The organism is Mesorhizobium sp. B2-3-11 (genome assembly GCF_006442215.1).
Taxonomy (GTDB): Bacteria; Pseudomonadota; Alphaproteobacteria; order Rhizobiales; family Rhizobiaceae; genus Mesorhizobium; species Mesorhizobium salmacidum.
The window spans coordinates 1-57,671 of record NZ_VFVS01000002.1; the positions used below are offsets into that span (position 1 = coordinate 1).

The window sequence follows — 57,671 nt, forward strand, 5'->3', positions numbered from 1 at the left end:
TCCAGCCAGCATCTTGAATCACAAATCCGACCGACCGGGAATCCCTTCCGATTCAATCAAGCGATGAAACGCTCTAGGGAATTGCGTAAAGCAAAGAGCTAGAGCAGGTTAGCGAGTCTATCAAACGCTGAACCGCTAACGCGGCAGGACGGTCGTCCCCATCAGCGCCTCGTCGATCGAGCGTGCCGCCTGGCGGCCTTCGCGGATCGCCCAGACAACCAGCGACTGGCCGCGGCGCACATCGCCCGCCGCGTAGAGCCGGTCGACGCTGGTCCTGTAGTCGCGGTCGTTGGCCTCAACATTCCTGGAACGGCGGCTGTCCGTGGTGATCTTCATCTCACCCTCCAGTTCCGCCGCAACCCCTCCCATCGCCGGGCCGGCAAAGCCGATGGCGATGAAGGCAAGATCGGCGCGGATGACGAATTCGGTGCCGGCGATCGGCTTGCGCTTCTCGTCGACCTCGCAGCACTTGACGCCGGTGAGCTGGCCTTCCTCGCCGATGAATTCGAGAGTCGCCACCTGGAATTCGCGTTCAGCGCCCTCAGCCTGCGAGGACGAGGTACGCATCTTCGTTGCCCAGTAGGGCCAGACGGAGAGCTTGTCTTCCTTCTCGGGCGGCTGCGGGCGGATGTCGAGTTGGGTGACGCGCACCGCACCCTGGCGGAAGGCGGTGCCGACGCAGTCGGACGCGGTATCGCCGCCACCGACGACGACGACATGCTGGCCACCGGCGATGATCGGATGCGACGGCCACGCCACGGACTGGATCGGCTCGCCGCCGACGCGGCGGTTCTGCTGCACCAGATAGGGCATCGCGTCATGCACGCCGCCGAGATCGTCACCGGGAATTCCGGCGGCGCGCGGCGTTTCCGAACCGCCGCAATAGAGCACGGCATCATGTTCGGTCAGCAGTTCCGCGACGGGCTTGTCGACGCCGACATTGACGCCGCAATGGAAGGTGACGCCCTCGCCCTGCATCTGTTCGATGCGCCGATCGATATAGTGCTTCTCGATCTTGAAGTCGGGAATACCGTAACGCATCAGCCCGCCGGGGCGGCTCTCGCGCTCGTAGACATGCACGTCGTGGCCAGCGCGGCCAAGCTGCTGGGCGGCCGCCATGCCGGCCGGGCCGGAGCCGATGATGGCGACCCGCTTGCCGGTCTTCTTCTCCGGCGGATAGGGCCTGATATGCCCGGTCTCGTAAGCCTTGTCCGCGATCGCCTGCTCCACCGTCTTGATGGCGACTGGAATGTCCTCGAGGTTGAGCGTACAGGCTTCCTCGCAGGGTGCCGGACAGATGCGGCCGGTGAACTCCGGGAAATTGTTAGTCGAGTGCAGGTTGCGGATCGCGTTGTCCCAGTCCCTGTTGTAGACGAGGTCGTTCCAGTCGGGAATCTGGTTGTGGATCGGGCAGCCCGTCGGCCCGTGGCAGAAAGGAATGCCGCAATCCATGCAGCGCGCGGCCTGTTTCTCGACCTCCTTGTCCGACATCGGCAGCGTGAACTCGCGGAAGTGCCGAATGCGGTCCGAGGCTGGCTGGTACTTGTGCACCTGCCGGTCGATTTCGAGAAAGCCTGTTACCTTGCCCATAGTCCAGTTCCTGCTGTCCAGATGGTGCGGTTTTCGCCGCACCCGTTAACCTCTTGAGGCAGCCATGGCAACCTTGAGCCCGAGGTCAAACTGTCGATGAAAGGGGCCGGGAAGCCTGGGCTCCCCGGCAATTCTCAAAAATCTATTCGGCCGCGACGCCCATGCGCATGCGTTCCATCTCGATCAGCGCGCGGCGGTATTCGACCGGCATGATCTTGCGGAATTTCGGCCGGAAAATCGTCCAGTCGTCGAGGATCTCGCGGCCGCGTACCGAACCCGTATAATGCACGTGGTTCGAGATCAGTTGGTAAAGCCGCTCCTCGTCATGGCTGGTCATGTCGCCCGACACGTCAACGCGACCCTTGTGATCGAGGTCGCCGCCATGGTGCAGCAGCTTTTCCATGAGGTCGTCTTCTTCCGGAACCGGCTCCAGCTCGACCATGGCCATGTTGCAGCGCTCGGCGAAATCGCCCGCCTCGTCCAGCACATAGGCGACACCGCCCGACATGCCGGCGGCGAAGTTGCGGCCGGTTTTGCCGATGACGACGACGACGCCGCCGGTCATGTATTCGCAGCCATGGTCGCCAACGCCTTCGACGACGGCTGCCACGCCCGAATTGCGCACGGCGAAACGCTCGCCCGCTACGCCGGCGAAATAGGCCTCGCCCTCGGTCGCGCCATAGAGCACCGTGTTGCCGACGATGATGGAGTCGGCCGCGACGATCCTGGCCTCTTGCGGCGGCCGGATGACGATGCGTCCGCCCGACAGGCCCTTGCCGACATAGTCGTTGCCGGCACCGACGAGCTCGAACGAGATGCCGCGCGCCAGAAAGGCGCCGAAGGACTGCCCCGCGGTTCCGGTGAGCTTGACCTGGATCGTGTCCTCGCGCAGGCCCTTGTGCCTGAAGCGCTTGGCCACCTCACCCGACAGCATGGCACCCGTCGAGCGGTCGACATTGCGGATGTCGACTTCGATCTTGACCGGCTGCTTGGTCTCCAGCGCGGGCCTGGCCAGTTCGATCAGCTTGCGGTCGAGCACATCATCGATCGGGTGTTTCTGCCGTTCGGTCCAGTGCGCCGCTTCATGCGGCGCATCGGGCTTGTAGAACATCTTCGAGAAGTCGAGCCCGCGCGCCTTCCAGTGCTGGATCACGTCGCGCTTTTCCAGAAGGTCGGCGTCGCCGATGATCTGGTCAATATGGGTGAAGCCCATCTCGGCGAGCAGCGCCCGCACCTCTTCAGCCACGTAGAAGAAGAAGTTGATGACGTGCTCGGGCGTGCCCTTGAAGCGCTTGCGCAGCACCGGGTCCTGCGTTGCCACACCGACAGGGCAGGTGTTGAGGTGGCACTTGCGCATCATGATGCAGCCGGCCGCGATCAGCGGCGCGGTCGAGAAGCCGAACTCGTCGGCGCCGAGCAGCGCGCCGATGATGACGTCGCGCCCGGTGCGCAAACCGCCATCGACCTGCAGCGCCACGCGTGAGCGCAGGCCGTTCAGCACCAGCGTCTGGTGCGTCTCGGCGAGACCCATTTCCCACGGGCTGCCGGCATGCTTGAGCGAGGTCAGCGGCGACGCGCCGGTGCCGCCATCATAGCCCGAAATGGTGATGTGGTCGGCCCGCGCCTTGGCGACGCCCGCCGCGACCGTGCCGACACCGACTTCCGACACCAGCTTGACCGACACGTCGGCCGCCGGATTGACGTTCTTCAGATCGTAGATCAGCTGCGCCAGGTCCTCGATCGAGTAGATATCGTGATGCGGTGGCGGCGAGATCAGGCCGACGCCAGGCGTCGAGTGCCTCACCTTGGCGATGGTGGCGTCGACCTTGTGGCCTGGCAACTGGCCGCCCTCGCCGGGCTTGGCGCCTTGCGCGACCTTGATCTGCATCATGTCGGAGTTGACGAGATATTCCGCAGTCACGCCGAACCGTCCCGAAGCGACCTGCTTGATCGCCGAGCGTTCCGGATTCTTGCCGCCGCCAGGCAGCGGCAGGTAGCGATCGGCCTCTTCGCCGCCTTCACCGGTGTTCGACTTGCCGCCGATCTGGTTCATGGCACGTGCCAGCGTGGTGTGCGCTTCCCTGGAAATCGAGCCGAACGACATCGCCCCGGTCGAGAAGCGCTTGACGATGTCGGCCGCCGGCATCACGTCGTCGAGTGCGACCTTCGTGCGGCCGGTCTCACCCGCCAGCTTGATCTTGAACAGGCCGCGGATGGTCTGGGCGCGGGCCGTCTCGCTGTCGATTTGCGCCGAATAGTCCTTGAACGTCTCCCACGATCCCTGGCGCACCGCGTGCTGCAAGGTGGCGACCGCGTCGGGCGACCACATATGCGCCTCGCCGCGCATGCGGAACAGATATTCGCCGCCGACCTCCAGGCTGTTGCGCAGCACCGGATCGCTGCCGAAACCGTCCGTGTGGCGACTGACGGTTTCGCCTGCGACCTCATCCAGTCCGACGCCTTCGATCAGCGTCGCGGTGCCGGTGAAGTATTGCTGCACGAAATCCGACTTCAGCCCGATAGCGTCGAATATCTGCGCGCCGCAATAAGACTGATAGGTCGAGATCCCCATCTTGGACATCACCTTGAGGATACCCTTGCCGATCGACTTGATGTAGCGCGACACCACTTCATAGGCGTCGACCTCTTCCGGCAGTTCGCCGCGCTTGTGCATGTCGAGCAGCGTGTCGAAGGCGAGATAGGGATTGATCGCTTCCGCGCCATAGCCGGCGAGGCAGCAGAAATGATGCACCTCGCGCGGCTCGCCGGATTCGACGACCAGGCCGACCGCGGTGCGCAGTCCCTTGCGGATCAGGTGGTGGTGCACGGCGGCCGTCGCCAGCAGTGCCGGAATGGCGATGCGGTCCGGCCCGAGCTGGCGGTCGGACAGGATGATGATGTTGTAGCCGCCGGCGACCGCCGCTTCGGCCCGCTCGCACAGACGTTCGACGGCGCCCTGCATGCCGGCAGCGCCCTCGCTCGATCCATAGGTGATGTCGATCGTCTTGGTGTCGAAACGGTCCTCGGTGTGGCCGATGGAGCGGATCTTCTCGAGGTCGCCATTGGTCAGGATCGGCTGGCGCACCTCGAGGCGCTTGCGCCGCGAATTGCCGACCAGGTCGAAGATGTTCGGCCGCGGTCCGATGAAGGACACCAGGCTCATCACCAGCTCCTCGCGGATCGGGTCGATCGGCGGGTTGGTGACTTGGGCGAAGTTCTGCTTGAAATAGGTGTAGAGCAGCTTCGACTTGTCCGACATCGCCGAGATCGGCGTGTCGGTGCCCATCGAGCCCACCGCTTCCTGGCCGGTGGTCGCCATCGGCGACATCAACAGCTTGGTGTCTTCCTGGGTGTAGCCGAACGCCTGCTGGCGATCGAGCAGGCTGACATCCTTGCGCAGCGCGCGAGGCTCGACCGGCTTCAAATCTTCCAGGATGAGCTGCGTATTGCCAAGCCAGGTCTTGTACGGGTGCTTGGTCGCGATCTCCGACTTGATCTCCTCGTCGGGGACGATGCGGCCCTTGGCCAGGTCGATCAGAAGCATGCGGCCGGGCTGCAGCCGCCACTTCTGGACGATCTTTTCCTCCGGCACCGGCAGCACGCCGGCTTCCGAAGCCATGATGACGCGGTCGTCATCGGTGACGATGTAGCGTGCAGGGCGCAATCCATTGCGGTCGAGCGTGGCGCCGATCTGGCGTCCATCGGTGAAAGCGACCGCCGCCGGCCCGTCCCACGGCTCCATCAACGCCGCATGGTACTCGTAGAAAGCCTTGCGGTCGGCATCCATGAGCTTGTTGCCGGCCCAGGCTTCCGGGATCAGCATCATCATGGCGTGGCTGAGGCTGTAGCCGCCCTGGAACAGGAACTCGAGCGCGTTGTCGAAGCACGCCGTATCGGACTGGCCGTCATAGGAGATCGGCCAGAGCTTCGAGATGTTGTTGCCGAACAGTTCGGAATCGACCGACGCCTGCCTGGCAGCCATCCAGTTGTTGTTGCCGCGCACGGTGTTGATCTCGCCATTGTGCGCGACCATGCGGTAGGGATGCGCCAGCTTCCACGATGGGAAGGTATTGGTCGAGAAGCGCTGGTGGACGAGGATCAGCGCGGTCTCGAAACGCGGGTCCTTGAGGTCCTTGTAATAGGCGCCGACCTGATAGGCCAGGAACATGCCCTTGTAGACGATGGTGCGCGCCGACAGCGACACGCAATAGGCGCCGATGTCCTTGTTGTCGTTCTCGGCGTAGATGCGGCCCGAGATGACCTTGCGCAGCAGATAGAGCCTGGCCTCGTATTCCTCGTCGTCGGTGATATCAGCCGTGCGGCCGATGAAGACCTGGCGGTGGAAGGGCTCGGACGCGACGATGTCAGCCGCCTTCGACAGCGACGAATTATCGACGGGCACGTCACGGAATCCCAGCAGCGGGAGCCCTTCGGACTGCGCCGATTCCGCGATGATCTCTTCGACATGGGCGCGAAGGATGGCATCTTGCGGCATGAACCAGTGTCCGACGCCATACTGGCCTACCGGTGGCAGATCAATCCCTTGGGCCGCCATCTCCTCACGGAAAAAAAGATCCGGAAGCTGCACCAGCACGCCGGCGCCATCGCCGACCAGCGGATCGGCACCGACGGCGCCGCGATGCGTCAGGTTCTCGAGCATCGCAAGCCCGTCCTTGACGATCTGATGCGACTTCACGCCCTTCATGTTGACGATGAAGCCGACACCGCAGGCGTCATGTTCATTGCGCGGGTCGTAGAGTCCCTGGGCGGTGAGGCCGCCGGTGGTCGTGCGATTTTTGGTGGAGGTATTTTTGACGGCGGCCGCTTTCGTCTGCGCGGCCTGGCCGTTCGTCGCAGAGAGCGTCAATTCCGTCATCGTCCTATCCTCCGTTCCGCGCCACTGGCCTTGGTCAGCCTGGGGGCGCTGGTTTGCCTTGGCGAGCACTTGGGCTCGCCCTTCATCCTTGCGGCACGTCTTGCGAAATCGCCGAACCAAGCGGCGCGCCGCTGGTTCACATCCGGTATCGTACAGGCCAGAGCTGGTCCGTCCACCTGTCGCTCGCGGCAAAAGCCGGAGTGGCCTAAACGATACGCCAATCCAGCCTGTTTTGTGCGACAAAATAAGACAGCACTACTGTCCTAAATTTTTATGACAGAAATCCAGGACCCATACAAGACCGATTCACAAAAAACTTGGCCGCGCCGCGACACAAAATTTCGTCAGGCGGCTGCAAAACGTAAGCTTCGGTCTCCGAAGACGCCGCGAGCCCGACGCTGGCTTTACCCGTTTTCTTGTGTCTGGCTCTTGCGGGCGGGTCATGAAACCGGTCAAGCTCCCGGCGATTTCCCCAGCACAGGCAGACGCATGTTCTTCGCTTCCGACAATTGGGCAGGCGCCCATCCAAACATTGCAGCCGGCCTTTCGGCCCACACCGCCGGCTTTTCGACCGCCTATGGCGATGGTGCCCTCGACCAAACCGTCTATCAGCGCTTCAGCGAGATTTTCGAGCGCGAAGTGGCCGTGTTCTTCGTGGCGACCGGCACCGCCGCCAATTCGCTGTCGCTGACGGCCTATAACAAGCCCGGCGGCATTTCCTTCGCCCACCGCGAATCGCATATCATCGAGGACGAGTGCGGCGCGCCGGAACATTTTTCCGGCGGCTCGCGGCTTCACGCCGTCGACGGCCCGCTGGGCAAGCTCGAGCCACATAATCTGGACAAGGCGATCGGCCGTTTCGCCGGCGAGGTAGTCCATTGGGGCCGGCCGATGGCCGTTTCGGTCACCCAGTCGACCGAGGTCGGCACGATCTATGGCCTGGACGACATTGCCGCGATTGCGGCGATCGCCAAACACCATTCCGTGCCGCTGCACATGGACGGCGCCCGCTTCGCCAATGCGCTGGTCGCGCTCGACACCACGCCGGCTGAAATGACCTGGAAACGCGGCGTCGACATCCTGTCCTTCGGCGGCACCAAGAACGGCTGCTGGTGCGCCGAGGCGATCGTGCTGTTCGATCTCGATCGCGCCAAGGAATTGGCTTTTCTGCGCAAGCGTGCCGCCCAGCTGTTTTCGAAGTCGCGTTTCGTCGCGGCGCAGTTCGAAGCCTATTTCAAGGATGGGCTGTGGCTCGATACCGCCAGGCATGCCAATGCCATGGCCGCGCGCCTGGCGGCCGCGATCGAGGATTCGGCCACTGCAAAGCTCGCCTGGCTGCCGCAGGCCAACGAAGTCTTCGCGGTGATCAAGAAAACCGAAGCCGAGAAGCTGCAGGCGGCGGGCGCGGCCTTCTACGACTGGCACAGGCCGCACGGCTTCGACGGCCATATCGGCGAGGACGAGCTGCTCTATCGCTTCGTCACCAGCTTTGCGACGACCTCGGAGGAAGTCGACCGCTTTGGCCAGCTGATCGCGGGATAATCAGCCTTCGCGACAACAAAAAAGCGGCGCCTTTCGGCGCCGCTTTCCGTCTCGGGAGGGAGACTAAACCTTAGGCTGCCGTCTTGGCCTCGATCTGCTTGGCCTTGGCCGGAGCCGAGGTGATCGCGATCTTGCGCGGCTTCAGCTCTTCGGGAATGTTGCGCTTGAGGTCGACGAAGAGCAGGCCGTTCTTCAGCGCGGCGCCGACGACTTCAACGTGATCGGCAAGCTGGAAGCGGCGCTCGAAGGCCCTGGAGGCAATGCCGCGATAGAGCAGCTCGGAGCCTTCGCCGGTGCCCTCGTCCTTGCGCTCACCCTTCACCGTCAACACGTTGCGGTGGGCTTCGATGGAGATCTCGTCATCCGAGAAGCCGGCAACCGCCATCGAGATGCGGTAGGAATCCTCACCGGTGCGCTCGATGTTGTAGGGCGGATAGGTCTGCGCGCCATCGGGCTGCGCGAGCGAATCGAGCATGGTGAAGAGACGGTCGAAGCCGACGGTCGAACGGTAAAGCGGGGAAAAATCAACGTGACGCATGAGGTGTTCTCCTGTTGAGCAACATGGTTTGCGTATGGCCGGTGCGAAACCCGTAAGCGGCGTTTCGGCTGGACCAGCGGCCCCGACATTGGCGGCCGCAACCCACATCTGGGGAGCGTTCGAAAGCATTTCAAGTTTCGTTTGACGGCAAAAAGAGTGAGGCCGCTGGCCTTTGATGAACGGCAGATGAACCGGCGCTTCGGCGCCCGTTCAGACAGCCGCCGCTAAAGTGGCTTTCAAGATTAAGGATTGGCGGCGGCGGATTTGCAGAGGTGCCGCATCGAGGCCGAACCGGGTGTTAACGTCCCTTCCTCCCGGATCGACAGGGGCCGGAAGCGCGCTCAAAGCCGCTTCCGGCCTTCCCCGTTGCAGGCCTCCGTAACCCGGATTTGCTTTGCTTTTGATGTGTGGGCGTCTATCACCTTGACGAGGCTGGCCGTGAAGGGCTGGCGCGCCAAGACGCCGAGCACAAAGCGCCGAATGACGGATCTTTTCCACGACACACCCCTTTTTCACGAAGTTGAAGGCAATCCGCGACCGGAAAACGTCACGGGCGGCTTTTTCACCACGCGCGACGGCAAGAAGATCCGTTATGGCCTGTTCGCGGCGGTGACGCGTCCAATGCGGGGCACCGTGGTGCTGCTCGGCGGCCGCAACGAGTGCATCGAGAAATATTTCGAGACCATCCGCGACCTTGCCGCGCGGGGCTTCGGTGTCGCCACCCTCGACTGGCGCGGTCAGGGCGATTCCGACCGGCTGATCCGCGATCGCCAGCGCGGCTATGTTAGGTCGTTCCGCGACTATACGGCCGATCTGGAGCAGTTCTTCGAGGAGATCGTGCTGCCGGACTGCCGTGGACCCTATTACATCCTGGCCCATTCCGCCGGGGCGGTAATCACGCTGCTTGCCGCGCCGTCGATGGTGAACCGCGTGCGGCGCATGGTGCTGATCGCGCCATTCCTGACGTTGCCCGACCTGCCGGTCTCGATAGGGACGGTGCGCCGGGTCTGTTCGATTTTCTGCGCCCTGGGGCTCGGCAGGCTCTATGCCGCCTGGGGTCCACGCCCGAGACAGACGCTGCCTTTCGAGGTCAACAAGGTGACATCAGATCCGCAACGCTATCGCCGCAACACGCGCATCTATGAAGAATATCCGCAACTGGCACTTGGCGGCCCGACTGTCCGCTGGCTGCAGGCGGCGGCGAAGGCGTCGGAAGCCATAAGCGACCCCGACTTCATGGCCCGCATTCAGGTGCCTCTGCTGATCATCGCCGCCGGCGCCGACCAGGTCGTCTCGACCAAGGCGGTGGAAGCATATGCGAGAAATCTGAGACTCGGTTCGCTGTTGATGATCGACGGCGCCAAACACGAAATCCTGCAGGAAGTCGACCTGTACCGCGAACAATTCCTCGCCGCCTTCGACGCCTTCGTCCCCGGCTCGGACGATCCGACGGCCTGACCTCTCCCAGACGCAGGCGGCATTCCGGCAGGTCTACGGGCGCACCCCTGCGGAATTCCAGCGCCCGATAAGGCTGCACTGACCAGGGGCGATGTCAGCCGCGCAGGGCGGCCATGGCGGCGGCATGAAGCTCCGGTGTCGCCGCCGCCAGAACATCGCCGCCATTCTCCGCCGGCCCGCCGTCGAAAGTGGTGACGACACCGCCGGCTTTCTCGATGATCGGGATCAGCGCCACGATGTCATAGGGCTTCAATCCAGGATCGGCGACGATGTCGACGCTTCCCGAGGCGATCATGGCGAAGGCATAGCAATCGGCGCCATAACGGGCGAGCTGGATTTGCCGCTCGAACGCGTCATAGCGATTGCGCGCCTCGCCCCTGAACAGCGCCGGCGTTGTGGTGAACAACGTCGCTTCGGCCAGCTTCGTCGTCTTGCGGGTCGACAGTTTTCGCGGACCTCCCGGTCCCTCATAGTGGGAGCCGGAGCCATTGGCGTAGAACAGCTCGCCGGTGAAGGGCTGCGCCATCATGCCGGCGACCGCGTCACCATCGACCGTCAGCCCGACCAATGTCCCCCACACCGGCAGGCCGGAGATGAAGGCGCGCGTGCCGTCGATCGGGTCGATCACCCAGACATGCCGGCTGGAAATGTTCTCGCTGCCATGCTCTTCGCCCAGGATACCGTGGTCGGGATACTCGGCCGATATCAACGCCCGGATGGCGCGCTCGGCCTCGCGGTCGGCCTCGGTGACCGGGTCGAAACTGCCCTTCTCCTTGTTGGCGACCGCACCTTGGGCGCGAAAGCGCGGCAAGGTCTCGGCGGCCGCCGCTTGCGCGATGCGGCGCATGAAATCGATGCTGATGTCCAACTGATTCTCCCGAATTACGGCATGCCCGGACTGTCGTTTGCCGCCACTTTCGTGCCAAAACAAGGGTGTTCGAGGATTATTCGCCAGCGACATCTGTTGCCCAAATATCACGTTCCCGCCAACGAAACGCAATTTCCACATCACTCTGAATTAAAAAAGCCTAAACGTCGCTTGACATTTGTGCGCTGCACAATACCCTCAATCATGGACAGGGTTTCCTGTCCATGCCCTCCTTGGGCGTTTCCTCCCTAGACTTCGACCGTATCGTGCAAACGATGCGGTCTTTTTTTCACCGCCGCTCCCGGAGCGTGCCGCTCAAATACTGAAAAGGGTCCAAATACTGCAAAGTGTATTGGGCAGTGACACGCATGAGACAAGGCGTGATCTTCACTCCGCGGCCAGCGGCAGGTCGATGAAATGATGGTCTGGCATCGCCATCAGGTCGGCTGAAAATCGCGTCAGATCGTCGGCCAGCGCGTCGAAGCCGGCGGCTTTCTCGAATGTCCGCTCATTCATGTAGAGCCCGCGATTGACCTCGATCTGCAGCGCATGCAGATGACGCGCCGGGCGGCCATAGTGTTCCGTGATGAAACCGCCGGCGTAAGGCTTGTTGTGAGCGACGGTATAGCCCATCGCGGTCAGCAGGCCGATCGCGGTTTCGGTCAGGGCCGCGGTGGCCGAGATGCCGAAACGGTCGCCGATGATGAAATCCGGCCGCAGCCCGTTGTCACCGACGCGGATGCTCGCCGGCATCGAGTGGCAGTCGATCAGCACGGCAAAGCCGAAACGGGCATGGGTCCTGGTCAAAAGCCGCTTCAGCGTTTCGTGATAGGGCTTGTAGACGGCCTCGATGCGGGCAACCGCCTCGGCGAGCGGCAAGCGGCCCGCATAGATGTCGAGCCCCTCGCCCACCAGCTTCGGCACGGTGCCGAGCCCGCCGGCCACGCGCGCGGAGCGGATATTGCAGAAGGACGGCACCGGCTCGGCGAACATGCGCGGGTCGAGTTCCCAGGGCTCACGGTTGACGTCGAGATAGGCACGCGGGAAATTCGCCGCCAGCATCGGCGCGCCCAGCGCCACGGCGCCGCCGAACAGCTCGTCGACATAGCAATCCTCTGAGCGGCGGATGGCGTTGCGATCGAGCCTTGCCATGGCAAGGAAGCGTTCGGGATAGTAACGGCCGCTATGCGGTGAATTGAAGAGAAAGGGGACGCGCTGCTCGGCGCCCGACCGGATTTCGAAGGGTGGAAAGACCGAAAAATCCTCGGCTGCCGTCTTCAATTTGAACGAACCCGAAAACACCAGTGTATCATGGCACGAAACTGCCACCTTGCTGGCCGCATGTCCAGCATTTCAGCGGTCGTGCAGCTGGGCAAATGTGGGTCAAGCGAGTCCGCGTTCACTTGATGTTTACTCTCACCTCCTCATATACAGGATGGTTAACGGGCCTGCCCCACGGCAGTCTCCGGCGGGTGATTCGGACGGGATATCATGGCACGCATTCTTCTGGCGGAAGACGACGACGATATGCGTCGGTTCCTCGTCAAGGCGCTGGAGCGCGCCGGCTATCAGGTCAGCGATTTCGACAACGGCGCCAGCGCCTATGAGCGGCTGCGCGAGGAACCGTTCTCGCTGCTTCTGACCGACATCGTCATGCCGGAGATGGACGGCATCGAACTGGCGCGTCGCGCCACCGAGATCGATCCCGACCTCAAGGTCATGTTCATCACCGGTTTTGCCGCCGTCGCGCTGAACCCGGATTCCAAGGCGCCGAAAGACGCCAAGGTGCTGTCCAAGCCCTTCCACCTGCGCGATCTGGTCAACGAGGTCGAGAAGATGCTGCAGGCGGCTTGAACCGCCTTCCGCGAGCCGCCCGCCTCGGTCCACAGCCGCGGCGGGACGACGTGTTTTTTCCTCTTTTCCTGCTATTGACGCGCCTGACCAAAAATGGTGTATGCGCGGCTTCGGATGGGCGTGTAGCTCAGCGGGAGAGCACTGCATTGACATTGCAGGGGTCACAGGTTCAATCCCTGTCACGCCCACCATCCAACCCCTTGGTTTTGTTGAATAAACAAACTTAAGGCGTTCCTCCGAAGAACCATCAATCGGCTACTGGCTCCACTCTGGCTCCAGGAAACGCTAATCATGGCTTCGATCCGCAAACACAGAGACAAATATCAGGCCCGCATTCGCAGGCAGGGTTTTCCCACGCTGACCAAGGCGTTCCATCGCCTGTCTGACGCAAAGGAATGGGCAAGGCTGATGGAGACGCAAGCCGACAGGCAAGAGCTTGCACTAGGAAGGCGCTTGTAGACGCCATAAAGCTGGCCGTCGAAATCGGGAGCGGTCGACCGGTCGGAATGAATTGCCTCAGATTATGTGTTATTTTCATCATTACCCGACGTGCCCTAGGGGGTCACCGGTAGATGGTTCGCTAAATTCGCGCATCCGATCGTTTACTAGCTCGGTATAGCGTGTAATGGTTTCAAGTACGAATGCACAAAGAAACAGCTGGAAACTCGATGGATCAGAAAACGAGACTTCTTGATCTTCGACCCTCATAAAACTCACCGGATGAGTATGAACAAATGCCGAAAAGTAGGCCTGCAAAAACTCAAAATCCTCGGAGTCCCATCCTGCCTCGCGAACGGCCCCCCTTGCGCCGGAGTGAAACACAAGTTGACCTTCTCTGAACTTAGAAATTTGCTCGCTATTGAAATCCAGCCTTGAAGCGAACTCGCCTATCTTCGACCTCAGACTTTCCTTCATCTCCTCATAGTTTTCAAAAAAAGCGAATTGGCTTCTTTCCCTTAACGGTGATAAAAATCTCTTTCTATTTGTAAGGTCATGTAGATACAATATATGCCGCCGCAAATTCCACGCGTCTGCATCCAAGCCGGGTTCAGAAATATACATTGTCATAAGAGAGGCATCTATCGACGCGCGTCCTAACGTTGCAATCGAGAAATGATCCAAAAGACCAGTTTCTAACCCCTTTTCGACTAGCTCAATGGTAGACAGATTATGTGCTGTGATCTTGCTAAAAACAAAGAGCGCTCTGTTCTGGCGGCCTGTGTGCACCAGCCCCATATTCGAGTCGGAGATGCCTACTGAATCCGAGATAGTTGCGTCCAGAGCGGCCTTAGTATCCAACAGGCGCTGCTTACCTTCACCCTTGTCGTCGGACATATTTTCTCTCTTGTAAGAATATCATTATCGATATGTCGCTTTAGATGCACGAATCTTGGTAGATTTAAAGCCGTTTGCATTTAAGACCATGCTTATTTCGTTCCCATTATTGCTTGTTCGAGGCCCAAGTACAACCTCTCGAATTAGATCTGCACCCAATCCGTTGATAGGAAGATCGATATAGCCCACAATTCCGCCATTTCTTGATCTAAATCTAACGGCCTGCTTATCTCTCGAAATTTCATCTGCTCCTGATCCCTCAGAGTCGTCCAGGTGCCAACCATCAGAATCTCTTAGAATTGTCATCGCTCTCGCAATACGGACCTCCTTTTCCTCGGAGAAGGCCGGATTCTTCATAAGACACATATCGAATAGGCTAATCATCAGCATCTGATTAACCGCTCTTTTTGCTTCGTCATTAATGGCGCTTCGCCACATCGGGTGCACCAGTGCGAATAAGTCGACAAAATATTGCACCTGCTTTTCGGTGGCATACGTAACCGGCGCGCATCTGACGGATAGTTGTTTTAGCTTCGAACTGTCAAAGCCAACGGAAACGCCGGACCCGTTGTCAGCATAGGCCCTCCATTGACTTAGCACGTCTCCATCTGTCGAGAAGCAGCTCAGGAAAGGCAGAATGTTCATAGCGTTGTTTCTAATTGAGGCGTCAATGAAATCAAAAAATTCACGATCGTATGTTTCAAAAACTTTATTCGCCGCTTCCTCAAAGCGCTCATAGGCCCAGTGCATCTCCGAAAAATCGTTCATCGTGTTAATATCTGAGAGTCTAATTGTTTTGTACTGGGCAATCGAGAGAAACGTATCCACCGAGCAATAGTGATAAGCAATTGGGAACTTGTCAGTGTCAAGCTCATCCAATGAAGGAATCTTCATAGGAACGTATTGCTCTATTTTCTTTTTCATTGGACAAAACCTACGTACCAAGTTCCGAAACCAAAATAAGGGATGCATGCTTTGCTTCTTGCGTTCACGGCGACTTTGTTGGAGGCGGTTGTATAGCCGCTGTTACGGCCTCACAAGTGAATCAGGCCGACCAGATAAAGTTTCCGCAGCTTTGACGAGATGCGTGCAAAGATGAGGTGAATAGGCAGGGACCGGTAGCGTGCGTGGTCTGTGGCGCTTGGGTTTCTGGAATTTCTATTAGCGATTCCCGATGGGTCCCGCTACGCGTCTCCAAGGCGCCCCTGTCAACCCCCCTCGTAGGGGTGGGAGGGTGGAGGGGTCATCCTTGATTTATCATACAAATAGGATAGATAGGAATTGCCTGCGGTGCCATTCTGGCTCCACTGTGGCTTCAATAGGCACCCAGAATAGGGCAAATCTTCCCTTGTCTCCCTTCTCCCATGTCTATCGCTTGTGTCCCGCCGCGAACAAGGCTATTGTCACGGAAGTAGCTGATTTTGTTGTGTCTTTAGAGGTCGGATGGCGTGTAGTAGGCGAAGCCGTTTAGGAGACATTAGTCTCCGTCTCAGCGGGAGAGCACTGCATTGACATTGCAGGGGTCACAGGTTCAATCCCTGTCACGCCCACCATCCAACCCAGACACTCGGACCTTGCATTGTGGGCATGTGTAGCGCGCAACTTCAGTTGGGACCTCCGCGCAACTTCAGTTGGCAGTAACTTTTGGGGCAAACAGGCCGCCATCAGCCATCAATGGCACCTCGCTGCAGCCCTCTCCAGCTGCACGGCATGCAGCGCGAAAGCTGGTATGGAAAATCGACCAATCGTTGATAATCTTGGCATGTGCTTCAGGCAGGCTGGGACAGGCCACCAGCTTCGAGACCAACGTGTTGTAGGCGTTGCGCATGATCTCGACCAACTCCTCATAGGTTTGGAAGAGGCTCTCGGCTCCGTCTTCGGTGAGTTGCGTCACGTCGACCATCATTGTCGGCGGCATCTTCTGTTCCGGCTGGGCGTATTCCATCGCACCCTTTTCCGGAGTCAATGCCGCGTCAGTTCGCAAAAGTTTGGTTCGGAGTTCAGGAGCAATTTTCCGTGCCGCCCTGTGTCTGTTTTATGCTATGTTTTCAATGCATTAGGCGCGGACTGAGTGGCGCTTTTTTTGAACCCCGAAGCTTTCGGCGTAACTCTGTCGCTAGGCAAAAGTTCGGGCGCGCTTTTTGGGCTATTTTTGCCCTTGGCCCGCGCCGATTTCCCCTTTTTTCAACAGGGCTTAGCTGCGTTTCGGCCCGTCTAGTCAACGCGTAAGCTCCAGCCTGGTTTTTCTTGGGTTTGGTGCCAAGTGAAGTTGCGCGACGGTTTCCTTTGGTGACTGTCCGTCCGGGCTCAGTGCTTGTCGCTTTCTCCTTTTGTTTTCAGCGCCTTGCGCGGCATTTCCCGGCGCTTGTCATCTTTTCCCGGAGAAGCCCGCCAATGCCATCCGATCTTGCGCGTTACAGCGCGCGTCTCGTCGCTCACCGGAATGGACGACGGGTGATCCGATCGCGAAGCGCGTTTAGACCCCCGCGACGGCACACAGGCTTTTCATCCGCGAAATGGCAAGGTCGGGGTCGGCCAGCAGTCCAGCCTGGTCGGCTAGGCGGAAGACATCGGCATAATGGAGGATGCCGCGCGCCGACTGCATGCCGCCGACCATCGAAAAATGGTCCTGGTGGCCGTTGAGCCAGGCCATGAAGACGATGCCGGCTTTATAATATTCGGTCGGCGCCTCGAAGATTTTTCGTGACAGCGGCACGGTCGGCGCCATCAGCGCGTCGTAGCCGGCACGATCGCCGTCAGCCAGCTTCGCCAGCGCGGCATTGGCAACCGGCGCGATCGCGTCGAAAATGCCGAGCAATGCGTGCGAGTGCCGCTTGCCGTCTCCGGCGATCAGTTCGGGATAATTGAAGTCGTCGCCGGTGAACATCAACACGCCGTCCGGCAGCCGGTTCCTGAGCGCCACCTCCTTGCCGGCGTCGAGCAGCGATATCTTGATGCCGTCGACCTTGCCGGCGTGGCGCTCGATGATGGCGATCACCGTATCGAGCGCGGCCTCAAAATCGTCGCTGCCCCAATAACTCCTCAAGGCCGGATCAAACATGTCGCCCAGCCAGTGCAGGATGACCTTGCCGGAGGCTTGGCCCAATATGCGGTCGTAAACCAGGGCGTAGTCGTCCGGCCCCTTCGCCACGGCCGCCAGGGCGCGGCTCGCCATCATGATCGCCTTGCCACCCTGGCCTTCGATGAAAGCGAACTGCTCCTCATAGGCGGCGACCACATCGTCCAGTGTCCTGGCCGACGCCGGCGCCAGATGGTCGGTTCCGGCACCCGAGGCGAGATCGGCGCCAGCGACGGTTCGCGCCTCCGCGATTGAACGGCGGATCAATTCCTGCGCATTTGTCCAATCGAAGCCCATGCCACGCTGCGACGTGTCCATCGCCTCTGCGATGCGGAAGCCGAGCCGCCACAGATGATGACGAAACGCCATCGTCCTGTCCCAGTCGACCACTGGCCGCGACCACGGATCGGTCATCTTGAGGGGATCGGCAACGACATGCGCGGCGGCATAGGCGATACGCGGGAACCCCGCGCCGATCACCGGCTGGACCGGCTGTCCGACAAGCGCGTAACGTGTGCTGCGGCCACTCTCGCCCGGCAAGGCAATATCCATCAATCTCTCCCTTTCGACACCTATTAAATGGAACGTTCCAATAAATCAAGAACCTCTAACATTCGAAATGGCCGGCCAGCCAATGCTGCGTTGCAACAAAAAATGGCCTTGGACGGCATGTTTCTTGACCACCATATGATCGCTTCCTTCTGATTGAGAAAGAATCCCGGTTGACTTGCCTATGATGCAGGGATTAGAACGTTCCAATAAAAGTCGATTTAGAAAACCGGGAGGATATCAGGATGGCCAGTCGGGCCAAGGCGACGATCTTCGACATTGCCCGCGAGGCGGGCGTGTCCAAATCGACCGTATCGCTCGTGCTCCAGGGCAGCGGACTGATCCGCCCCGAAACCGCGGTCAAGGTGCGCAAGGCGATCGAGGATGTCGGCTATGTCTACAACCGCGGCGCCGCCAATCTGCGGAAGGCCCATTCCAACGTCATCGGCATGGTCATCAACGATCTCACCAATCCCTTCTTCGCGGAACTGGCAGTGGGCATGGAGCGTGTTTTTCAATCGGCCGGCATCGTGCCCTTCATCGCCAACACGGCCGAAAATCCGGTGCGCCAGGAAGAAGTGCTGAAGTCTCTGATGGAACAGGGCGTCGCCGGGCTCATCGTTTCCCCGGCGCGCGGCACCACGCCAGGGGCGTTCCGGCGGCTGGAAATAGCCGGTCTGCCGATTGCCTTCGCCATGCGCCGGCTGCCTGAAAGCCGCATTCCGGTGATTGCTCCCGACAATCATCGGGGCGCCTATCTCGCCACCGCTCATCTCGTCGGCAAGGGACATCGACGCCTGGCCTTCTTCGGCGGCTCGTCTGATCTGGTGGTCTATCATGAGCGGCTGGGCGGCTTTCGCGAGGCCTGCGAGACGCTCGGCATCGACGCTCGCGACGCGCTCATCATCGAGGGCGAGACCAACCGCAAGGGCGGCATGGCCTGCCTGGAAACGTCACTCGCAATGGCGGAGCCGCCAACCGCGGCGCTCTGCTTCAACGATGCCGTTGCCTTCGGCGTCATGCTGGCGCTGCGCAAGCGTGGACTTGAGCCGGGCCCGGATTTCGCCGTCGTCGGCTTCGACGATGTGGTCGAGGCCGAACATTATATGCCGCCGCTGACCAGCGTCGCGGTGGACTCCGCCGGTCTCGGCGAACGCGCGGCCCACGTCATGATCAAGATGATCCAGTCGCGCACCACGCGCGCCGAGGACCATATCGGCGCCGTCAATCTCGTGGTCAGGGAAAGCTGCGGCCCAGATCGCCGCACGCAAAAAAGGCCTACGGGAGCCGCGACATGAGCGTCAAATGGGGGCTGATCGGCGCCAGCACGATCGCCCGGCAATTCATGATCGACGCCATTCGCGCGCAAGCCGATGGCGAGATCGCGGCGGTAATGAGCTCCAACTCCGAACGCGCCACGGCCTATGCAAGGGAAAATGGCATTCCAGCCGCCGTATCAAATCTCGATGCCTTGCTCGGATCCGACATCGACGCGGTCTACATCTCGACCACCAACGAATTGCATCTCGAACAGGCGCTGGCCGCGATTAAGGCGGGAAAGCATGTGCTGTGTGAAAAGCCGCTGGCGCTGACCAGCGACGACGCGCGCAGAATGGTCGTTGCGGCCAAGGCCGCGGGCATCGTGCTCGGAACCAATCATCATCTGCGCAACGCCGGCGCGCACCGTGCCATGCGCGAGGCTGTTAGCGCAGGCCGCATCGGCCAGCCGATCGCCGCGCGGGTCTTCCACGCCGTCTACCTGCCCGAAAACCTCCAGGGTTGGCGCATCGCCAGGCCTGAGGCGGGCGGCGGCGTGGTGCTCGACATCACCGTGCACGATGCCGACACGCTACGCTTCGTGCTTGGCGACGATCCGGTCGAGGTTTCCGCCTTCACGCAATCCGCCGGTATGGCCGGCAGCGGGCTGGAAGACGGCGCCATGTGTATCTGGCGCTTCAAGTCGGGCCTCATCGCGCAATCGCATGAAGGCTTCACCACCAGATTTGCCGACACCGGCTTCGAGGTGCACGGCTCCCAAGGCTCGCTGATCGCCCGTAACGTGATGACGCAGAAACCGGTCGGCTCTGTCCTTCTGCGCACCTCTAGCGGCGAAGAGGAGTTGAGCTTCGACCGCGAGAATCTCTATGTCAGGTCGGTGCGCCGGTTCCATGCCGCGATCCGTGGCGAGGCCCAGCCGTCCGCCACCGGCGAGGACGGCATCTGGTCGCTCGCCGCGGCCGAGGCGGCATTGCAATCGGCCAATTCCGGCAGAGCCGTCAAGATCGACCCGAAACTCGGGAGCATGAATTGAGCAAGGTCGTTTCGTCGGCGCAGGCAGCCAGCCTGATCAAGGATGGCATGGTCGTCTCGGTGTCCTCGTCGAGCGGCCTCGGCTGTCCGGACGCCGTGCTCGCCGCCATCGGCGAACGCTTTGACAGCGAGGGCCATCCGAAGGACATCACCACGCTGCACCCGATCGCCGCCGGCGATATGTATGGCATCAAGGGCATCGATCATCTGGCCAAGCCGGGCCTGTTGAAGCGTACGCTGTGCGGCTCCTATCCGTCGGGTCCCTCCTCCGCCGAGCCGCCGCGGATCTGGAAGATGATCGGCGACAATGCCGTCGCCGCCTATAACGTGCCGTCCGGCATCCTGTTCGACATGCACCGCGAGGCCGCGGCCAAGCGGCCGGGCGTGCTGACCAAGGTCGGTCTCGACACTTTCGCCGACCCGCGCCACCAGGGCTGCGCGATGAACGCCGCCGCCGGCGAGCCGATCGTGTCGGTGCAGCAATTCGACGGCGAGGAATGGCTCTATTTCCGCGCCATCGTGCCCCAGGTTTCGATCATCCGCGCCACCACGGCGGATGAGCGCGGCAACCTGACTTATGAGCATGAGGGCGCCTATCTCGGCGGCCTGGAACAGGCGCTCGCCGCCCGCAACAATGGCGGCATTGTCATCGCGCAGGTCAAACGCGTCGTCGAGAACGGCACGCTGAAACCGCATGATGTGCGCGTGCCGGGCGTGCTGGTCGATCATATCGTCGTCGCGCCCGACCAGTTGCAGACTACGCTGACGCCTTACGATCCGGCGATTTCGGGTGAAATCTTCCGGCCGCTGTCGAGCTTCCGCACGCCGGAAATGAACGTTCAGAAGGTGATCGCGCGCCGCGTCGCCATGGAGCTTCGCGACGGCATGGCCGTCAATATCGGCTTCGGCATCTCGGCCAACGTGCCGCGCATCCTTCTGGAAGAAGGCCAGCACGGCAAGGTCACCTGGCTGATCGAACAGGGTGCTGTCGGCGGCGTGCCGCTGCTCGACTTCAAGTTCGGCTGCGCCTCCAATGCCGAGGCGATCATGCCCTCGCCGCACCAGTTCATCTATTTCCAGGCTGGCGGCTTCGACGCTTCGCTGCTCTCCTTCCTGCAGATCGACCGCCACGGCTCGGTCAACGTCTCGAAGCTTTCGGCACGGCCGCATGTCACCGCCGGCGCCGGCGGCTTCGTCGACATCACGTCGCGGGCGAAGAAGATCGTGTTTTCCGGCTTCTTCAATGCCGAAGCCAAGCTGTCGCTCGCCGATGGCGGCATCCGCATCGACGCGGAAGGCAAGGTCAAGAAAGTCGTCGAGGAGGTCGAGCACATCTCCTTCTCCGGCAAGCGCGCCGTCGCGCAGGGACAGGATATCACCTATGTGACCGAGCGTTGCGTGATGAAGCTGACATCAGATGGGCTGATGGTGACGGAACTGGCGCCGGGCATCGACCTCGAGCGCGATGTGCTTGGTCAAGCCGAGATCCCGCTCAATGTAGCCAACGACCTCAAGGTGACGCCGACCGCGCTCTACCAGGATCGGCCGATCGGCCTTTCGCTCAATGGCAGCACCCCGCTCGGAGGCGTGCATGGCTGAGCGCCTCGTCACCTTCGAGCAGGATGGTGCGATCGGCACCGTCACCTTGCGCCGGCCCGAAAAATTCAACGCGCTCGACATCCCGATGCTGCGCGCGCTGGAAGCGGCGCTCGACGAGGCGGAAAGCGCCGAAGGTGTGCGCGTGGTGCTCATATGCGGCGAAGGCAAGGGTTTTTGCGCCGGCGGCGATGTCGAAGCCTGGGGCGGCATGAGTGCCGCCGATTTCCAGGTGCAATGGGTGCGCTACGGCCACCGTGTCTTCGACCGGCTGGCACGGCTGCGGCAGCCGACCATCGCCGTTCTGTCCGGCCATGCGCTCGGCGGTGGGCTCGAATTGGCTGTCGCTTGCGATTTTCGCGTCGCGGAAACGCAGGTGAAACTCGGCTTTCCCGAAACCTCGATCGGCGTCGTCCCCGGCTGGTCCGGCACGCAACGCGCGGTGCGCCGCCTCGGCGCTCAGACGGTGCGCCGTATGGCTGTCGGTGGCGAGATTTTTCTGGCGGCGGAAGCGCTTGCGCTGGGTATCGTCGACCGCATCGTCGAAACCGGCAAAGCGTCGGGTGAAGCCAAGACATGGGCTGAAAAAATCGCCGAACGCGGGCCGCTGGCGACCGAAGCCGCCAAGCTGATGATCGCAGTGGCGGAAGGCGAAGAAAGCGCTGCCGCGACCGAAGCCTTGGCCAGCGGCTTCATAGCGCTCACCGGCGATCTCAAGGCCGGCGTCGGCTCCTTCAAGACCAAGCAAAAGCCCGTGTTTTCGCGTTCCTAGGACAGAGTGGAAATCACATGAATGCACCTCTCAAGATTTCCATGCCTGCCGAGGCCTCAGCGGCTCCCAAGGCATACAAGCTTCTGATCGACGGCAAGCATGTCGATGCCCGCGACGGCCGCATGCTGGAACGCAAGAGCCCCGGCCACGGCTTCACCGTTTCACATTATGCCCAGGCAGGTGCCGCCGAAGTGGAAGCCGCGATGCAGGCCGCGCGCAGGGCGTTCGAGACCGGTCCCTGGCCGCGCATGAAAGCGGCCGAGCGCGCCGCGATCCTGCTCAAGACGGCCGACCTGATCGAGGCGCGACTGGAAGACATCGCCCGGCTCGATGCGCTGGAATCCGGCAAGCCGATCACACAGGCGCGCGGCGAGATCGGCGGCGCCGTCGACATCTGGCGCTATGCCGCTTCGCTGGCCCGCACGTTGCACGGTGAAAGCTACGCCAATCTCGGCGACGCCATGCTGGGTGTGGTGCTGCGCGAGCCGGTCGGTGTCGTCTCGATCATCACGCCGTGGAATTTTCCGTTCCTCATCGTCAGCCAGAAACTGCCTTTCGCGCTCGCCGCCGGCTGCACGGCGGTGGTCAAGCCGAGCGAGATGACCTCGGCCTCGACCTTCGTGCTTGGCGACATCCTGCTCGAAGCCGGCGTGCCCGCCGGCGTCGTCAATGTCCTCGCCGGTCTCGGCGCCGATGTCGGCGCGCCGATGGTCAGCCATCCCCTGGTCGAGATGGTTTCGTTCACCGGTTCCACCCGCGTTGGCAAGATGACCATGGCGGCGGCCTCGAACTCCCTGAAGAAGGTGTCGATGGAGCTCGGCGGCAAGAACGGCCAGATCGTCTTTCCCGATGCCGATCTCGTGGCGGCCGCCGATGCAGCGGTGTTCGGCGGCTTCTTCAATGCCGGCGAATGCTGCAATGCCGGCAGCCGGCTGATCGTGCATGAGGCGATCGCCGATGATTTCCTGGCCGCGGTGAAGGCGTTGACAGCCAAGGTAACCGTGGGCGATCCGCTCGATGACAGGACCAAGGTCGGCGCGATGATTTCCTCCGACCATCTGGCCAAGGTGACGGATTACGTGGCGGCAGCCGCGAGTGACGGCGGCAGCATCTACAGTGGCGGCGCGCAACGCCCTTCCAATGCCGGCCAATATCTCGATCCGACGATCTTACGCGACGTCACCGATAACATGGCCGTCGCCCGCGAGGAAGTGTTCGGGCCGGTGCTATCGGTGCTGACTTTTGAATCGATTGAAAGGGCGTTGCACATTGCCAACAACACGCCCTATGGTCTGTCGGCGGGTGTGTGGAGCGCCAGCATCGACACCTGCATGTCGGTGGCGCGGGGCGTGCGTTCGGGGACGGTCTGGGTGAACACGTTCATGGAAGGTTATCCCGAACTGCCGTTCGGCGGCTACAAGCAGTCGGGCCTGGGCCGCGAACTCGGCAAGCGCGCCGTCGAGGACTATACCGAGGAAAAGACAATCCAGTTTCATCGCGGCCAGCGCACCGGTTGGTGGGTCGGCTGAGTTGGGAAGAACCCGGTGGGCTGCCACCGGTCGTGTAATGCAACAAGGGAGGAAGTACATGTTGCGCAAACTGCTTATCGGAACGGCGCTCGCTTCGGGCCTGGCTTTCGCGGCCCATGCCGAGGATGTCAAGGAAGTGCAGATGCTGCATTGGTGGACGTCGGGTGGCGAAGCGGCTGCTCTCAACGTGCTCAAGGGCGATCTGGCCAAGGAAGGCTATGCCTGGAAGGACGTTCCCGTGGCTGGCGGCGGCGGCGATGCCGCCATGACCGCGCTGAAGGCGATGGTCGCGGCCGGCAACTATCCGACCGCCTCGCAGATGCTCGGCTACACCGTGCTCGATTATGCCGCTGCCGGCGTCATGGGCGACCTCACCGAGACGGCGAAGAAGGAAGGCTGGGACAAGTCGGTTCCGGCCGCCCTGCAGAAATTCGCCGTCTATGAAGGCAAGTGGGTCGCGGCTCCGGTCAACGTCCACTCTGTCAACTGGCTGTGGATCAACAAGGCGGTGATGGACAAGATCGGCGGCACCGAGCCGAAGACCTTCGACGACTTCGTGGCATTGCTCGACAAGGCCAAGGCGGCCGGCGTCACCCCGCTCGCGCTTGGTGGTCAGAACTGGCAGGAAGCCACCATGTTCGATTCCGTCGTGCTGTCGACCGGCGGGCCGGAGTTCTACAAGAAGGCGATGAACGACCTCGACGACGCTTCGCTCAAGTCCGACACGATGAAGAAGTCGTTCGACAATCTCGCCAAGCTCGTCACCTATGTCGACCCGAACTTCTCGGGCCGCGACTGGAACCTCGCCACCGCCATGGTCATCAAGGGCGATGCGCTGGTGCAGGTCATGGGCGACTGGGCCAAGGGCGAATTCCACGCCGCCAACAAGACCCCAGGCACCGACTTCCTCTGCTATCGCTTCCCGGGCACCGACGGCTCGGTGATCTACAACTCCGACATGTTCGGCATGTTCAATGTCCCGGACGACCGCAAGGCCGCCCAGGTTGCACTCGCCACCGCCACTTTGTCGAAGAGCTTCCAGTCGGCCTTCAACGTCGTCAAGGGTTCGGTTCCGGCCCGCACCGACGTGCCTGACACCGACTTCGACGCTTGCGGCAAGAAGGGTATTGCCGACCTGAAGAAGGCCAATGAAGGCGGCACGCTGTTCGGCTCGCTCGCCCAGGGCTATGGCGCGCCCCCGGCTGTCGCCAACGCCTACAAGGACGTCATCTCCAAATTCGTCCATGGTCAGATCAAGACCTCGGACGAGGCCGTGACCGAACTGGTCAAGGCAATCGACGACGCCAAGTAAGCGTTACGCACGAAAACGCCTTCCCCGCTCCGGCGGGGAGGGTCCCGTGAGGCCGGTCGGCCGGACGCCGATGGGAGGAACCCATGAGCACAGTTGCGACAAGCCAGATCAAGCTGACGCCGGAGCATGCCCGCCCGCGCACCTCTGTGCGGTCGCGCCTGCAGGACGCCTTGCCGAAAATCGTGCTGGCGCCGAGCTTCGCTATCACTATCGTTTTCGTCTACGGCTTCATCCTGTGGACGATCTACCTATCCTTCACCAACTCCAAGACCTTCCCGTCCTACGCTATAACGGGCGGGCGCGCCTATCAGCGACTGTGGGGCTGGACTTTCGACACCAACCCGCCATCGAGCTGGTACACGTCGATCACCAATATGGGCATTTTCGGCTTTCTCTACATCTTGATCTGCCTGGCGCTCGGCCTGTTCCTGGCCATCCTGCTCGACCAGAAGATCCGCGGTGAAGGCGTGCTGCGTCCGATCTATCTCTACCCGATGGCGCTCTCCTTCATCGTCACCGGCGTTGCCTGGAAATGGTTCCTCGACCCTGGCCTCGGTCTCGAGCAGACGCTGCATCAATGGGGCTGGACGAGCTTCCATTTCGACTGGATCAAGAACAAGGATTTCGTCATCTACACCGTGGTCATCGCCGGTGTCTGGCAGGCCTCCGGCTTTATCATGGCGATGTTCCTGGCCGGCCTGCGCGGCATTGACGGCGAGATCATGAAAGCGGCGCAGATCGACGGCGCCACCACCTTCCAGCTCTATCGCCGCATCGTCATTCCGCTCTTGCGGCCGATCTTCCTGTCAGCCTTTATCGTGCTCGCGCACCTTGCCATCAAATCTTACGATCTGGTTGTGGCGCTGACCAGCGGTGGCCCCGGCGGCTCGGCCTGGCTGCCGTCCAACTTCATGTATGAATACACCTTCAAGCGCAACGAAATGGCCGTCGGTTCGGCAAGTGCCGTGATCATGCTGATGACCATCGTCGCCATCATCGTGCCCTATCTCTATTCGGAACTCAGGGAGAAGTCGCGATGAGCGCCGTGACCATTCCCACCCGCCAGGCCAGCGGCGGCATGAACGTCAAGATCGTCAACCGCATCGTCATCTACGGGCTTCTGGCGCTGTTCGCGCTGTTCTACCTGATGCCGCTGTTCGTCATGCTGGTGACCTCGTTCAAGACCATGGACGAGATCCAGAACGGCAACATGCTGGCGCTGCCCAAGGCGCCGACCTTCGAGCCCTGGCTGAAGGCATGGGGCGAGACCTGCGTTGGCCTTACCTGCGCCGGCATCAAGGGCTATTTCTGGAACTCCATCAAGATGGTGGTTCCCGCCGTGCTGATCTCGACCATGCTCGGCGCGCTCAACGGCTACGTGCTGACCAAATGGCGTTTCCGCGGCGCGACACTGGTGTTCGGGCTGATGCTGTTTGCCTGCTTCATCCCGTTCCAGTCGGTGCTCTTGCCGATGGCGACGATCTTGGGCAGCCTCGGACGGTTCGGCGTGACGCTGCAGAACACGGTCGGAACCAGCTTCGGCCTCGGCAACCCGACGGTCAACCTGGTGTTCGTCCACGTCGTCTACGGCATCGGCTTCACCACGCTGTTCTTCCGTAACTATTATGAGGCGTTCCCGACCGAACTGGTGAAGGCCGCGCAGGTGGACGGCGCTTCCTTCTTCCAGATCTTCCGGCGCATCATGCTGCCGAACTCGATGCCGATCTTCGTCGTCACCGTCATCTACCAGTTCACCAACATCTGGAACGACTTCCTGTTCGCCTCCGCCTATGCCGGCACAGGTGACGCGATGCCGATGACGGTAGCGCTCAACAATGTCGTCAACACCTCGACCGGCGTCGTCGAATACAACGTCAACATGGCGGCTGCGATGATCGCCGCGCTGCCCACCCTTCTCGTCTATGTGCTCGCCGGCCGCTATTTCGTGCGTGGCCTGATGGCCGGCGCGGTCAAAGGATAACGCAATGGCTTTTCTGGAAATTGATGGTCTGAGGAAGCGTTTCGGCCAGGTCGAGATCCTGAAAGGGATTAACCTCGAGCTGGAAAAGGGCGGCTTTCTGGTGCTGGTCGGTCCGTCCGGCTGCGGCAAGTCCACGCTGCTCAACACCATTGCCGGACTGGAGACGATCACCTCTGGCGATATCCGCGTCGACGGCCGCACCATCACCGATCTGCACCCGTCCAAGCGCGACATCGCCATGGTGTTCCAGAGCTATGCGCTCTACCCCAACATGACGGTGGCCGGGAACATCTCCTTCGGCATGGAGATGCGCGGCGTACCAGCCGAGGAACGCCAGAAGGCGATCGACAAGGTGGCCAAGGTACTGCAGATCGGCCATCTGCTGCAGCGCAAGCCGAGCCAGCTCTCCGGCGGCCAGCGCCAGCGCGTCGCCATGGGCCGGGCATTGGTGCGCGACCCCAAGCTGTTCCTGTTCGACGAGCCGCTGTCCAACCTCGACGCCAAGCTGCGCGTCGACATGCGCATCGAGATCAAGCGCCTGCATGCCACCACGGGCACAACGATCGTCTACGTCACCCACGACCAGATCGAGGCGATGACACTGGCGACCAAGATCGCGGTCATGCGTGACGGCGAGGTGCAGCAATTCGGCACGCCGGCGGAAATCTACAATAACCCGAGCAATGTCTTCGTCGCCGACTTCATGGGGTCGCCGGCAATGAACTTGATCCCGGCGACCATCGGCGGCAATGGCGGCGATCTGGCCGTCGTGCTTGATCGCGAGGCACGCCAGCCGATCACCTTGCCGATGGCCAACGCGCCGGCCGGACTGTCGGCGTTCAAGGGTAAGCCGATCATCTTCGGCGTCCGCCCGGAGGCGCTCACCGATCCGGAAGGCGCGGAACGCAACGCCTCGCAAATCGCCACCGCCGATTGTCATATCGAGGTTGTGGAACCGGCCGGTTCCGACACTTTCGCCGTCACCAATCTCGGTGGCAAGGGCGTGGTGGCGCGGCTGCGCGCCGATGCCAACATCCAGCCGGGCACCAACACGCCGCTGGCCTTCAACCTGACCAAGGCTGTGTTCTTTGATCCGGCGACCGAGAGCCGTATTCGCTGATGCGTGTCGCCCAAAAGTGGATCCGGTTTTGGGGCAACGACATGCATCAAAACAAAAGACCTGAAGCGGGTCGCATGTGTCAATTCAAACGCGGCGCGCTTTAGGCGATGGCAAACCCCGATATCGTCATCATCGGTTCCGGCATCGGCGGCGCCACGATCGCCTCTGGTCTGGCCGGCAGCGGCGCCTCTATCCTGATGCTGGAGCGTGGCGAGCCGCTGCCGGCAACGCCGCACGCGCGCGACACACGCGCCATCTTCGTTGACGGCCATTACCGGCCGAAGGAGATGTGGCGCGAAGCTGGCGGTGCCGCGTTCAACCCAGGTAATTACTACTATGTCGGCGGCAATTCGAAATTCTTCGGCGCGGTGCTGATCCGCTACCGCAAGGAAGACTTTTCCGCCATGGAACACTTTGGCGGCGTCTCGCCGGCATGGCCGTTTTCCTATGACGAATTCGAGCCTTGGTATTCCAGGGCTGAGCAGCTTTTCCGCGTGCGCGGCACGCTCGGCGAGGATCCGACGGAGCCGTTCCACTCGGTCCCCTATGCCTATAAGCCTGTGCCCGACGAGGCGCCGATCGCCCGTGCCCGAGCCGAGCTCAAGCGGCTGGGCCTGCATCCGGCCTCGCTGCCGCTCGGCGTCGATATCGACACCTGGCTCAGGGAAGGCAAGACCGGTTGGGACGCTTTTCCGAACACCGGCCATGGAAAGATGGACGCCCAGACCGCACCGCTGGCGGCAGCACTGACCGACCAGAACATCAAGCTCGAGACCGGCGCCTATGTCGAATATCTCGAGACTGCTCCGGACGGTAAAACCATATCAGCGGTTCATTACCACCAGAACGGCGAGCTGAAAAAGCTGTCGCCAAAACTGGTCATCCTGTCGGCCGGCGCGGTCAATTCAGCGGTCATCCTGCTGCGCTCGCCCTCACCCAGCAATGGCAAGGGGGGCGGCAAGGGGCTCGCCAACCGCTCCGACCAGGTCGGCCGCAACTTCATGAACCACAATTCTAGCGCCATGCTGGCGATCGACCCGCGCCGCAGGAACGATGCCGTCTACCAGAAGACGCTGATGCTGAACGACTACTATCTCACGGGCGGCAAGGGCGGCAAACCGCTCGGCAATGTCCAGCTTCTCGGCAAGATCGACGGCAACATGCTCAAGGCCAATGTGAAACGGGTGCCGAAATTCGCGCTCGATTTCATGGCCGGCCATGCCGTCGACTGGTACCTGATGTGCGAGGACCTGCCCGACCCCGAAAGCCGCATCATGGTCGACGGCAAGGACATCGTCATGCAATGGCGGCGCTCGAACATGCAGTCGCTCGACGGGCTGACCAAGGTGATGCGCGAGAATTTCCGCGCCTGCGGTTATCCCATCGTGCTGTCGCGCCCGTTCGACAAGCGCACGCCCTCGCACCAGTGCGGCACGGTCAAAATGGGCGACGATCCGGCGATGTCGCCGCTCGATCCGTTCTGTCGCGCCTTCGATCACCGGAACCTCTTCGTCGTCGATGCCAGTTTCCTGCCGAACTCGGCCGCCGTGAACCCGGCGCTGTCGATCGCCGCCCAGGCGCTGCGGGTAGCCGAACACATCCGCAAAACAGAGCTTGCCGCATGACCCGCCCGGCGGCCATCGTCACCGGCGGCGCGCGCGGCATCGGCTTTGCCTGCGCCGAGGCGCTGGCCGACGCCGGATTCGACATTCTCGTCGCTGACCTTGCCAAAACAGCCGCAGGCGAGCTCGCCGCTGACATCACCGCGCGCGGCGCGAAGTTCGCGTATTTCGGCTGCGACATCGCCGATCTTTCCACCCATGCTTCCCTCGTCGACGCCGCCATGCGCGCCTTCGGCCGCATCGATTGCCTGGTCAACAATGCCGGCGTCGGCGCCGTGGCGCGTGGCGACCTTCTCGACCTCAAACCCGATAATTTCGACCGCGCGCTCGGCGTCAACCTGCGTGGCACCGTCTTCCTCAGCCAGGCCGTCGCCAAGGCGATGCTGGCCAAGCCGGGCGATCATGCCAAGTCAATCATCACCATCACCTCGGTCAGCGCCGAGATGGCCTCTCCGGAACGCTCCGAATATTGCATGTCGAAGGCAGCGCTTTCCATGTGGGTGAAGAACCTGGCGCTCAGGCTCGCCCCGGAAAACATCGGCGTGTTCGAGCTGCGGCCGGGCATCATCCGCACCGACATGACGGCAGGCGTGAGTGCCAAATACGACGCGCTGATCGACGGCGGCCTGGTGCCGGCGAAACGGTGGGGCGAAGCCTCCGACATCGGCGCCATGGTGGCGGCGCTCGCTGCCGGCAGACTGGGTTTTTCGACCGGCTCGATCATCAATGTCGACGGCGCGCTCTCCGTGCCCCGGCTGTGAACGGATAAGACAATGACCGACTACATCATCGTGGGCGCCGGTCCGGCCGGCTGCGTGCTGGCCAACCGGCTAAGCGAGGATCCCTCCAATTCCGTGCTGCTGCTCGAAGCCGGCGGCAAGGACTGGCACCCCTATATCCACATGCCGGCGGGTTTCGCCAAGATGACCAAGGGCATCGCCTCTTGGGGCTGGTCGACCGTGCCGCAGAAACACATGAAGGACCGCGTCTTTTGGTACACGCAAGCCAAGGTGGTCGGCGGCGGTTCTTCCATCAACGCCCAGATTTACACGCGCGGCAATGCACGCGATTACGATGCCTGGGAGAAGGAAGAAGGGCTGGCCGGCTGGGGCTACCGCGACGTACTGCCCTATTTCAAACGCGCCGAGAACAACCAGCGTTACGCCAACGATTTTCACGGCGACCAAGGCCCGCTCGGCGTCTCCAACCCGATCTCGCCGCTGCCGATCTGCGAGGCCTATTTCCGCGCCGGCCAGGAGATGGGCATTCCTTTCAACCCGGATTTCAACGGCGCCAGCCAGGAAGGCGTCGGCTATTACCAGCTCACCCAGAAGGACGCCCGCCGGTCCTCCGCTTCGGTGGCCTATCTCAAGCCGATCCGCGACCGGAAGAATCTCATTGTCCGGACCGATGTGCTGGTCACCCGCATCGTCGTCGAGAACGGCCGTGCCGTCGGCGTCGAGGTGGTCGACAGGCCGGGCGGCCAGACAACAATCCTGCATGCCGACCGCGAGGTGATCGTCTCGTCCGGCGCCGTCGGTTCGCCGAAGCTTCTGATGCAGTCGGGCATCGGCCCGGCCGACCACCTGAAATCGGTCGGCATCACGCCGGTACACGATCTGCCAGGCGTCGGCTCCAACATGCAGGATCATCTCGACCTCTTCGTCATCGCCGAATGCACAGGCGATCACACCTACGACAATTACGCCAAGCTGCACCGCACGGCCTGGGCCGGGCTGCAATATCTGCTGCTGAAAAAGGGACCGGTGGCTTCCAGCCTGTTCGAGACCGGCGGCTTCTGGTACGCGGATCCGACCGCCGCCTCGCCCGACATCCAGTTCCATCTGGGTCTCGGCTCCGGCATCGAGGCCGGCGTCGAGAAGCTGAAAAACCCGGGCGTCACCTTGAACTCGGCTTTCCTGCGGCCGCGCTCGCGCGGAACGGTGCGGCTTAAAAGCGCCGATCCAGCCGACCATCCGCTGATCGATCCGAACTACTGGTCCGATCCCTATGACCGCGCCATGTCGCTGAAGGGACTGCGGCTGGCGCGAGAGATCATGCGGCAGAAGGCACTTGCCCCCTACGTGCTGCGCGAGGTGCTGCCCGGTCCGTCGCTCGCCAGCGATGACGAGTTGATCGACTATGCCTGCCGCACGTCCAAGACCGACCACCATCCCGTCGGCACCTGCCGCATGGGCCATGACGAGATGGCGGTGGTGACGCCGGATCTCAAGCTGCGCGGTATAGAAGGCTTGCGCGTCTGCGACGCATCGGTGATGCCGCGTGTGCCTTCTTCCAACACCAACGCGCCGACCATCATGGTTGGCGAAAAGGGCGCTGATCTGATCCTTGGCCGCGAGCCGCTGGCGCCGGCGGTATTTTCCGGCAATCGTGCTGCTTAGGGAGTGGTAAAATGATCAGGCACTGTGTTTTCGCAAGATTTCGTAGTGATGTGTCCCCGGCCGAGCGCACGGCTATCCACGCCGACCTCGAAGCGTTGCGGCAGGTGATCGAAGGCATGGAGACGGTTCAATTCAGCGCCAATGTCAGTCCGGAGCCCTTCGCGCGGGGTTTCAGCCATGGCTTCACCATCGATTTCCGCGATGCAGCGGCGCGCGACGCCTATCTCGTCCATGAGGCGCATCAGCGTGCCGGCGCCCGGCTGATCGCGACCCTCGAAGGCGGCACCGACGGATTGATGGTCTTCGACCTCGATCTTACGAAAAAGTGAACCGCCGGCCTTTCGAAAGCCGCCCGATCGCTGTTCTCTTTTGCCGACAAGGCGACATATCGTTCCTTTGGGGGTACAAAGGAGGACGCCTTGAACCTCACCGCCGAGCAGAAGAAAACCGTTCTGGCGTCATTTCTGGGCTGGACGCTCGATGCTTTTGATTTCTTCCTTCTGACCTTTCTGCTCACCGACATTGCGGCTGAGTTCCAGACTGATGTTCCCGCGGTGTCGAAGGCTCTGTTCCTGACCTTGGCGACCCGCTTCACCGGCGCGTTCTTCTTTGGCATGCTTGCCGACAAATACGGTCGCAAGCCGATCTTGATGCTCAACATCGTCAGCTATTCGGTGATCGGGGCGCTGGCTGCTTTCTCTCCCAATCTCGGCATGTTCCTGGCGCTACGCGCCCTGTTCGGCGTCGCCATGGGCGGCGAATGGGGCCTCGGCTCCTCGCTTGCCATGGAATCCATACCGCCGCGGGCACGCGGCATGGTCTCGGGTATCCTGCAATGCGGTTATCCCGCCGGTTACCTCCTGGCGGCGGTGGTCTATGGGCTGCTCTACAGACAGAAGGTCGGCGACTTCGTCCTCGGCTGGCGCTTCATGTTCCTGCTGAGCTTCATACCGGCGCTGATGGTGCTGTTCATCCGCTCGCACGTGCCGGAATCGCCCCCCTTCGTCGAGGCACGAAAGCAGGTCAGACCGGGGTTGCTGGAAACGCTGCGGAAGCACTGGCGCGTCGCGCTCTATGCCGTGGTGCTGATGATGTTCTTCAACTTCTTCAGCCATGGCACGCAGGACCTCTACCCGACCTTCCTGAAGAAACAGCATGGCTTTGATCCGCATACGGTGAGCTGGATCACCATCGTCGCCAATATCGGCGCCATTGTCGGCGGCCTGGCGTTTGGCGCGCTGTCGGAGAAGATCGGCCGGATCAACGCCATTACCCTCGCATGCATCATCGCCCTGCCGGCGATCCCGCTATGGGCCTACAGCTCCACGCCCTTCATGCTGGCCATTGGCGCCTTCATCATACAAGTCGCGGTCCAGGGTGCCTGGGGTGTCATCCCGGTTCACCTCAATGAGCTTTCGCCCGGCGCGGTGCGCGCCACCTTGCCCGGCTTCATATACCAGGCCGGCAATCTCGCCGCCTCCTACGGCGGTCCGTATCAAGCGGGGATCGCGGAAGCGCCCGGCGGCAGTTATGGTTATGCGCTGGCGCTATTTGCCGGCGTGGTCGCCGTCTGCATCATTGTGGTCATCCGCTTCAGTCCGGAGCGGCGCGGTCAGGTAATGACGGTGCTGGGTTGAAATGTCAGCCCATCCTCAGCGCGATGACGCCTGCGACGATGCTGAGCGCGGCTGCACCGCGCCAGCCCGTCATCTTCTCGCCGAGCGCGTAGACCGAAATCATCATGGCGAACAGGATCGAGGTTTCGCGCAGTGACGCCACCGAGGCGATCGGCGCCTTGGTCATCGCCCACATCACGATCCAGTAGGCGGCGCCGGAAAGCACGCCGGTGAACAGCCCGGTCTTCCAGTCGCGCGCCAACACCGGAAGCGCCTTGGGTCCTCGGAAAACGAGGCAGAGCACCAGCGCCCCAAGCGCATCGCAGATGAACAGCCAGGCGGCATAGCTTTGCGCGGTCGCGGCCAGCCGCGCGCCGCTGCCGTCGGATAGCGTGTAGCTGGCAATGAAGATCGACGTGCCCAGCGCGAATGCGACCGCGCGCAGGTTCAGCTTCTCCAGATGCGCCCCGCCGCGAAACGACATCACCAGCGTTCCGGCCGACAACAGCAGGATGCCCAAGATGGCAAGCGGTGCCGGCACCTCGGCGACAACGAACATCCCGCCAATCGCGGCCAGCAGAGGTGCCGTTCCGCGTGCCAACGGATAGGTCTGGGCAAAATCGCCGGCCTGGTAGGCGCCGATCAGGAAGGTGCGGTAGCCCATGTGGAAGATCACCGAAGCGGCGATATAGGGCCAGACTTCCACCTTGGGCACCTCGACGAAAGGCAGCACCACGAGGCCAGCGACCCCCATGCCGAACGTCATCAAAGTAATCGACAGGAAGCGGTCGAGATGTACCTTGACCAGCGCGTTCCAGATCGCGTGCATGGCGGCCGCGGCAAGCACAGCGAGGAAGACGAAAAGCGTCATATGGAGATCATCGACCTCCGGAGCCGAAGGGCGTTTCGAGATCGATGTCGACCTGGACGGGGAAGTGATCGGAAGCAAGCTCGCCTATATCGGCGCTGACCGAGCGCACACGCCCGGCCAACATGCCGCCGACAAAGCAATGGTCAAGACGACGCTTTGCCAGTCTGCCGTCGATGATCTTCTCATGCGTATGGAAATCACCAGCCGGTTCAACCGCCACGGCGGCGGCATCGACGAAGCCGTCGAGATAGGCTGCTCCACGATGATACGGCGTGCTGCCGACGATGCGACGGTATTCGGCGCTGTCCGGCTCCATGTTGAAATCGCCCAGCCAGATCGCCGCCGGCGGGCTTTCCGGCTCGACTTGCCCATGTGTCCAGTTACGCGAAGGTTCGTCGTCCACGCCGCTCCACGGTCCGCCTTCCCCCGGCGCCCGGCGATGCTGCGCCAAGAGATAGTCAATCTGGTCCAGCCGCTCTTCCGCGGCGATGTGCGCGAGATGCAGCGAAAGCACCCTGACCGACCCGGCCGGCGTGCGGATCATGCATTCGAGCGCGGCGTTGCGGGTGTTGAGCGGACGCAGCGTACGGCGCATCGGCAGCGCGTGCAGCCGCGACCAGACGATCGGCAGTTTTGACAGGACCATGGTGCCGAATTGCCGGCGGCGGTTGACCAGACGGCCGTCCCGCCATTCGCTGCCATCCATGTCGAAGGCCGGGCCATACACCCAGTGATAATCAGGCAGAAGCCGTGAAAGCAACTCCGGCTGGTCGTCGAAATTGCTGCGCTGCCAGTGCCGCTCGACCTCCTGCAAGGCGATGATGTCGGCGCCAGCAATCATGCGCGCGGCGCGCGAAAGATCGTAGCGCCCGTCGCTGCCGAACCCGTACTGGATGTTGTAGCTGACCAGCTTCATTGCTTATCCGGCTCACTTCCCGGTGTTGGCAGTAACGGTTCGGTCGATCGCTTGCAATGTGCAGCAGGACGAACGGGGCTTGGTCCAGCAGGGCGGCGGTCGAGACCCGGCATCTGCTAGTCCGTGGTCAGCGGCTGGAACCGGCCTGCCGGCGACGCCGCCAGTTCCGCCCAGTCGATCTCTTCCTCCAGCCGGTGATAGGCTTCATCGCCGATCGTGCCGTTGCTGCGCAGTTCCTCCAGCGTGTCGCGCTGGCGGTTGATAGCATAGAGCCGCAGCCGGTCGTATTCGGTCGCCGCCTGCGCATCCTCCGGATTTTCCGCGATCTGCCGCTGAGCCTCGTACTGCTCGCGCACGACGGCCGCCGCGGCCGACGTCTTGCGGCTCAACACGTCAAGCGCGGCCTGCATGACGGCAACACGCGCCTGAGCCACTTCGCGATCGACGCTCGTATCCCGTTCGAAGTTGAGTACCCGCAGCAAGGGCTTCAAGGTCATGCCTTGCAACACCAGCGTGCCCAGAACCACCGCGAAGGCGGCTAGCACGATCGGGTCGCGGCCGGGAAAGCCGGCCGGCAGGGCAATGGCCACCACCAGCGTCACCAGCCCCCGCATGCCGCACCAGCCGACCAGCACGGCGCCGCGAAATGTCGGCGCTTCTCGCCTTCTGTCTTCGCCGCCGAAACGGGCGAACCATCTGATGATCGCAACGTAACTCGCCACCCAGACGAGGCGTGCCAGAATGACGACAACCAGCACCGTCGCGGCAAAGAGAAAGGCTCCGCCCTGCCCGTCGCCGGAGAGCCGGCCGACGATAGAGCGTGCCTGCAGCCCCATCAGCACGAAAGCCAGCACGTTCAGCACGAACACCGCCGATTCCCAGACCGAATAGGTGCTGACGCGGCGTCTCGCCGACATGCGGCGCGGTCCACTGCGTGCAATGGTGATGGCATAGACGACGATGGTGATGATGGCGGAAAGACCGAGCCTGTCGGCCAGGATCCACACCCCGAATGTCCCGGCGAACTGCACCACGGTGCTGCTTGCGGCGTCGTCGATCCGGCTAAGTGTCAGCAGCGAGACACGGCCAAGCACATAACCCGCGGCCAAACTGCCAATCGTCGACAGCAAGATCACCGGAATGGCGTTGCTCAACAGGATCGAACCGAGTGCGGCCGAAACCGCCAGCCGGTAGATCAGCAGCGCGGTGGCATCGTTGAGCAGGCTCTCGCCCTGCAGGATGGCGGTGAGGCGGTACGGCACCTTGAATTGGCCGAGCACGGCGCTCGCCGCCACCGCATCCGGCGGTGCGACGATGGCGCCAAGCGCGACCGCCGCCGCGATCGGCAGCCCGGCCATTTTCCAGCCGACGAAGGCAACGACCACGGTGGTGAAGACCACGGCGCCGAGCGCCAGCAGCACCAGAGACAGCCTGTAGCGCTTCAGGTCGCGCAGCGACGTGTCATAGGCGGCATCGAGAAGCACCGGCGCGATGAACAGGGCAAGCGCCAGTTCCGGATCGATCTCGATCACAGGCGCGCCAGGTACAAAGGCAATCGCGACGCCGGCCAGGGCCAGAAGGGACGGATAGGGAATCTCCAGCCGTCGCGACAGCGCCGTCAGCGCGACGGCGGTCAAAAGCAGGATAAGCGTCAGTTCGAAAAGGGCCATGCGCTATCGTAGCGGCCGAATGAAACGATTGGCAGTGCCAAAGTCGTGGCCGTGAAACAACGGGTGATACTTCTGGCACGGGTTGTGTCGCCGCGGACAGCACGGGAATTCGGATTGCTGGAGCATCCGTTCGGGAGCGCCAACCGACCGTGGATTACCTAATGCAGCACCAGCATATCGCTCGACGAGAACGAAATCTCGGCCTTCTCTCCGACCGCGGGCGGCGGGGTGGCGGAGTTGTTGAACGTGTCGAGCGACACCGTGTTGCCGCCGATGCCGACACGGACTCGGATCACCGAGCCGAGGAAGTGCACTTCGGAAATCTCTCCGGTCAGGCTGGAGTCGCGGCCGGGCTGGCGGCCGAGCGAAATCGCCTCGGGCCGCAGCGCCAGCGACAGCGTGTCGCCGGACTTCGAGCCGTTGAGCTTGCCCTTGAGCGAGACTTCCTGCGTGTTGACCTGAACCTTGCCGGAGCCGGCATCGGTGACCTTGCCTTCGAGCACGTTCAGCGTGCCGACAAAATTGGCGACGAACTTGGTCGCCGGCCGGTTGTAGATCTCGAACGGCGTCGCGACCTGCTCGGCTTTGCCGCCATACATGACGGCGATGCGGTCGGAGATCGATAGCGCCTCTTCTTGGTCATGGGTGACGAAGATGGTGGTGATGCCGAGCTTCTTCTGGATCGAGCGTATTTCCTCGCGCAGCGACACGCGCACCTTGGCGTCGAGCGCCGACAGCGGCTCGTCGAGCAAAAGCAGCTTCGGCTTTGGCGCGATCGCGCGCGCCAGCGCGATGCGCTGCTGCTGGCCGCCGGAGAGCTGGTAGGGATAGCGGTCCGCCATCTGCGGCAGCCTGATCATGTCGAGCATCTCGGCGACGCGCTTGTCGGCGTCGGCCTTCGGCATGCCGGCAACCTTCAACCCGAAAGCGATGTTCTGTGCCACGGTGAGGTTTGGGAACAGCGCATAGGCCTGGAACACCATGCCGACATTGCGCTGGTTGGGCTTCAGCCGCGTGATGTCCTTGCCGGCGACGACGATCTTGCCGGCCGACGGCTCCTCGAAGCCGGCGACCATGCGCAGCACCGTCGTCTTGCCGCAACCGGAGGGCCCCAGGAACGAGACGAACTCGCCCGGCTCGACGTCGAGGCTGAAATCCTGCACCACGGTATTGGACCCGTAGGACTTTCGCACATGCTGGATGGACAGGAATGGCTCGGCCATGGCTTTTTCTCTCAGGTCAGCGCTTTTCGATCAATTCGGGCGGTTCGCCGATTTCGGCGCGAAGCGGGACAGGATCTGGATGAGCGACATGCAGCCCCAGGTAATGGCGAAGGCGATGATGGCTAGGGCTGCCGGTTCATAGGCCCGGTTGGCGCCGACGTTTTGCAGATACGGGCCAAAGGCCGGACGGTTGAGGAGGCTCGCCATGGTGAACTCGCCGATGACGATGGCAAAGGTCAGGAAGGCGCCCGACAGCACGGCGATCAGGACATTGGGCAGGATCACCCGGCCAATGATCGTGCCCCAGCCGGCACCCAGGATCTGCGCTGCTTCGGTCAATGTCCGCACATCGATGGTGCGCAGCCCGGTATCGACGGCGCGATACATGTAAGGCAGAGCCAGCGTCGCATAGCCGATCACCAGCAAGGCATTGGCGCCCATATTGCTTCCCAGGAACGGCAGCGGGGAATTCGAGCCGTACATCCTGATATAGCCGAAGACGATGACGATGGCCGGAATGACCAGCGGCAACAGCGTGATGAATTCGACGATCGGCCTGAGCTGCGGCAGGCGCAGCCGGATCCAGTATGCCGCCGGCACCACGATCAGCACGCCGAGGATGATGGTGAAGACGGCCGCCACCACCGAATACAGGAAGGTCGACTGGAAGCGAGCGTCGCCCAGCACGATCTGGTAGGCGTCGAAGGAATGGACGCCGCGCCGCATGCGCAACGAGAACTCGACCGTCGCCATCAGGGGAATGAAGAAATAGGCCGCGCCGACAATGAAGACGACCCAGGCCCAGAATTTGCCCGACTTCATTTGAGCCACCTTTCGGACCGGGTCCGGAACCAGATGTAGAAGACGTTGGCTAAGCCCGTGATGACGATCATGCCGAAGGCGATGGCATAGCCGAGCTGCGGGTTGTGCAGCACGTCGCCATTGATCTGCGAATAGAGCTTAATCGGAACGATGTTGAGTGCCGGGCCGGCAAACGCATAAGCCGTGGCGATGGCGCCGAAGGAATTGGCGAACAACAGGATGACGGTGCCAAGGAAGCTCGGCCACAAGACCGGAATGACCACCATGCGCCAATACTGCGACTGGGTTGCCCCGAGCGTGGCGGCGGCCTCGCCCCATTCCTTCTTCAAGCCGTCGATGGCCGGCACGATGATGACCACCATCAGCGGAATCTGGAAGAACAGATAGACCGCGATCAGGCCCGATGTCGTGAGGAAATTGAAGCCCATCGCGTATATGTTGACATTGAGAACGTCACGCAGAAGCGTTGTGACGATGCCGACGCGGCCGAGGGTCGCCAGGAAGGCGAAGGCCAGCGGCAAGCCGGCGAAATTCGAGGCGACGCCGGAAAAAGTCAGGGTCGCCGAGCGGGTCCAGTTGGGAAGCCCGCCGCGCACGATGGCGATGGCAATCGCGAGCCCGGCAAAGGCACCGATGACGGCCGACCAGAAACTGATCTTGATCGAAACCCAGTAGGAAGCGCTGATCGAAGGATCACTGACCAGCTGCAGAATATTATCCAGCGTCAGCTGACCGTCGCCATTCTGGAAAGCTCCCAGGACGAGATAGATCGTCGGCAGGATCAGGAACATCAGGACGAAGATAAAGAAGGGCGCCACGCCAATCCATTGCATCGGAAAGCGGAAAGCGGTCGCCTCGTTCGGCGGCGCGGGCTTGGTGGTAACGGACTGATTTGAAAGCGTAAGATCGGTCATGCGCCGGCTACCGTCCTCGAGGGGAAGCCGGGCGGCGGCGAGGCCGCCCGGTGGATTTCAAGCCTTACTTGACGTTGGCGCCGACAACGGCGTCCCAGTTCTTGCTGATGGCCTCCTTCGCCTTACCCTGCTCGTCGAGCGTCGGGAAGGCGGCCGAGGCGTAGGATTCCGCCGGCGGCAGCTTGGCCAGCACGTCAGCCGGGATCTTGCCGTTCTTGGCGAGATCGTTGAAGCGGATCGGGTGGCAATAGCCCTTCAGCCAGCCGACCTGGCCTTCGTCGGAATAGAGATATTCCATCCATAGCTTGGCTGCGTTCGGATGCGGCGCGAAGGCGCTGATCGCCTGCACATAAACACCAGCGACAACGCCGGTCTTCGGCACGATGACGTCGACGGGCGGGTTGCCCTTCAGCGTATCGCGGCCAGCAAGCGCGTTGTAATCCCAGTTGATCAGGATCGGGGTCTGGCCCTGGGCAAGCGTTGCCGGCTTGCCGACGACCGGCACGAAATTGCCGGCGGCGTTGAGCTTCTTGAAGAAGTCGAGGCCCGCGGTGCCAGCGGCTTCACCAGCAGCCGCCCCACCGGAAAGGCCTGCGGCGTAGACGGCCTGGATGGCCTGGTTCGAAGCGCGCGGATCGCCGGCAACGGCGACCGCGTTGGCGAATTCGGGCTTGAGGAGATCGGCCCAGTCCTTCGGCGACTCCTTGATCAGGTCCTTGTTCACCATGAACGAGAGAACGCCATAATAGTCGCCGTACCAGGCGCCATCGGCATCCTTGGCGCTGTCCGGGATCGAGTCCCAGGTCGACACCTTGTAAGGCATCAACAGGCCATCGGCCTTGGCGGTCGGGCCGAAGGACAGGCCGACGTCGATGACATCAGGAGCCTGCGGGCCCTTGTTGTCCTTGTTGGCCTTGATTGCCTCGACTTCGTCGCCGGAGCCGGCGTCGGGGTTGAGTTCGTTGACGGTGATTTCCGGATATTTCGCCTTGAAGCCAGCAATGACGTCGCCGTAGCCGCACCAGTCATGCGGCAAAGCGATCGTGGTGAGCTGGCCTTCGGCCTTCGCGGCCTTGATGAGATCGTCCATCGAAGCGGCGGACGAAATCACCGACGACACCATGAGGGTCGCGGCCGAAAGGGAAAGTACTTTCCCCGTGAATTTGAACATGTGTTCTCTCCATTGAACTGACGCCGTTGGACGTCTGCGATGCGGTATCGTTTCCGTGTGACAGCCAAATGAAAGCTTTGTGAAACCAGCGCCTCGCAGCGTGAAAAGTTAACTCTTTTTAACGGACTGTAGCAATTAGCCATCACTTAATTTTCCGGCTAATCATTAATCCGCCCCTATATCGCCCCTTCCCCTTTCCTTTCCCCTCGTTTCTCGATCAACTTCCGCACCCCTGAACCGGCCTCAGACCGTCCCGGCGATCGCGTTTTCGAGCAGTGTCAGCGCCGCCTTCTTGGTCAGCTTGACCGGGTTGCCGCCGGCCGTTGGATCGACCACCGCCATGTCGGCGATCAGCGCCTTGCGCTTCTTGTCCATGTCGAGCCCCTTGATCAGGCCCGGCAGCGCGTGCGGCACCTTCAATTCCTTGCGCAGTTTGATGATTGCCTTGGCGAAGCCGTCGAAGCCGCCCTTGATGCCGCAATAGGCGGCAAGCCTGGCAATGCGCTCCTCGATGGAATCCCGGTTGAAGGCCAGCACGTAAGGCATGAACACGGCATTGGTCATGCCGTGATGGGTGTCGTAGAGCGCGCCGATCGGATGCGACAGCGAGTGGACGGCGCCCAGCCCCTTCTGGAAGGCGGCAGCACCCATGGCGGCCGCGCTCATCATATGGGCGCGGGCGACGAGGTCTTTGCCATTGGCATAAGCCTTCGGCAGGTTCTCGAACACCAGGCGTATGCCTTCGACGGCAATGCCATCGGCCATCGGATGGTAGCCCGGTGCGCAGTAGGCTTCGAGGCAATGGGCAAACGCGTCCATGCCCGTGCCGGCGGTGATGAAGCCCGGCATGCCGACCGACAGTTCCGGATCGGCAATGACGATTGCCGGCAAAAGTTTCGGGTGGAAGATGACCTTCTTGGTGTGGGTCGCCTCGTTGGTGATGACGCCGGCGCGGCCGACCTCCGAGCCGGTTCCCGCCGTGGTCGGCACGGCGATGATCGGCGCGATGGTATCGGAGTCGGCGCGCGTCCACCAGTCGCCGACATCCTCGAAATCCCAGACCGGCCGCGTCTGGCCGGACTGGAAGGCGATCAGCTTGCCGAGGTCGAGCGCCGAGCCGCCGCCGAAAGCGATGACACCGTCATGCTTGCCCTTCTTGAACACCGCGATGCCGGCGGTGAGGTTGGAGTCCACCGGGTTCGGCTTCACCTCGGAGAACACGCCATAGGGCACCTTGGCCTCATCGAGAATCCTAAGCGTCGAGGCGACGACCGGCAGTTTCGCCAAGCCCGGATCAGTCACGAAAAGCGGCCGCTTGATGCCGGTGGCCGCGAGCACCTCCGGCAATTCCTTGATGCGCCCGGCGCCGAAGCGGACGGTGGTGGGGTAGTTCCATTTGGAGATGAGCTTGGACATTGCTTGTCTTTCAAAAATCAGATGGCTTCGCGCAGGTGGAATGACTTCGGCCTCGTCAGATTGTCGTAGCCGATGGCCGACAGCCCGGCGCCCTTGCCGGTGTCCTTGACACCGGTCCAGACCAGCGCCGGATCGAGATAGTCGCAGCGGTTCATGAACACCGTGCCAGTCTCGACCCGGTCGCCGATCGCCACCGCATGCTCGGTGTCGCGCGTCCAGATCGAGGCGGTCAGCCCATAGGCGCTGTCGTTCATCAAAGCGATCGCCTCTTCGTCGTTGCGCACCTTCATGATGCCAACGATCGGGCCAAAACTTTCCTCGCGCATGACGCTCATCTGGTGGTCGACTCCGGTCAATACCTCCGGTGCCAGATAGGGCGAGCCGGCCTTGTCGTTAGCCACCTTCATGTTGATGTGCGCCACCGCACCCTTACGCAGAGCTTCGGCCTTCTGCTCGCGGATCAGGTCGGCGAAACGCGCCTGCGCCATCGGCCCCATCGTCGTCGCCTGCTCCAGAGGATTGCCAACGACATAATTCTTCGTCTCGGCGATGAAGCCTTCGACGAACTCGTCATAGACCTTCTCGTGCACATAGACGCGTTCGATGCCGCAGCAGCACTGGCCGGAGTTGAAGAAAGCGCCGTCGACCAGATTGGCGACCGCATGGTCCATCTTGGCATCGGGCAGCACATAGGCCGGGTCCTTGCCGCCAAGCTCGAGGCCAAGCGTCATGAAGGTGCCTGCCGCCGCCTTTTCGATGGCGCGACCTCCGCCGACCGAGCCGGTGAAATTGACATGGTCGATCTTGCCCGAACCCAGCAGTTTTTCGGTCTGGGCGTGGTTGAGAACCATGTTCTGGAAAACGCCCTTGGGCAGGCCAGCCTTGTCGAAGGCCTGCTGGAAGCGCTCACCGACCAGCAATGTCTGCGCCGCATGTTTCAGGATAACGGCGTTGCCGGCCATCAGCGCCGGTACGATGGTGTTGACGGCGGTGAGATAAGGATAGTTCCACGGCGCGATCACCATGACCACGCCGAGCGGATCCTTCTTCACATAGCGGCGGAAGCCGTCCTTCGGGTTGGAGGCCGGCATCGACTTGAGCGCCTGCTGGGCGATCTCGACCATATAATTGGTGCGCTCCTTGACGCCGCCGAACTCGCCGCCATAGCGAACCGGCCGCCCCATTTGCCAGGCTATCTCCGGCACGATCTCGTCGGTCATCGCGACCAGCGCTTCGAGCATCGCCAGCATGTATTTGCCGCGCTCGACGATCGGCGTCTGCGCCCACTTCTCCTGCGCCGCCTTGGCGCGCTCGACCGCGGCATTGATCGCCTGATCCGTCGCGATCGGACGCTCGGCGTAGATCGAGCCGTCGATGGGAGATTTTAACTTGACCGTTTCGGTCATTCGTTCAGTCCTCGCACTTCATGAATCTTGATTGGCGCCGCCACCATTCCAGTGATGGCCAGAGGGCAGCGGCGGCTTGGTTTAATATCGTTCGAACCCTCTGTGCAGTTCCCAATCCGTGATCCGGCGGTCGTATTCGAACTGTTCCCACTTCGCCGTGTGGACATAGTGCTCGAGCACATCCTCGCCGAGCGCCTGCTTCAGCATCTTCGACTTGGCCAGCGTCTCCGTGGCATCGCGCAGTGTCTTCGGAATCTCCGGCAAACGAGAAGCCTGATAGGCGTCGCCGACGAAAGGCTTCTGCAATTCCAGCTTCTCGTCGATGCCGGCAAGGCCGGCCGCGATCAGCGCCGCGAAGGCGAGATAGGGATTGAGGTCGGCGCCGCCGATGCGGCATTCCATGCGGATACCCTTGGTACCCTCGCCGCACAGGCGGAAGCCGGCGGTGCGGTTGTCCTCGCTCCACATGATCTTGGTCGGCGCGAAGGTGCCGGCCTGGAAGCGCTTGTAGGAATTGATGTAGGGTGCCAGGAACCAGGTGAATTCCTTGGCGTATTTCAATTGTCCCGCCGCCCATTGCTGGCCGAGCGTCGACAAGGTCCAGTTGGCCTTCTTGTCGAAAAACAGCGGCGTCTTGCCGTCGGCGCTCCACAGCGAGTTGTGGATGTGGCTGGAATTGCCGGCGAGCCCGTAATTGTACTTCGACATGAAGGAGATCGCCTTGCCTTCGGACTCGGCGATTTCCTTGGCGCCGTTCTTCAGGATGACGTGGCGGTCGGCCATGTCGAGCGCTTCGGCATAGCGCACATTGATCTCTTCCTGGCCCGGGCCCCACTCGCCTTTGGAATTCTCGATCGGAATGCCGGCCGCTTCCATCTCGTTGCGAAGCCGGCGCATGACGCCTTCTTCCTTGGTGGTGATGCCGATCTGGTAATCGCCGATATAGGGCGAAGCGGTGTCGAGACCTTGCCAGTGCTTCTTGCGGGCGGAATCATAGGTCTCGTTGAACAGGTAGAATTCGAGCTCGGAAGCGAAATAGCCGATATAGCCGCGCTCGCTCAGCCGCTTGACCTGTTTCTTCAGGATGGCGCGCGGCGAATGCGGCAGGTCGTCATGGGTGTGGTGGTTGAGCACGTCGCAGATCACCAGCGCCGTCTTCTCCAGCCATGGAATGCGCCGCAGCGTCGCCAGGTCCGGCTTCATGACGAAATCGCCATAGCCCTTCGACCAGCTTGCCGCCTTGTAACCCGGCACCGGTTCCATATCGATGTCGGCCGCCAGCAGATAGTTGCAGCCATGCGTCTCGTCATGCGCGGAATCAACGAAGTATTGCGCCAGGAACCGCTTTCCCGCCAGCCTGCCCTGCATGTCGACGATGCAGGCCAGCACCGTGTCGATCTCGCCATTGGAGACCGCTTTCTTCAACTGATCGAACGAGAAATTTCCGGCCATTCCTTTGGCACTCCAGTGCTTGGTCGTTGAAAGGGAGAAACAAAACCATGGCCGGCGCAATGCCGGCCATGGCCATGATGGCGGATGTCAGTGGCCGGTTTCGCCGACCGCCTGCTCCGCTGCCTTGATCGCGGCCTGGCGCGCCGCGATGATGTCGCCGAGCGGCGGCCCCTGGAAGCGGTTGCGCTCGAAAGCGAACCAGACGATCGCAGTCAGGATGAAGAAGCCGACAGTGATGTAGAGCGCCCAGTCGTTCGGCGGCTGGATGCCGATGATGAAGATCAGGACCATCGACACAATCGACAGGAAGCCGAACAGCATGAACACGCCGCGCCCCATGTTCCACGGCCCCATCTTGTCCCACTTCGGTGTGCCCCAGGCCAACATGCCGAGCACGATCGGCACGATGAAGGACAGGAACAGGAAGATGACGGTGCAGGACACGACGATGGTGTAGGCCGAGGTGCCGGCGACCGAAACCAGCGTCGAGCCCCAGACGAACAGCACCGACAGGATCGACGCCGTCCAGATCGCCGCCACCGGCGTGCGGTAGGTCGGGCTGACCTTGGCAAGGGCCGATGAACCGGGCAGGCCGCCGTCGCGCGAGAAGGCGAAGATCATGCGCGAGGCCGACGTGACGGTGGCAAGGCCGCACAGCAGCTGAGCGACGAAAACGACGAGATAGACGAATTCCTTGATGCCGGGGCTGACGCGCTGGTCGAAGGCCCAGAAGAACACGTTCCAGCCCTGCTTGGCGGCATCGTCCATGTTGGGGATCATCAGCACGAAGGCGACGAGGAACAGATAGCCGAACAGTGCCGACCAGATCACCGACATGACCATGGCGCGCGGCACCGAGGAAGCCGCCTTGATGGTTTCCTCGGAAGTGTGCGCCGAAGCGTCGTAGCCGGTGATCGTGTAGATCGGCAGCAAGAGCCCGAGCGCGAACACCCAAGCGTTCGAAACCTGCGGCCAGACGCCGCCGCCGGCATCGCCGGAGTAATTGTGGAACGTAAACAGCCGGCTGAAATCCCAATGTTCCGCCGAGATCAGGCAGACCACCGCGATCAGGATGGCGCCGAAGAAGATCAGATAGCCCGAGAAGTCAGTCAGCTTCGCCGTCAGCTTGATGCCGAGATGGTTGATCAGGGCCTGGGCACCGGTGATGATGATCAGGAAGATCATCTGGTTGGTCAGCGTGCCCTCGATGCCAAGCGCTGGCCCGAAGGCGCCGACGAAGAACGTCCAGGTGCCGACATTGATGGCACCGAGCACGGTGATCAGACCGAGCAGATTCAACCAGGCTGTCACCCAGCCGGTGCCACGGTTGCCGAGGATGGAACCCCAGTGATAGAGGCCGCCGGCGGTCGGATAGGCCGAGCTGATCTGCGACATGGCGACCGCGAAGGTCAGCGAGACAAAACAGCCGACCAGCCAACCGATGCCGATGCCGATGCCGCCGGCGCCTGAGGTACCTTGCGCCAGCGAATTGATGCCGCCCGAAAGGATGCAGATAATGGAGAAGGAAACCGCGAAATTCGAAAAGCGGCTGAGGCGCCGCTCCAGTTCCTGGGCGTAGCCCATGCTGTGGAGGGCCTTTACGTCCTCCGCCTTGTCAACGTCTGTATAACCCGGTGCTGTCATTGGAAGTCCCCTGTTTGTTTCTCAGCTGGCCGATTGGACTGACTTTCTGACTGAATGCGATCTGGGCCGCGTGGCCTCCTCTGGCTCCAGATTGGAAAAAATGCCGGTGAGCAGATCCGCCCATTTCCGCTGCCCGGTCTCGCCGGAGATTTCGTCGTTGCGGATCTCGATCATCGCACAGGGCAAGCCGCGCGAACGTGCGTGCCGTTCCAGCGTGAAATACACGCGGTCGGCCGGCGAATAGGGCTCGTTGACGCCGACGGTTACGCCGGCAAGCCGCTTGAGTGCCGCGATCAGCGGCGCCGCCAGGCGGCGATCCTCGTCATGGATAACGCCGATGTGCCAGGGCCGGTTTTTGGACTTGTAGACCGGCGTGAAGGAATGGACGGAGACCAGCCGCGTCTCCTGGCCGCGCGCCAGCCGCTCCTCGACGATGCGCTCGATCGTGCTGTGAAATGGCTGCCATGACAGGGCCACCCGCGCCGCGAGCTGCTTCTCGGACAGGCCGGTATTGCCCGGTATGGCTGTCGTTTCGCTGACCTGCGGCACCAGGTCCGGCGCGTCGAGCGGCCGGTTGCAGTCGACGACCAATCGCGAAATCCGGGTTTCGACCAGCGTGGCATCGAGTGCCTGCGCCATCCGCGACGCAACCGGCAGCGCACCGGGATCCCAGGCGATGTGGCGCGTCAGGTCCTCGGCGGCGAGGCCGAGCGTGCCGAATTCGGTCGGCAGGAAATTGGAAGCGTGGTCGCAGGTCAGTACGAAAGGGCTCGATCCGCCGGGGTTCATCACCCGCACGGTATCAGACGATGCAAGGCTGGCGGGCCGTGCTTTCTCCATAGTCTGCCGTCCCCGGGGAGCGCTGTATCGTATGTTACGTATTTTGTCTCATTGCGTCCCTGCGGATGATTTCATACAGTTTGTTTGGCTTTGTCAAATGCGATCTGGGGAAAAGACCGTCGACGGGCCAGGGTGGGGAAAAGATGATTTCCAACATTGCCGAATTGATCGCCGACCGTATCGGCGCGATGCCCGCCGGCGAACGGCGAGCGGCGCAGACGCTGATCGCGAACTACCCGATGATCGGCCTGAAGACGGTCGCCGAATTCTCATCCGCGGCCGGCGTCTCCTCGCCGACGATCCTGCGTTTTGTCGCCCGGCTCGGCTTCCAGAACTATCCCGAGTTCCAGTCGAGCCTGCAGGACGAACTGGCGGCGCAATTGCAGTCGCCGGCGATACGAACGCTCAATCCGCCCTCGCCCAATGGCGGCACGGTGTCGCCCATGCTGGAAGCGACGCTCGACAACATGCGCGAGACCTTCAGGCATCTGTCCGACAGGCAGCTTGCCGACATTGCCACCAGGCTGGCCGAGCGGCGCGGCAAGACCTTCCTCATCGGCGGCCGCTTCACCGATCCGCTGGCGCGCTACATGGCAGCCCATCTGGCCGTCATCCAGCCCGATGTCTTTCACCTCGCCGGCCAGGAGAGCATGTGGCGCGACAGGCTGATCGACATGGGCAAGCGCGACGTGCTGGTGATCTTCGACATCAGGCGCTACCAGGGCAGCCTCCTCCGCTTTGCCGAGAAGGCGCATCAGCGCGGCGTGCAGATCGTACTGTTCACCGATCAGTGGCTGTCGCCGATCGCCCGCTTTGCCCGCCATGTCATTGCCGGGCGAACCGCCGTGCCTTCCGCATGGGATTCTTCGGCGGCGCTCTTCGTTGTCGCCGAAACCCTGATCGGCGCTGTCACAAGGCAGCTCGAGGCCGACGGCGCCCGGCGCATCCGCGAGATGGAAGACCTGCGATAAGCAGATCCCCCGGGCATCGCATCGGCTCCGCTACAGCGTCCCGAATTCACGTTACCGAGATTTAATGTGCACGATTGCGTGATAATTGCCATAAACCAATATCGGGGTGTGGCGTGGCCGGTTGTTGCCGCCAGCCCGCATCGTCGCTGCATCCGCTTCCACCTGGAACCCAGCGGACGATTGTTGCCGCTGGAGTATCGATGTCGAGCTGGAAACAGATTGTCCTTGCGTTTGTGATCGTGGTCGCCGCCGTAGCTGCGTGGGCGCGTTTCTACCCCGGCGCTCCCGGAGTGCTGTCACGCTGGGGGATGGACTGGGCGTATGGCGCGACGCCTCCAGCAAAGGACACCGCAGCGGCTGGCGCCCGGCAGACGGGGCGCACCCGGATTGCCACGATCGTCGCGTCGCCAGCCAGCATGGCCACGATCAACGACCGCCTGCAGGCGATCGGCACCGGCCGTGCCAGCGCCTCGGTGACCGTCAATCCCTATAGTTCCGGCCGCCTTGCCGAACTGCTGGTCGAATCCGGCAGTCATGTCGATAAGGGGCAGATCATCGCCTCGCTCGATCCCGACACGGAGATCATCGCCCAGAATCGGGCCAAGCTCGCTTTGCAGGATGCCCAGTCCAAGCTCGACCGCGTCAAGTCGTTGCGTGCCTCAAACGCCGCGACGCCGGTCGCGGTCGCCGATGCGGAAGTGGTGCTGGCCGGCGCCAAGCTGGCGCTTCAGGATGCCGAGCTTGCGCTGCAGCGCCGCTCGATCCTGGCGCCGATCGCCGGTACCGTCGGCATCCTGCCGATCTCGGCCGGCAACTATGTGACCAACCAGTCGGCGATCGCCACGCTTGACGACCGCTCCTCGATCCTGGTCGATTTCCAGGTGCCCGAGCGCTTCGCGGCCGCTGTCAAGGTCGGCGCGCAATTGACGGCGACGCCGATCGCCAATCCGAGCAAGGCCTATACCGGGACGGTGTCGGCGATCGACAACCACATCGATGAAAAGAGCCGCACCCTGCTGGTCAAGGCCAAGATCGCCAACCCGGCCGATTCGCTGCGCGCCGGCATGTCGTTCTCCATCACCATGAAATTCCCCGGCGAGACCTATCCGGCCGTCAGCCCGCTGGCGATCCTGTGGGGATCGGAGGGCGCCTATGTCTGGCAGATCGAGGACGGCAAGGCCAGGCGGTTGCCGGTTCGCATCATCCAGCGCAACACCGAAACCGTATTGATCGCCGCGAAGATCGACAGCGGCGACATGGTGGTCACCGAAGGCACCCAAAATGTCAGCGAAGGCGGCGAGGTTCGCATCGCCGGCCAGGACCAGCGCGCCGCCAATGCCGCGGAAGGCTCATGACCGGCCCCGCCAACGCCTCCAGCGACACCGGCTTCACCGCGCTGTTCATCCGCAGGCCGGTGATGGCCTTCGTGCTGAACACCCTTATTGCCGTTGCCGGCCTCGCTGCCTTCTACGGTGTCGAGATCCGCGAATTGCCCGACGTCGACCGTGCCGTCGTCACGGTCTCCACCACCTTCGAAGGGGCCGCCGCCGAAACCGTCGACCGCGAATTGACCGACACGATCGAGGGCGCAGTCGCCCGCGTCTCCGGCGTCAAGTCGATCTCGTCTTCGTCCTCCTTCGGCTCGAGCCGTGTCACCATCGAGTTCAACGACGGGGTCGATCTCAACGTCGCCGCCTCGGACGTGCGTGACGCGGTCGGCCGCGTCGCCAACCAGATGCCGGACACGGCCGATCCGCCGCGCATCGTCAAGGCCGACGCCAATTCCGACGCGGTGATGCGGCTGGCGGTGACCTCCGACACCATGTCGATCCAGGACATGACGGTGGTGGTCCAGGACCAGATCGAGGACGAACTGGCCGCCGTGCCCGGTGTCGCCGACGTCCAGGTCTATGGCGACCGCGACAGGATCTTCCGCATCGATGTCGACCAGAACAAGCTGGCCAGCCTTGGCTTCACGGTCGCCGACCTCAGGGCGGCGCTTGCCTCCGTCGCCTTCGATTCCCCGGCCGGGTCGATCACCACGACAAACCAGGACCTGATCGTCCGCACCACGGCCGACGTAACAACGCCTGAGGAATTCGAGAACATCATCATTGGCGGCACGACGCGCATCCGCGATGTCGCGACCGTCACGCTCGGCCCCGATGTCGGCCAGACGGCGCTGCGTTCGGACGGCAAGACGGGCATCGGCATCGGCATCATCCGGCAGGCGGAATCCAACACGCTGGACATTTCGACCGGCGTCCAGGCCGCCGTCGCCAAGCTGCAGGAGAACCTGCCCAGGGGCATGTCGATCAAGATCACCAGCGACGACGCTGTCTTCGTCAAGGGTGCGGTGCACGAGGTCGAGATAGCGCTTGGCCTGTCGGTCACCATGGTGCTGATCGTGATTTATGTCTTCCTGCTCGACTGGCGCGCCACGCTCATCCCGGGCCTATCGATGCCGGTCGCCATGATCGGCACCATAGCCGCCATCTATCTGGCCGGCTTCTCCGTCAACATCCTGACGCTGCTTGCTTTGGTGCTGGCCACCGGCCTTGTCGTCGATGACGCCATCGTGGTGCTTGAAAACATCGTGCGACGGCGCAACGAAGGCATGGGCCCGCGCGCGGCCGCCGTGCTCGGTGCACAGGAAGTGTTCTTCGCCGTCGTCGCCACGACGCTGACTCTGGTCGCCGTCTTCGTGCCGATCTCGTTCCTGCCGGGCCAGACCGGCGGCCTGTTCCGCGAATTCGGCTTCGTGCTTGCGATGTCGGTGCTTCTGTCCTGCGTGGTGGCACTGACGCTTTGTCCAATGCTTGCCTCACGCATGCTGACCAGCGCGTCCCTCCACCACGAAAGCGGCCACGGCATTGGCGCGCGCATCGGCGGCGTCCTGAATGCCGGCTACAAGCGCGCCCTCCATGCATGCCTCGACGCACCGTGGATCGTGGTTCTGGTCGCGGTGCTGTTTGCCGGCATCGCGTTTGCGCTGTTCGGCACCATCCGCCAGGAGCTGACGCCAACCGAGGACCGCGCCGCCGTGCTGTTGCGCATCAACGCCCCGCAAGGCGTCAGCCTCGACTATACGACGCAGCAGATGCAGAGAATCGAGCGCCTGATCCAGCCCATGCGCGATTCCGGCGAGATCCGCTCGACCTTCGAAAACGCCGGCCAGAACGGCTCCTACAACTCCGGTTTCATGGTGATGACGCTGGCGCCGTGGGACGAGCGCAGCCGCAGCCAGCAGGAGATCATGGCCGAGATCAGCCAGTTGACCAGGCAGGTGCCCAGCGTGCGCATCTTCCCGGTCCAGCCCAACAGCCTCGGCATCCGCGGCGCAGGCAATGGCCTGCAATTCGCGCTGGTCGGCAACGACCGCAAAGCGCTTAGCGACGCGGCGGTCAAGATCATCGCCGAGATGCAGAAGGATCAGCGTTTCCAGACGCCGCGCCTGTCGATCGACCCGACGCAGCCGCAGCTCGCCGTGGCCATCGACCGCGAGCGCGCTTCCGATCTCGGCATCGACATCACCGGGCTCGCCAACACCATGCAAGCCATGCTCGACGGCAACGACGTCGTCGATGTTTACGTCGCCGACCGTAGCTATGGCGTGAAGCTGGTCTCGACCACCAACCCGATCAACGACCCGACCGATCTGGAAAATGTCTTCCTCAAGACGGCGGATGGCCGCTTCGTGCCGATGTCGATCATCGCCACGCTGACCGAGCGCGCCGTGCCGCCGTCGCTCTCGCGCGAACAGCAGCAGCCTTCGGTGGCGATTACCTCGAATCTCTCAGGCAATTTCGCGCTTGGCGATGCGCTGACACGCGCGCAGGAGATCGCCGCGCCGCTTCTGCCGCCCGGCAGCCGCATCCTGCCGCTGGCCGAAGCCGCGACTTTGGGCGAAACCAATAGCGCAATGGTCACCATCTTCGGCTTCGCGCTGGTCATCATCCTCTTGGTGCTGGCCGCCCAGTTCGAGAGTTTCGTCAGCGCCGTCATCATCATGGCGACGGTGCCGCTCGGCCTTGCCTGCGCCATTTTCGCCTTGCTGCTCTCGGGCACCAGCCTCAACGCCTACAGCCAGATCGGCCTGGTGCTTCTGGTCGGCGTCATGGCCAAGAACGGCATCCTGATCGTCGAATTCGCAAACCAGCTGCGTGATCGGGGCCTCGGCGTGCGCGAAGCGATCGAGCAGGCTTCCACCATTCGCCTGCGGCCGGTGATGATGACGATGATCTGCACAATTCTCGGCGGTGTGCCGCTTGTGCTGGCCGCCGGCGCGGGCGCCGAGGCGCGCGTGGCGCTTGGCTGGGTCATCGTCGGCGGGCTTGGCTTGGCGACCGTCTCGACGCTGTTTCTGACACCGGTCGCCTATCTCCTGCTTGGCCGTTTCGTCACCCCGAAGACCCACGAGGAAGCACGGCTGAAGCGCGAACTCGAGGAAGCCGCCTACACCAATGTGGAACCAGCGCAATAGAGATAGCTATTTCAGCAGCCGGCCTTCGATCGACCAGCGGGCGGCAAGGAAGTTCAACACAGCCGCCACAATGACGCCGCCGATCTTTGCCGGCCACACACCGGTGATACCGGCGAAGAGTGCGATCGACAGGCTGGAAACGCCGAGCGAAATCAACGCCCCAGCCGTGACGAACCGCAGGAAGGCGTCATGCAGCCGGATGGCGTGATTGCGCTCGAACGACCAGAAGCCATTCGCCACGAAAGAGAAGATCACGGCGATCGACCACGAGACGACATTGGCGGACAGCGGCGGGACATGCAGCTTGAGCAGCAGGGAGAAGCCGGCAAGATCGATGGCCGTGTTCGCCAGTCCGACAAGCGTAAAACGGACGATCTTGCTGCCGGTCGAACGCTGGGGCTGTTTGCCGCCGCTCATCCCATGCCGTCCATGATCTCGACACCGGCGCGGGCCAGGCGCGCGCCGAACGCGTCCGAGGCCAGAACCCCAAGTTCCACTTCGCGCACGCTTTGCATCGGATCGCGCGCGCACAGTGTTTCGTCGACATGGCCGGGGTGGCACATGAACAATCCATGGTCCGGCAGCGCTTCGACCGCAGCCTCCAGCAATGGGGCAAATTTTCCGGGTTGCCGCCAGTCATAGATGCCGGCGAGCGGCTTCCAAACGGCAAAGCCGGCGCGCTGCATCGATTGGTTGAAGCCGGCGGCCACGGCAGCGATTGCCGCGATCTTCGGTGCGACGGCGGCATCACCCAGCGCGGGAGCGCCGCGCAACACCGGCCTGCCCGCAGCTTCACGAAAATTCGCCCGCAGCCAGCCGCGCACGACGGGCAGGAAATGCACGTGCTGATGTCCGTCGATGAAGTCGGGCTTGCGGCCCAGCGCCTCGACGAAACGACTATATTGCGCGCCGAGTTCGGCATGGACGTCGCGCTCATCGATCCGGCTGCGCAAGACCGGCAGGGCCAGCGAACGAAGCGGCGGCAGCCGGCCCTCAGGCGCCAGGCTCGATTTGCCCGTGACGGCTGGCTGGTCCGTAAGGGTCAGGTGCAGTCCGATCGCCGCGTGACCGCACAGTGGCCTTATACGCGCCGCCGCCCCAGCCCATTCCGGAAAACCGGTCATGCAGCTGGTGCCGGTCAGGCGTCGCCGGTCAAGCAGGTCGAGAATCCCGGCGCAAACCCCTGGCGCCAGGCCGTAGTCATCGGCGATCAGGCGAATGCGCCGCGTCATCCGCGGGACGCGCCCGCGGCGCCGTCCGAAACGTCGCTGCGCACGACATCGCGCACGATATACACCGGACGGTCCTTGCTCTCCGACAGCGTGACCCAGACATATTCGCCGATCAGGCCAAGGAGGGTGAGGTTGAGGCCACCGAACAGGACGACGGCGACCATCAGGCTGGGATAGCCAGGCACTGCAATGCCGTAGAACATCACTTCGAAGAACACCTTGGCGCCGTAAACGACGCCCGCCAGCGCCGCCAGCATGCCGCTCAGACTGATGATGCGCAGCGGGATGACGGAAAACGACGTAAAGCCTTCCAGCGAAAAGGCGATCAGGTTGAGCCGGCTCCATTTCGATGTGCCGATGGCACGATTTTCCGGCGAATAGGGTATGGCTTTCTGGCGGAAGCCGGCCCAGGCGAACAGGCCCTTGTTGAAGCGCCGCTTGTCGCGCAAGCTTGTCAGCGCGCGCGCCACGGTACCGCGCATGACGCGAAAGTCTCCCGCATTCTCGGGGATATCGAAACGCTGGCTGCTGTTGATCAGGCTATAGAACAGCTTCGCCAGCTGGCTGCGCCGCCAACTGGCCTCGCGCCGGTCGTTCTGGGCGTAGACGACGTCGATATCGTGGTGTTCCACCAACTCGGCAATCATCTGCAGGCTGACATCCATGGAATGCTGAAGGTCGGAATCCATGATCAGCACCATGTCGCCGCGCGAATGGTCGAGGCCGGCGAGCACCGCGACCTCCTTGCCGAAATTACGGCTGAGCCGCACGACCTCCCAGGAACCCGACAGCGCCAGCGAAAACCGCTCGGCGCCATCGTCGCGACTGCCATCGTCGATCAGGATCTTATGGACGGCCATGCCGAAACGGCTTGATACCGCTTCCTCGAGCCTCTCGAGCAGCCCGGCAAAGGCCGACGCCGACTGCGCCTCATTGAAGAAGGGCGCTACGATGTCGAGTTTCTGCCGCAACTCAGCCATGTGCAACGGGTCCGACATTCACCGCCTTGTCGCGCGCCTTGGTCCAGAACCACCAGATCAGCGAACAGGCGATGAAGGTGACCGCGAGCGGCCGGAACCAAGGGTAGAAGAAATTATGCATGTGGCGCTCGACGCTGGTCAAACCTGTGAGGAACAATACCGTCGACAGCACCGAAGCCAAGACGCCACCACGCTCCTCCCGCCACAGTGTGGCGATAGCGAGACCGGCAGGCACGGCGATCATGGCATAGGTATTTGGCTCGACGCGCGGATTGAAGACGCACATGTAGAAGGCGGCCGTCAGGAAGATCGCCAGTCCGGCCATCCCGGGCTGGAGCTTGCGGTCGAACCAGAGGACGATCGATAGCGTAAGCAGTGCCACGACGACGCGCACGATCGTGGCGGCGAATTCAGGCATGGGCACTCCTGCCGAGGTGAAAGGCGCCGTGAAGTCGGTAGGGACAAAGTGGCCGGACTGGTCGACGGCCATCGAGGTCAGCATGCGGGCGAAATCACCGTACTGCGCGTTGAGATAGCCGGCAGGTGCGAAGGCATACGGTATGGCGAGCACGAACAGCACCGCCAGCACGAGCACGGGTATCAGCCGCAGGCGCAGGGCTCCCACCAGCAAAAGCATGATGATCGCGGTCGGTTTGGCAATGATGGCGACCGAAGCCCAGAAGAAGGTCTCGGCGCGCCGCCCTTCGAGCGCCGACAGGGTCAGGAGCCAGCAGGCGCCGGTCAAGAGGATCGTCGCCTGGCCGTTGCGGATCGCACCCAGCGCCATCGGCAGGGCAAGGAAGAGCCCGAAGGAAAGCAGCCACGGCAATTCCCCGCCGCCGATTTTGCGCACTTGCCGCATCGCCGCGAAGGTGAGCGCCGCGAAGCCCACCGCATGCCACACCACGCCGCCCAGATACGGTCCAAGCTTCAGCACCGGCACGTAGAGCGCGGCAAAGGCCGGCGCGTAGAGATAGCCCATCTCCGACCGGAGATTGTACAGCGGCTGGCCGCCGAGGAATGCCTCGCTGCCATATCCGTAGGCCTGCATCACCGTGCGCGTGTGGGGCGACCATAGCACCAGGCCGAGAACGACCAGGAACGCCCCGACCCACATGCCCAGCCCCAAACGGTCGAAAACCGGCTTGGAAATCGTCATCAACACACCCCGCACGCCATCGCGGAAGACGCCTCAGCCTGGCGTCGTCCCGGCATTCGATGGCGGCGGCATATCACGGACAAAGCGGCCAGGCATAGGGGGGGGCTCAATGGCGCAAGCTACGATCCGGCCGTTCCGATAGCGCCGGACACGTGATTGTGTCGGGCGTCGAGAGCAAGGTCACCACTTTAAGGCCGAATGAACACCTTGCCGTTAGGCTTGGCCAGTTCCGCCGGCACGCGTGCCATTGCCTCGACCAACGGAATGACCGCCGTCACGTCGGTCGACCAGCGTCCATCGGAAAAACGCTTCTGCGCCTCGAGGATCGCCGGACCACGCCGATCCCTGGATTGCCGCATCCATTCGCTCAGCCAGAAGCCCTCGATGTGCTTGTGCTGGAAGATCAGTTGGCCGGGTTCGCGGATGACCGTGGCCTCGGGATCGAGCCGGCCATAGATGATCCAGCGCGCCCGTTTCGGCATTGCATTGAAGATGGCTGAAGCCAGCGGGCCCGTGACAGCATCGAGGAAGATGCGCGGCTGTTCGGCCTTC

Annotated in this window: 47 protein-coding genes and 1 tRNA gene (1 of these 48 running past the window's edge); 22 read left to right on the forward strand and 26 right to left on the reverse strand. The window is 62.3% G+C overall.

The annotated features are described in order from the left end of the window. Positions 1 to 135: 135 nt before the first annotated feature. On the reverse strand, positions 136 to 1,590 hold the full coding sequence (locus FJ960_RS03430; protein ID WP_140504244.1) for a glutamate synthase subunit beta: 1,455 nt from the start codon (positions 1,588 to 1,590) through the stop codon (positions 136 to 138). A 142-nt stretch (positions 1,591 to 1,732) separates the two neighbouring features. Continuing rightward, positions 1,733 to 6,466 (reverse strand): glutamate synthase large subunit, encoded by a 4,734-nt coding sequence (gene gltB, locus FJ960_RS03435; protein WP_140711896.1) that lies wholly within the window; start codon positions 6,464 to 6,466, stop codon positions 1,733 to 1,735. Positions 6,467 to 6,955: 489 nt separating this feature from the next. Between gltB and FJ960_RS03440 the strand changes: the two genes are divergently transcribed. Beyond that, positions 6,956 to 8,008, forward strand: coding sequence for a low specificity L-threonine aldolase (locus FJ960_RS03440; protein WP_140711898.1), 1,053 nt, complete (start codon positions 6,956 to 6,958; stop codon positions 8,006 to 8,008). 70 nt (positions 8,009 to 8,078) lie between these two features. Here FJ960_RS03440 and FJ960_RS03445 read toward each other — a convergent pair whose 3' ends face one another. Next, entirely contained in the window at positions 8,079 to 8,546 is a 468-nt protein-coding gene (locus tag FJ960_RS03445; protein ID WP_027142918.1) for an Hsp20 family protein, read from the reverse strand. 480 nt (positions 8,547 to 9,026) lie between these two features. Here FJ960_RS03445 and FJ960_RS03450 point away from each other — a divergent pair, with 480 nt between their 5' ends. Further along, a complete protein-coding gene (locus tag FJ960_RS03450) occupies positions 9,027 to 10,004 on the forward strand; it encodes an alpha/beta hydrolase (protein WP_140711900.1) in 978 nt (325 codons plus the stop codon). A 94-nt stretch (positions 10,005 to 10,098) separates the two neighbouring features. Here FJ960_RS03450 and hisN read toward each other — a convergent pair whose 3' ends face one another. After that, positions 10,099 to 10,872, reverse strand: coding sequence for a histidinol-phosphatase (hisN, locus tag FJ960_RS03455; protein ID WP_140711902.1), 774 nt, complete (start codon positions 10,870 to 10,872; stop codon positions 10,099 to 10,101). Between the two features lie 387 nt (positions 10,873 to 11,259). Beyond that, complete coding sequence (locus FJ960_RS03460; protein WP_140711904.1) at positions 11,260 to 12,201, reverse strand: N-formylglutamate amidohydrolase; 942 nt, start codon at positions 12,199 to 12,201, stop codon at positions 11,260 to 11,262. Positions 12,202 to 12,363: 162 nt separating this feature from the next. Between FJ960_RS03460 and FJ960_RS03465 the strand changes: the two genes are divergently transcribed. The 3 genes from FJ960_RS03465 to FJ960_RS29390 all read left to right on the forward strand — a co-directional run bounded on the left by FJ960_RS03465 (position 12,364) and on the right by FJ960_RS29390 (position 13,185). Next, the gene (locus FJ960_RS03465; protein WP_006199474.1) at positions 12,364 to 12,726 is read left to right on the forward strand and encodes a response regulator; all 363 of its coding nucleotides are present in this window, start codon (positions 12,364 to 12,366) and stop codon (positions 12,724 to 12,726) included. A gap of 116 nt (positions 12,727 to 12,842) precedes the next feature. After that, a tRNA-Val gene (locus FJ960_RS03470) sits at positions 12,843 to 12,917 on the forward strand. 100 nt (positions 12,918 to 13,017) lie between these two features. Then, positions 13,018 to 13,185, forward strand: a complete 168-nt coding sequence (locus FJ960_RS29390) for a hypothetical protein (protein WP_181174146.1) — start codon at positions 13,018 to 13,020, stop codon at positions 13,183 to 13,185. Between the two features lie 81 nt (positions 13,186 to 13,266). Here the strand turns inward: FJ960_RS29390 and FJ960_RS03475 are convergent, their stop codons facing one another. The 4 genes from FJ960_RS03475 to FJ960_RS03490 all read right to left on the reverse strand — a co-directional run bounded on the left by FJ960_RS03475 (position 13,267) and on the right by FJ960_RS03490 (position 17,692). Beyond that, positions 13,267 to 14,061, reverse strand: coding sequence for a hypothetical protein (locus tag FJ960_RS03475; protein WP_140711906.1), 795 nt, complete (start codon positions 14,059 to 14,061; stop codon positions 13,267 to 13,269). A 24-nt stretch (positions 14,062 to 14,085) separates the two neighbouring features. Further along, positions 14,086 to 14,985, reverse strand: coding sequence for a DUF2971 domain-containing protein (locus FJ960_RS03480; RefSeq protein ID WP_181174147.1), 900 nt, complete (start codon positions 14,983 to 14,985; stop codon positions 14,086 to 14,088). A gap of 703 nt (positions 14,986 to 15,688) precedes the next feature. Continuing rightward, on the reverse strand, positions 15,689 to 16,006 hold the full coding sequence (locus FJ960_RS03485) for a hypothetical protein (protein ID WP_140711910.1): 318 nt from the start codon (positions 16,004 to 16,006) through the stop codon (positions 15,689 to 15,691). A 531-nt stretch (positions 16,007 to 16,537) separates the two neighbouring features. After that, on the reverse strand, positions 16,538 to 17,692 hold the full coding sequence (locus tag FJ960_RS03490; protein WP_140711912.1) for a dihydrodipicolinate synthase family protein: 1,155 nt from the start codon (positions 17,690 to 17,692) through the stop codon (positions 16,538 to 16,540). A gap of 242 nt (positions 17,693 to 17,934) precedes the next feature. Between FJ960_RS03490 and FJ960_RS03495 the strand changes: the two genes are divergently transcribed. The 14 genes from FJ960_RS03495 (at position 17,935) to FJ960_RS03560 (ending at position 33,970) form a co-directional block, all read left to right on the forward strand. Beyond that, on the forward strand, positions 17,935 to 18,987 hold the full coding sequence (locus FJ960_RS03495) for a LacI family DNA-binding transcriptional regulator (protein WP_140711914.1): 1,053 nt from the start codon (positions 17,935 to 17,937) through the stop codon (positions 18,985 to 18,987). After that, the gene (locus FJ960_RS03500; protein WP_140711916.1) at positions 18,984 to 20,000 is read left to right on the forward strand and encodes a Gfo/Idh/MocA family oxidoreductase; all 1,017 of its coding nucleotides are present in this window, start codon (positions 18,984 to 18,986) and stop codon (positions 19,998 to 20,000) included. Before FJ960_RS03495 ends, FJ960_RS03500 begins: the two co-directional genes overlap by 4 nt. Then, positions 19,997 to 21,598: an acyl CoA:acetate/3-ketoacid CoA transferase gene (locus FJ960_RS03505; RefSeq protein ID WP_140711918.1), complete on the forward strand. Its 1,602-nt coding sequence runs from the start codon at positions 19,997 to 19,999 to the stop codon at positions 21,596 to 21,598. The genes FJ960_RS03500 and FJ960_RS03505 overlap by 4 nt, the downstream gene beginning before the upstream one ends. Continuing rightward, positions 21,591 to 22,367 carry an enoyl-CoA hydratase/isomerase family protein gene (locus FJ960_RS03510; RefSeq protein ID WP_140504264.1) on the forward strand — a complete coding sequence of 259 codons (777 nt, stop codon included), beginning with the start codon at positions 21,591 to 21,593 and terminating at the stop codon, positions 22,365 to 22,367. The genes FJ960_RS03505 and FJ960_RS03510 overlap by 8 nt, the downstream gene beginning before the upstream one ends. 17 nt (positions 22,368 to 22,384) lie before the next feature. Then, a complete protein-coding gene (locus FJ960_RS03515) occupies positions 22,385 to 23,896 on the forward strand; it encodes an aldehyde dehydrogenase family protein (RefSeq protein ID WP_140711920.1) in 1,512 nt (503 codons plus the stop codon). A gap of 58 nt (positions 23,897 to 23,954) precedes the next feature. Then, positions 23,955 to 25,208, forward strand: a complete 1,254-nt coding sequence (locus FJ960_RS03520) for an ABC transporter substrate-binding protein (RefSeq protein WP_140504268.1) — start codon at positions 23,955 to 23,957, stop codon at positions 25,206 to 25,208. 83 nt (positions 25,209 to 25,291) lie between these two features. After that, on the forward strand, positions 25,292 to 26,248 hold the full coding sequence (locus FJ960_RS03525) for a sugar ABC transporter permease (RefSeq protein WP_140504270.1): 957 nt from the start codon (positions 25,292 to 25,294) through the stop codon (positions 26,246 to 26,248). Beyond that, complete coding sequence (locus FJ960_RS03530) at positions 26,245 to 27,189, forward strand: carbohydrate ABC transporter permease (RefSeq protein ID WP_140711922.1); 945 nt, start codon at positions 26,245 to 26,247, stop codon at positions 27,187 to 27,189. The genes FJ960_RS03525 and FJ960_RS03530 overlap by 4 nt, the downstream gene beginning before the upstream one ends. Before the next feature lie 4 nt (positions 27,190 to 27,193). Next, positions 27,194 to 28,309, forward strand: coding sequence for an ABC transporter ATP-binding protein (locus tag FJ960_RS03535; RefSeq protein ID WP_140711924.1), 1,116 nt, complete (start codon positions 27,194 to 27,196; stop codon positions 28,307 to 28,309). A 107-nt stretch (positions 28,310 to 28,416) separates the two neighbouring features. Continuing rightward, positions 28,417 to 29,934 (forward strand): GMC family oxidoreductase, encoded by a 1,518-nt coding sequence (locus tag FJ960_RS03540; RefSeq protein WP_140711926.1) that lies wholly within the window; start codon positions 28,417 to 28,419, stop codon positions 29,932 to 29,934. Continuing rightward, complete coding sequence (locus tag FJ960_RS03545) at positions 29,931 to 30,692, forward strand: 3-ketoacyl-ACP reductase (RefSeq protein WP_140504277.1); 762 nt, start codon at positions 29,931 to 29,933, stop codon at positions 30,690 to 30,692. The genes FJ960_RS03540 and FJ960_RS03545 overlap by 4 nt, the downstream gene beginning before the upstream one ends. Before the next feature lie 12 nt (positions 30,693 to 30,704). After that, on the forward strand, positions 30,705 to 32,333 hold the full coding sequence (locus FJ960_RS03550) for a choline dehydrogenase (RefSeq protein WP_140711928.1): 1,629 nt from the start codon (positions 30,705 to 30,707) through the stop codon (positions 32,331 to 32,333). Positions 32,334 to 32,344: 11 nt separating this feature from the next. After that, the gene (locus FJ960_RS03555; protein WP_140711930.1) at positions 32,345 to 32,662 is read left to right on the forward strand and encodes a Dabb family protein; all 318 of its coding nucleotides are present in this window, start codon (positions 32,345 to 32,347) and stop codon (positions 32,660 to 32,662) included. Between the two features lie 90 nt (positions 32,663 to 32,752). Next, the gene (locus FJ960_RS03560; RefSeq protein ID WP_140711932.1) at positions 32,753 to 33,970 is read left to right on the forward strand and encodes an MFS transporter; all 1,218 of its coding nucleotides are present in this window, start codon (positions 32,753 to 32,755) and stop codon (positions 33,968 to 33,970) included. A 4-nt stretch (positions 33,971 to 33,974) separates the two neighbouring features. On the opposite strand, the gene FJ960_RS03565 is transcribed toward FJ960_RS03560, so the two are convergent. From FJ960_RS03565 to FJ960_RS03620, 12 genes are all read right to left on the reverse strand, one after another. Further along, entirely contained in the window at positions 33,975 to 34,820 is an 846-nt protein-coding gene (locus FJ960_RS03565) for an EamA family transporter (protein WP_140711934.1), read from the reverse strand. 7 nt (positions 34,821 to 34,827) lie between these two features. Further along, the gene (locus FJ960_RS03570; protein ID WP_140711936.1) at positions 34,828 to 35,736 is read right to left on the reverse strand and encodes an endonuclease/exonuclease/phosphatase family protein; all 909 of its coding nucleotides are present in this window, start codon (positions 35,734 to 35,736) and stop codon (positions 34,828 to 34,830) included. A 116-nt stretch (positions 35,737 to 35,852) separates the two neighbouring features. Then, positions 35,853 to 37,406, reverse strand: a complete 1,554-nt coding sequence (locus FJ960_RS03575) for a sodium:proton antiporter (protein WP_140711938.1) — start codon at positions 37,404 to 37,406, stop codon at positions 35,853 to 35,855. A gap of 158 nt (positions 37,407 to 37,564) precedes the next feature. Next, on the reverse strand, positions 37,565 to 38,629 hold the full coding sequence (locus FJ960_RS03580; RefSeq protein ID WP_140711940.1) for an ABC transporter ATP-binding protein: 1,065 nt from the start codon (positions 38,627 to 38,629) through the stop codon (positions 37,565 to 37,567). A gap of 30 nt (positions 38,630 to 38,659) precedes the next feature. After that, positions 38,660 to 39,451 (reverse strand): ABC transporter permease, encoded by a 792-nt coding sequence (locus FJ960_RS03585; protein WP_015315811.1) that lies wholly within the window; start codon positions 39,449 to 39,451, stop codon positions 38,660 to 38,662. Further along, on the reverse strand, positions 39,448 to 40,284 hold the full coding sequence (locus FJ960_RS03590) for an ABC transporter permease subunit (RefSeq protein ID WP_181165828.1): 837 nt from the start codon (positions 40,282 to 40,284) through the stop codon (positions 39,448 to 39,450). Before FJ960_RS03590 ends, FJ960_RS03585 begins: the two co-directional genes overlap by 4 nt. A 145-nt stretch (positions 40,285 to 40,429) precedes the next feature. Then, positions 40,430 to 41,536, reverse strand: coding sequence for an ABC transporter substrate-binding protein (locus FJ960_RS03595; RefSeq protein WP_140711942.1), 1,107 nt, complete (start codon positions 41,534 to 41,536; stop codon positions 40,430 to 40,432). A gap of 243 nt (positions 41,537 to 41,779) precedes the next feature. Continuing rightward, positions 41,780 to 42,952, reverse strand: a complete 1,173-nt coding sequence (locus tag FJ960_RS03600) for an iron-containing alcohol dehydrogenase (RefSeq protein ID WP_140711944.1) — start codon at positions 42,950 to 42,952, stop codon at positions 41,780 to 41,782. A 17-nt stretch (positions 42,953 to 42,969) separates the two neighbouring features. Beyond that, positions 42,970 to 44,358, reverse strand: coding sequence for an aldehyde dehydrogenase family protein (locus FJ960_RS03605; protein ID WP_140711946.1), 1,389 nt, complete (start codon positions 44,356 to 44,358; stop codon positions 42,970 to 42,972). An 81-nt stretch (positions 44,359 to 44,439) separates the two neighbouring features. Next, positions 44,440 to 45,810: a glutamine synthetase family protein gene (locus FJ960_RS03610; protein ID WP_140711948.1), complete on the reverse strand. Its 1,371-nt coding sequence runs from the start codon at positions 45,808 to 45,810 to the stop codon at positions 44,440 to 44,442. Between the two features lie 87 nt (positions 45,811 to 45,897). Next, the gene (locus tag FJ960_RS03615; RefSeq protein ID WP_140504305.1) at positions 45,898 to 47,454 is read right to left on the reverse strand and encodes an amino acid permease; all 1,557 of its coding nucleotides are present in this window, start codon (positions 47,452 to 47,454) and stop codon (positions 45,898 to 45,900) included. 21 nt (positions 47,455 to 47,475) lie between these two features. Further along, positions 47,476 to 48,294 carry an N-formylglutamate amidohydrolase gene (locus FJ960_RS03620; RefSeq protein WP_140504306.1) on the reverse strand — a complete coding sequence of 273 codons (819 nt, stop codon included), beginning with the start codon at positions 48,292 to 48,294 and terminating at the stop codon, positions 47,476 to 47,478. 143 nt (positions 48,295 to 48,437) lie between these two features. Between FJ960_RS03620 and FJ960_RS03625 the strand changes: the two genes are divergently transcribed. The 3 genes from FJ960_RS03625 (at position 48,438) to FJ960_RS03635 (ending at position 53,748) form a co-directional block, all read left to right on the forward strand. Next, positions 48,438 to 49,265: a MurR/RpiR family transcriptional regulator gene (locus FJ960_RS03625; protein ID WP_140504308.1), complete on the forward strand. Its 828-nt coding sequence runs from the start codon at positions 48,438 to 48,440 to the stop codon at positions 49,263 to 49,265. A 200-nt stretch (positions 49,266 to 49,465) separates the two neighbouring features. Then, positions 49,466 to 50,620 (forward strand): efflux RND transporter periplasmic adaptor subunit, encoded by a 1,155-nt coding sequence (locus FJ960_RS03630; protein ID WP_140711950.1) that lies wholly within the window; start codon positions 49,466 to 49,468, stop codon positions 50,618 to 50,620. Next, a complete protein-coding gene (locus FJ960_RS03635) occupies positions 50,617 to 53,748 on the forward strand; it encodes an efflux RND transporter permease subunit (protein ID WP_140711952.1) in 3,132 nt (1,043 codons plus the stop codon). The genes FJ960_RS03630 and FJ960_RS03635 overlap by 4 nt, the downstream gene beginning before the upstream one ends. A gap of 6 nt (positions 53,749 to 53,754) precedes the next feature. Here FJ960_RS03635 and FJ960_RS03640 read toward each other — a convergent pair whose 3' ends face one another. The 5 genes from FJ960_RS03640 to FJ960_RS03660 form a co-directional block, all read right to left on the reverse strand. Beyond that, positions 53,755 to 54,165: a GtrA family protein gene (locus tag FJ960_RS03640; RefSeq protein WP_140711954.1), complete on the reverse strand. Its 411-nt coding sequence runs from the start codon at positions 54,163 to 54,165 to the stop codon at positions 53,755 to 53,757. After that, entirely contained in the window at positions 54,162 to 54,980 is an 819-nt protein-coding gene (locus FJ960_RS03645) for a ChbG/HpnK family deacetylase (RefSeq protein ID WP_140711956.1), read from the reverse strand. The genes FJ960_RS03640 and FJ960_RS03645 overlap by 4 nt, the downstream gene beginning before the upstream one ends. After that, positions 54,977 to 55,960, reverse strand: coding sequence for a glycosyltransferase family 2 protein (locus FJ960_RS03650; RefSeq protein WP_140504316.1), 984 nt, complete (start codon positions 55,958 to 55,960; stop codon positions 54,977 to 54,979). The genes FJ960_RS03645 and FJ960_RS03650 overlap by 4 nt, the downstream gene beginning before the upstream one ends. Continuing rightward, a complete protein-coding gene (locus FJ960_RS03655; protein WP_140711958.1) occupies positions 55,953 to 57,119 on the reverse strand; it encodes a glycosyltransferase family 87 protein in 1,167 nt (388 codons plus the stop codon). Before FJ960_RS03655 ends, FJ960_RS03650 begins: the two co-directional genes overlap by 8 nt. Before the next feature lie 188 nt (positions 57,120 to 57,307). Next, positions 57,308 to 57,671, reverse strand: the 3' portion of a protein-coding gene (locus tag FJ960_RS03660) for a zinc-binding dehydrogenase (protein ID WP_140711960.1). 674 nt of this gene lie beyond the right edge of the window; only the last 364 of its 1,038 coding nucleotides appear in the window; the start codon falls outside the window, past its right edge; its stop codon occupies positions 57,308 to 57,310.

Excerpts from the sequence above, each read along its gene's own strand:
- FJ960_RS03430 (WP_140504244.1), bottom strand. The coding sequence starts at position 1,590 with ATGGGCAAGGTAACAGGCTTTCTCGAAATCGACCGGCAGGTGCACAAG.
- gltB (WP_140711896.1), bottom strand. The coding sequence starts at position 6,466 with ATGACGGAATTGACGCTCTCTGCGACGAACGGCCAGGCCGCGCAGACG.
- FJ960_RS03440 (WP_140711898.1), top strand. The coding sequence starts at position 6,956 with ATGTTCTTCGCTTCCGACAATTGGGCAGGCGCCCATCCAAACATTGCA.
- FJ960_RS03445 (WP_027142918.1), bottom strand. The coding sequence starts at position 8,546 with ATGCGTCACGTTGATTTTTCCCCGCTTTACCGTTCGACCGTCGGCTTC.
- FJ960_RS03450 (WP_140711900.1), top strand. The coding sequence starts at position 9,027 with ATGACGGATCTTTTCCACGACACACCCCTTTTTCACGAAGTTGAAGGC.
- FJ960_RS03465 (WP_006199474.1), top strand. The coding sequence starts at position 12,364 with ATGGCACGCATTCTTCTGGCGGAAGACGACGACGATATGCGTCGGTTC.
- FJ960_RS29390 (WP_181174146.1), top strand. The coding sequence starts at position 13,018 with ATGGCTTCGATCCGCAAACACAGAGACAAATATCAGGCCCGCATTCGC.
- FJ960_RS03475 (WP_140711906.1), bottom strand. The coding sequence starts at position 14,061 with ATGTCCGACGACAAGGGTGAAGGTAAGCAGCGCCTGTTGGATACTAAG.
- FJ960_RS03480 (WP_181174147.1), bottom strand. The coding sequence starts at position 14,985 with ATGAAAAAGAAAATAGAGCAATACGTTCCTATGAAGATTCCTTCATTG.
- FJ960_RS03485 (WP_140711910.1), bottom strand. The coding sequence starts at position 16,006 with ATGGAATACGCCCAGCCGGAACAGAAGATGCCGCCGACAATGATGGTC.
- FJ960_RS03490 (WP_140711912.1), bottom strand. The coding sequence starts at position 17,692 with ATGGATATTGCCTTGCCGGGCGAGAGTGGCCGCAGCACACGTTACGCG.
- FJ960_RS03495 (WP_140711914.1), top strand. The coding sequence starts at position 17,935 with ATGGCCAGTCGGGCCAAGGCGACGATCTTCGACATTGCCCGCGAGGCG.
- FJ960_RS03500 (WP_140711916.1), top strand. The coding sequence starts at position 18,984 with ATGAGCGTCAAATGGGGGCTGATCGGCGCCAGCACGATCGCCCGGCAA.
- FJ960_RS03510 (WP_140504264.1), top strand. The coding sequence starts at position 21,591 with ATGGCTGAGCGCCTCGTCACCTTCGAGCAGGATGGTGCGATCGGCACC.
- FJ960_RS03515 (WP_140711920.1), top strand. The coding sequence starts at position 22,385 with ATGAATGCACCTCTCAAGATTTCCATGCCTGCCGAGGCCTCAGCGGCT.
- FJ960_RS03520 (WP_140504268.1), top strand. The coding sequence starts at position 23,955 with ATGTTGCGCAAACTGCTTATCGGAACGGCGCTCGCTTCGGGCCTGGCT.
- FJ960_RS03525 (WP_140504270.1), top strand. The coding sequence starts at position 25,292 with ATGAGCACAGTTGCGACAAGCCAGATCAAGCTGACGCCGGAGCATGCC.
- FJ960_RS03530 (WP_140711922.1), top strand. The coding sequence starts at position 26,245 with ATGAGCGCCGTGACCATTCCCACCCGCCAGGCCAGCGGCGGCATGAAC.
- FJ960_RS03535 (WP_140711924.1), top strand. The coding sequence starts at position 27,194 with ATGGCTTTTCTGGAAATTGATGGTCTGAGGAAGCGTTTCGGCCAGGTC.
- FJ960_RS03540 (WP_140711926.1), top strand. The coding sequence starts at position 28,417 with ATGGCAAACCCCGATATCGTCATCATCGGTTCCGGCATCGGCGGCGCC.
- FJ960_RS03545 (WP_140504277.1), top strand. The coding sequence starts at position 29,931 with ATGACCCGCCCGGCGGCCATCGTCACCGGCGGCGCGCGCGGCATCGGC.
- FJ960_RS03550 (WP_140711928.1), top strand. The coding sequence starts at position 30,705 with ATGACCGACTACATCATCGTGGGCGCCGGTCCGGCCGGCTGCGTGCTG.
- FJ960_RS03555 (WP_140711930.1), top strand. The coding sequence starts at position 32,345 with ATGATCAGGCACTGTGTTTTCGCAAGATTTCGTAGTGATGTGTCCCCG.
- FJ960_RS03565 (WP_140711934.1), bottom strand. The coding sequence starts at position 34,820 with ATGACGCTTTTCGTCTTCCTCGCTGTGCTTGCCGCGGCCGCCATGCAC.
- FJ960_RS03570 (WP_140711936.1), bottom strand. The coding sequence starts at position 35,736 with ATGAAGCTGGTCAGCTACAACATCCAGTACGGGTTCGGCAGCGACGGG.
- FJ960_RS03575 (WP_140711938.1), bottom strand. The coding sequence starts at position 37,406 with ATGGCCCTTTTCGAACTGACGCTTATCCTGCTTTTGACCGCCGTCGCG.
- FJ960_RS03580 (WP_140711940.1), bottom strand. The coding sequence starts at position 38,629 with ATGGCCGAGCCATTCCTGTCCATCCAGCATGTGCGAAAGTCCTACGGG.
- FJ960_RS03585 (WP_015315811.1), bottom strand. The coding sequence starts at position 39,451 with ATGAAGTCGGGCAAATTCTGGGCCTGGGTCGTCTTCATTGTCGGCGCG.
- FJ960_RS03590 (WP_181165828.1), bottom strand. The coding sequence starts at position 40,284 with ATGCAATGGATTGGCGTGGCGCCCTTCTTTATCTTCGTCCTGATGTTC.
- FJ960_RS03595 (WP_140711942.1), bottom strand. The coding sequence starts at position 41,536 with ATGTTCAAATTCACGGGGAAAGTACTTTCCCTTTCGGCCGCGACCCTC.
- FJ960_RS03600 (WP_140711944.1), bottom strand. The coding sequence starts at position 42,952 with ATGTCCAAGCTCATCTCCAAATGGAACTACCCCACCACCGTCCGCTTC.
- FJ960_RS03605 (WP_140711946.1), bottom strand. The coding sequence starts at position 44,358 with ATGACCGAAACGGTCAAGTTAAAATCTCCCATCGACGGCTCGATCTAC.
- FJ960_RS03610 (WP_140711948.1), bottom strand. The coding sequence starts at position 45,810 with ATGGCCGGAAATTTCTCGTTCGATCAGTTGAAGAAAGCGGTCTCCAAT.
- FJ960_RS03615 (WP_140504305.1), bottom strand. The coding sequence starts at position 47,454 with ATGACAGCACCGGGTTATACAGACGTTGACAAGGCGGAGGACGTAAAG.
- FJ960_RS03620 (WP_140504306.1), bottom strand. The coding sequence starts at position 48,294 with ATGGAGAAAGCACGGCCCGCCAGCCTTGCATCGTCTGATACCGTGCGG.
- FJ960_RS03625 (WP_140504308.1), top strand. The coding sequence starts at position 48,438 with ATGATTTCCAACATTGCCGAATTGATCGCCGACCGTATCGGCGCGATG.
- FJ960_RS03630 (WP_140711950.1), top strand. The coding sequence starts at position 49,466 with ATGTCGAGCTGGAAACAGATTGTCCTTGCGTTTGTGATCGTGGTCGCC.
- FJ960_RS03635 (WP_140711952.1), top strand. The coding sequence starts at position 50,617 with ATGACCGGCCCCGCCAACGCCTCCAGCGACACCGGCTTCACCGCGCTG.
- FJ960_RS03640 (WP_140711954.1), bottom strand. The coding sequence starts at position 54,165 with ATGAGCGGCGGCAAACAGCCCCAGCGTTCGACCGGCAGCAAGATCGTC.
- FJ960_RS03645 (WP_140711956.1), bottom strand. The coding sequence starts at position 54,980 with ATGACGCGGCGCATTCGCCTGATCGCCGATGACTACGGCCTGGCGCCA.
- FJ960_RS03650 (WP_140504316.1), bottom strand. The coding sequence starts at position 55,960 with ATGGCTGAGTTGCGGCAGAAACTCGACATCGTAGCGCCCTTCTTCAAT.
- FJ960_RS03655 (WP_140711958.1), bottom strand. The coding sequence starts at position 57,119 with ATGACGATTTCCAAGCCGGTTTTCGACCGTTTGGGGCTGGGCATGTGG.